Origin of the sequence: Paenibacillus sp. FJAT-27812, from assembly GCF_001273905.1 — a bacterium.
GTDB lineage: Bacteria > Bacillota > Bacilli > Paenibacillales > Paenibacillaceae > Pristimantibacillus.
The window spans coordinates 2,640,845-2,690,434 of sequence record NZ_LIGH01000001.1 but is presented as its reverse complement, the minus strand read 5'-3'; the positions used below and the strand labels follow the sequence as shown (position 1 = coordinate 2,690,434).

18 protein-coding genes (1 of these 18 running past the window's edge) are annotated in these 49,590 nt (G+C 51.4%); 1 reads left to right on the top strand and 17 read right to left on the bottom strand.

What is annotated here, in order from left to right; genetic code table 11:
* Positions 1 to 872: 872 nt before the first annotated feature.
* From ligA to ADU23_RS11370, 12 genes are all read right to left on the bottom strand, one after another.
* The gene (ligA, locus tag ADU23_RS11425; protein ID WP_053377588.1) at positions 873 to 2,873 is read right to left on the bottom strand and encodes an NAD-dependent DNA ligase LigA; all 2,001 of its coding nucleotides are present in this window, start codon (positions 2,871 to 2,873) and stop codon (positions 873 to 875) included.
* A 63-nt stretch (positions 2,874 to 2,936) separates the two neighbouring features.
* Entirely contained in the window at positions 2,937 to 5,342 is a 2,406-nt protein-coding gene (pcrA, locus tag ADU23_RS11420) for a DNA helicase PcrA (RefSeq protein ID WP_053373862.1), read from the bottom strand.
* Positions 5,343 to 5,511: 169 nt separating this feature from the next.
* The gene (locus ADU23_RS11415) at positions 5,512 to 6,654 is read right to left on the bottom strand and encodes a response regulator (RefSeq protein ID WP_053373861.1); all 1,143 of its coding nucleotides are present in this window, start codon (positions 6,652 to 6,654) and stop codon (positions 5,512 to 5,514) included.
* The gene (locus tag ADU23_RS11410) at positions 6,651 to 9,764 is read right to left on the bottom strand and encodes an ATP-binding protein (RefSeq protein WP_053373860.1); all 3,114 of its coding nucleotides are present in this window, start codon (positions 9,762 to 9,764) and stop codon (positions 6,651 to 6,653) included. Before ADU23_RS11410 ends, ADU23_RS11415 begins: the two co-directional genes overlap by 4 nt.
* A gap of 172 nt (positions 9,765 to 9,936) precedes the next feature.
* Complete coding sequence (locus ADU23_RS11405) at positions 9,937 to 10,626, bottom strand: S1 family peptidase (RefSeq protein WP_053373859.1); 690 nt, start codon at positions 10,624 to 10,626, stop codon at positions 9,937 to 9,939.
* A gap of 22 nt (positions 10,627 to 10,648) precedes the next feature.
* Positions 10,649 to 19,663 carry a chitobiase/beta-hexosaminidase C-terminal domain-containing protein gene (locus ADU23_RS11400; RefSeq protein ID WP_053373858.1) on the bottom strand — a complete coding sequence of 3,005 codons (9,015 nt, stop codon included), beginning with the start codon at positions 19,661 to 19,663 and terminating at the stop codon, positions 10,649 to 10,651.
* 121 nt (positions 19,664 to 19,784) lie between these two features.
* Positions 19,785 to 27,410 (bottom strand): S-layer homology domain-containing protein, encoded by a 7,626-nt coding sequence (locus tag ADU23_RS11395; protein ID WP_053373857.1) that lies wholly within the window; start codon positions 27,408 to 27,410, stop codon positions 19,785 to 19,787.
* A 123-nt stretch (positions 27,411 to 27,533) separates the two neighbouring features.
* Positions 27,534 to 32,756, bottom strand: coding sequence for a hypothetical protein (locus tag ADU23_RS11390; RefSeq protein ID WP_157265733.1), 5,223 nt, complete (start codon positions 32,754 to 32,756; stop codon positions 27,534 to 27,536).
* A gap of 318 nt (positions 32,757 to 33,074) precedes the next feature.
* A complete protein-coding gene (locus ADU23_RS11385; protein ID WP_053373855.1) occupies positions 33,075 to 33,770 on the bottom strand; it encodes a heptaprenylglyceryl phosphate synthase in 696 nt (231 codons plus the stop codon).
* A 523-nt stretch (positions 33,771 to 34,293) separates the two neighbouring features.
* Complete coding sequence (locus ADU23_RS11380; protein WP_157265730.1) at positions 34,294 to 36,828, bottom strand: U32 family peptidase; 2,535 nt, start codon at positions 36,826 to 36,828, stop codon at positions 34,294 to 34,296.
* A gap of 142 nt (positions 36,829 to 36,970) precedes the next feature.
* Entirely contained in the window at positions 36,971 to 38,170 is a 1,200-nt protein-coding gene (locus ADU23_RS11375) for an efflux RND transporter periplasmic adaptor subunit (protein ID WP_053373853.1), read from the bottom strand.
* A 16-nt stretch (positions 38,171 to 38,186) separates the two neighbouring features.
* The gene (locus tag ADU23_RS11370; RefSeq protein WP_053373852.1) at positions 38,187 to 41,303 is read right to left on the bottom strand and encodes an efflux RND transporter permease subunit; all 3,117 of its coding nucleotides are present in this window, start codon (positions 41,301 to 41,303) and stop codon (positions 38,187 to 38,189) included.
* Positions 41,304 to 41,626: 323 nt separating this feature from the next.
* On the opposite strand from ADU23_RS11370, the gene ADU23_RS11365 reads away from it, so the two are divergent.
* On the top strand, positions 41,627 to 42,595 hold the full coding sequence (locus ADU23_RS11365) for a sugar phosphate isomerase/epimerase family protein (RefSeq protein ID WP_053373851.1): 969 nt from the start codon (positions 41,627 to 41,629) through the stop codon (positions 42,593 to 42,595).
* A gap of 60 nt (positions 42,596 to 42,655) precedes the next feature.
* On the opposite strand, the gene ADU23_RS11360 is transcribed toward ADU23_RS11365, so the two are convergent.
* The 5 genes from ADU23_RS11360 to ADU23_RS11340 form a co-directional block, all read right to left on the bottom strand.
* Positions 42,656 to 42,871, bottom strand: coding sequence for a hypothetical protein (locus ADU23_RS11360; RefSeq protein WP_053373850.1), 216 nt, complete (start codon positions 42,869 to 42,871; stop codon positions 42,656 to 42,658).
* A 234-nt stretch (positions 42,872 to 43,105) separates the two neighbouring features.
* A complete protein-coding gene (locus ADU23_RS11355; RefSeq protein WP_053373849.1) occupies positions 43,106 to 46,894 on the bottom strand; it encodes an S-layer homology domain-containing protein in 3,789 nt (1,262 codons plus the stop codon).
* A gap of 30 nt (positions 46,895 to 46,924) precedes the next feature.
* Positions 46,925 to 47,968, bottom strand: a complete 1,044-nt coding sequence (locus ADU23_RS11350; protein ID WP_053373848.1) for a peptidylprolyl isomerase — start codon at positions 47,966 to 47,968, stop codon at positions 46,925 to 46,927.
* Positions 47,969 to 48,220: 252 nt separating this feature from the next.
* Positions 48,221 to 49,336, bottom strand: a complete 1,116-nt coding sequence (locus ADU23_RS11345) for a glycoside hydrolase family 88 protein (RefSeq protein ID WP_053373847.1) — start codon at positions 49,334 to 49,336, stop codon at positions 48,221 to 48,223.
* A 15-nt stretch (positions 49,337 to 49,351) separates the two neighbouring features.
* A protein-coding gene (locus ADU23_RS11340; RefSeq protein WP_082311067.1) for a DUF2264 domain-containing protein crosses the window boundary here: on the bottom strand, positions 49,352 to 49,590 show its final stretch. The gene runs 1,606 nt beyond the window's last position; 239 of the gene's 1,845 nt are visible here — the last part of the coding sequence; its start codon lies beyond the right edge, outside the window; its stop codon occupies positions 49,352 to 49,354.

Below are 49,590 nucleotides of genomic sequence, written 5' to 3'. Positions count from 1 at the left end.
TGTCTCAGTCCCAGTGTGGCCGATCACCCTCTCAGGTCGGCTACGCATCGTCGCCTTGGTGAGCCGTTACCTCACCAACTAGCTAATGCGCCGCGKGTCCATCTGTAAGTGATAGATTGCTCCATCTTTCCCGATTCGGTCATGCGACCGTATCGCGTATCCGGTATTAGCATTCGTTTCCGAATGTTATCCCAGTCTTACAGGCAGGTTACCCACGTGTTACTCACCCGTCCGCCGCTAACTAGGCGTTTCCGAAGAAACGCTTAATCCGCTCGACTTGCATGTATTAGGCACGCCGCCAGCGTTCGTCCTGAGCCAGGATCAAACTCTCCAAATTGGTGTTTGACTTGCTCAATACTTAACTAGCTATTTTAAAACATTATCGGATCGACGTGATCCATTTGTTCAGTTTTCAAAGAACTTGTTTGTCACATTTTGTCGTGACAAGAAATCATATTATCATCTTCATTCGACGCTGTCAACAGTTTGTTTCACATTTGTTTGTGTGTCATTCCATTGTTTATCGTGTGTCTCAGAAGCGACAAGAAATAATATATCACTTAAGCAAACGGATTACAAGTTGAAAAATTTTACAAATAGCGACTTTATTTTAGGTTATATTTCTTGCTTTACTGCACATCCGCCTACAGGGTTCGAAATACGAATAATAGATGCCTTTTTATCAATTTAGAGCTACCGCTATCCTCATAACAAAACGAACTGGAGAATGTCCCGCAAACTTGCCGTTGTTTACGCGAGCGCATGAATAGAAAAAGAAAACGAGCCTTTAGAATCGCTTCTAAGGCTCGTTTAAATTTCGGGGATCAATAAGACTCCCCTAATATCTTACTTATTCCAAGAGCTTGCTTACGCTAAGCAGTTGTTTCGCCTAACAGGCGCAGCAGCTCAGCTTCTTCTTCAATAACGGTAATGCCCAGATCCCGCGCCTTCGTCAGCTTGCTTCCCGCGCTTTCGCCTGCGATGACGAAGTCGGTTTTTTTGGAGACGCTGCCTGAAATCTTGGCGCCGCACGCCTCGAGCAGCTTGGCTGCTTCGTCTCGGGACATCGTTGGCAGCGTACCGGTTAGAACGACGGTCTTCCCGCTGAATACACTGTCATTTCTCGCAACCAGCTGCTGCTCGGCTTCCGCTTTTACGCCCAGCTCGCGCATTCTGGCAATGCTCGCGATAATAATCGGATCATTAAAAAATCCAACGATGCTCTCGGCGACAATGCCACCGATATCAGGAAGGGCAACAAGCTCCTCGGCCTCCGCCTGCATAATGGCATCCAAATTCCCGTAGTGGTCAGCAAGCATTTTCGTAGTCGATTTGCCTGTATTCGGAATGCCAAGCGCGAACAAGAACGACGAAAGCTCCCGGTCCTTGGATTTCTCGAAAGCCGCGATCAGCTTAAGCGCCTTTTTCTCGCCGAACCGTTCAAGCTTAATAAGGTCATCATACGTTAAGGCATACAAATCCGCAGGATCGCGCACTTCACAGTCCTTGTACAGCTGATCAGCCGTCATCACGCTGAACGTATCGATATCCATCGCATCCCGCGATGCAAAATGCGTAATGCGCCCAATAATTTGCGGCTGGCAGCCCAGCTTATTATTGCAGAACAGATGCGCGCCGCGTTGTTCAAGCTCCGTGCCGCATGACGGACAAACCGTCGGGAACACGATTTCCACGCCCGGCTCCTCATCTGCCTTGCCCAATATTTCTGGAATAACATCATTCGAGCGGCGGATCGTAACGAGCGTGCCCAAAGCATGCTTTAGGTTTTTGCGCTCGATGTCGCCGATATTGTTGAGCGTGCAGTTTTGAACGGTAACGCCTGCAAGCTCTACAGCCTCGACGCGGGCGACCGGCGTTATTTTCCCCGTGCGGCCAACCTCCCACGATACCGATTCAAGCACCGTCGTCGTTTCTTCCGCTTCGAACTTAAAGGCCACCGCCCAGCGGGGAAACTTATCCGTGTAGCCCAGCGCTTCACGCGTGCGCATATCGACAACTTTAATTACCGCGCCATCTATCAGGAAATCAAGGTGCTCGCGCTGCTCCGTGACGCGAACCAGCTCTTCTTGCACCTCTTCGATCGTGTTCTGATAGGTCACGTAAGGGTTCACCTTAAACCGGTTATCCTTCAGAAACTGCTGCATCTCGCGATGATCCGCGAAGGCTACCCCGTCGGCGTAACCTATATTGTAGAAGAATGCATTCAGCTTCCGCTCGGCCGTAACCCGCGGATTTAGATTGCGAAGTGCTCCCGCTGCTGCATTTCGCGCATTTTTAAGAGGCTCCGCCGCAGTTTCGTTGTATTTGGCAAGCACCGACAATTGCATAATGCCTTCGCCCTGCACCTCGATAATGCCATCGTTAAAAGGAATCGTGAGCGGCACCGAACGAATCGTGCGCACCTGCTGCAAAATGCCCTCCCCAACCGTGCCGTTTCCGCGAGTCGCCGCTTGCACAAGCTGACCGTCCTCATAGGTTAGATTCAGCGTCAGGCCGTCAAACTTCAACTCAACCACATAGGTTGGCTGAGGCAGCGGCTCTTCATCCGGATTTTTCGCATTGTAATCCGCAACCGCTTTGAGCAGCCTCGTATTCCATGCGATCAGATCTTCGACATTTTGCGCTTTGTCCAGACTCCACAGCCGGGCGCGATGCTTATAAGGCTCAAAGCCTTTGAGCAGGTCTCCGCCTACGCGCTGAGTCGGCGATTCAGGTAAAATGGTGCCGGACTCGGCTTCGAGTGCTACGAGCTCGTCGTATAGCTTGTCGTAATCAGCGTCATCAATGGTAGGCTGATCAAGCGTGTAGTAGCGATAATTATGCTCGGTAATGATCGCAACAAGCTGTTGCATCCTCTCTAATTGAGCGTTCACGGGAGGCTCCTCCTTCTAATCGTCCAAAATAGCTGATCTTGTTTACACCTTCGTTATTGGCGCAAAGCCGGCAAGCAATCGCTTGATCCCGACAGGCGCCGGGAACGCGATATTAAGCTCCATGTCCTTGCCCGTCCCTTTGACGGAGACAATGACACCAATGCCCCACTTGCCATGCGATACTCTCTCGCCAGTGGCAAAGGTTCCAGGCGCGGCATCGCCTGCCGCGCCGCTGCTCTGTGCCGCCCGAGCGGCTTCCTGCAGCGGCGTGCTCACCCGCACGCCGCCTCTGCCGCCCATAGCGGCTGGGCCCGTTCCCCCCATGCCTGGGGAACGGCCGCCTGCGCCAGGCGCGCCGCCACCCGGCCCGCGCCCTGCAATGCTGCGGCTTCCGCCGCCCTGCGCCGCTGCGCCGGTACCGCCTGTGACGCTGACGCCGCCACTGCGCGCGCCGCCGGAGCCTGCACGCGAGTAGCCGCCGCTGCCGCTAGAAGCGCCTTCTCTCACGCTCTCCGGTATTTCCTGCAAGAAGCGCGACGGCAAGTTGCTATTGGTGCGCCCAAACAAAGTACGCATCCGAGCGCAAGTCAGATAAAGCCGCTTCTCCGCGCGGGTTATGCCCACGTAAGCTAGGCGGCGTTCCTCTTCGAGCTCCTCATTGTCCGCAAGCGCACGGCTATGAGGGAACACGCTCTCCTCCATGCCGATGATAAAGACGACCGGGAACTCAAGCCCCTTCGCGCTGTGCATCGTCATCAACGTGATGGCATCCTTGTTCTTCTCCGCTTCTTCTTCCTCTTTGTTCAAGGAATCAATGTCGGCGATCAAAGCAAGGTCCGTCAGAAACGCGACTAGCGTCCTGTCTTCATTGCGCTTCTCAAAATCCATCGTAACCGACAAGAACTCGTCGATATTTTCAAGGCGTGCTTTCGACTCCAGCGTATTCTCCTGGTGCAGCTCCATCCGGTACTGCGACAGTTCAAGCACCTTCTCGGTAAGCTCGGTCACCGATAAATATTCAACCATTCGCGTAAGGTTGTCGATCATGTCATAAAACTCGCGCAGCAGCGTGCGCGTTCTTCCGTTTACTTCAACCTCGCCGAGATTGTTCAAGACGCGGAAAATCGATGTGCCCCGTCTTGCCGCTTCATCCGCAAGCTTCCCAACGGTCGTATCCCCGATGCCCCGCTTCGGCACGTTGATGATGCGCACCAAGCTGATGTCGTCATCCGGATTGGAAACGAGCTTCAAATAGCCGAGCAAATCCTTAATCTCTTTGCGATCGTAGAACTTTATGCCGCCCACGATTTGATAAGGGATATCGGATTTGATCAAAATTTCCTCGATTACCCGCGACTGCGCATTCGTACGATACAATATCGCATGATCGGCAAATTTATAGCTTTTATTCACGTTTTTACGAATTTCCCCGGTTACGAAATAACCTTCGTCATGCTCCGTATCCGCCTGATAGAGAGAAATGAGATCGCCGGCGCCTTGATCCGTCCACAGCTTCTTCGGTTTTCTGCCCGTATTGAGCTTAATAACCGCATTCGCCGCATTCAGAATGTTGGCTGTTGAACGATAGTTCTGCTCCAGCATGATCGTCCGCGCTTCGGGATAATCGCCTTCAAAATTCAAAATGTTCGTAATATCGGCACCGCGCCACCGGTAGATCGACTGATCGCTGTCGCCCACTACGCATATATTATGATGCTTATCAGCGAGCATGCGCGTCAGCATATACTGCGCCCTGTTCGTATCCTGATACTCATCGACGTGAATGTAGCGGAACTTGTTCTGATAGAACTCAAGCACCTCAGGTACATCCTTAAACAATTGAATCGTCATCATAATGAGATCATCGAAGTCCAGCGAATTGTTGCTTCTTAGCTTCTTCTGGTATTTCGTAAACACCTGGGCAACGATGCCCTCAAAATAATCGCCGACCTTCTGCTCATATTGCTCAGGCGAGATCAGCTCGTTTTTTGCTCCGCTGATGGCGGCTTGAACGGCTTTTGGCTCAAACTTCTTCGTATCGATGTTCATGTCCTTCATGCAGCCGCGAATGACCGACAGCTGGTCCGAGGAATCCAATATGGAGAAGCTTGATGTAAAACCGATCCGGTCAATATCTCTGCGGAGAACCCTTACGCACATCGAGTGGAAGGTGGATACCCAAATATCCCGTCCAGAGGGTCCCACGAGCGCACTCACCCGGTCCTGCATTTCCCGTGACGCTTTATTCGTAAAGGTGATGGCCAAAATGCTCCATGGCGCCACACGCTTCTTCTCTATTAAGTAAGCAATACGATGTGTCAGCACGCGCGTCTTGCCGCTTCCCGCTCCAGCCATAATAAGCAGCGGTCCGTCAGTCGTCTGAACGGCTTCCCGCTGCGGCGGATTCAGCTTCTGCACCGCTTGCTCGATACTAATATAATTCAACATGCTCCGACTCCTTTGTTCGCATATGTTCGCCTCTTCCCAGTGTAGACAACGGCCACTCCTGTGTCAATTTGAGATATTAGGAATGCAAGCTTCCTTTTGCCAGAACAAAATGTCAAACAAGCAAGCCATGCGAGCAGCAAATCATCTTAATTAAAGTGCGCCGTCACGCTTAACCATGTTTCAGCTGCGCGTAAAGCTGCTCGTACAGCTCTTTCGTTCGGATTTCCGGCTCGATTCTCAGATCCTTGCGGACCAGCTCCTCAAAAGATTCATAATAGCGCTGAAGCGCCGTTCTGTCTCTAAGCTTCTCGTAAGCCAGCAGCATATGGCGGCAAATCTCATCGGAGTAGGGCTCTCTCTCCTGCAGCTCGCTCAGCCGTAGCACCGCCTGAAACCCTCTTCCGCTTGCCAGCTCATAGGACGCTACCCCGATAACCACCTGCATATGTAACCGCCGCAGCTGCTCGCGCCTTGCAACGGCCCATACGCAATCAAGCTCCTCCAGGTAATCCCCTCGATAAAGGGAGAGCAAGCCTTCGTAATATTTCATGTTTTGCTCGGTGATAACCGGCTGATCGGTCACCTTCTCGAACAGCTCCGTATCCATAATAAGATTCTCAATCGTTAGCCGGTAGCTGTTGCGCTCAAACTCCACTTTAATATTGGGCTTCCAATCCTTAAGCAGCTTGCGGACTTGATATATGGAAGTATGTAAATGATTAATTGCTTTATCCAGCGTATAGTCCGACCACAACGTTTCGATAATTTGATTTTTGTCCAGCCATTTCCCTTTGTGGTGGAGCAAGTAGGCAAACAGCTCATGCGACTTTAAGGTTCTCCATTTAAAAGGCTCCATCCGATCAGGCGAGCTGCGCAGCACAAGCTTGCCAAGGCTAAGGATTTGAGCCTCGCCATCCTGAGCTGCAAGGTGAACCGCCTTCGATTCATGGCGATCCATATCGGCGGCAATTCGATCAACCGTCTTCGCTAACCGAGCCGGATATACCGGCTTTAGCAAATAATCGAAGGCATGGACTTCAAAGGCTTCGACCGCATATTCAGAGAAAGCTGTCACGAACACAATCGTGATGGAGCTATCCAGCTGCTGAATATACTCCGCGGCCTCCAAGCCGTTTATATCAGGCATTTCAATATCCAGAAATACGATATCCGCTCTCTCTTGCGCGAGATGCAGCATGCCATCCGCAAGCGACGTGAATTTGCCTCTGACATCGAGGCGGCCATCCGCCAGCAGCAGACGCTCAAGCTGAAGCAGCGCTGGATTTTCATCATCGATAAGAACCACTTTCACATTAAGTCACTCCTTACGCCTACCGTCGAACGCCCGGCGATTTTAGCTCTAGAAATCGTAAAGCTCACTGTTGTTCCTTCGCCTTCACGGCTTAGCACATGCAGCCCCTTGCCATAGAAAGTGAGCAGCCGCTGATGAATATTGCGAAGCCCTACCCCTCTCCGGCCTTCTGCCGTACCTGCCAGCACCGCAGCTGCCTTCTCACGCGACATGCCGACTCCGTCATCCGATACGGAGATCACAAGCTCGCTCTCGCTCTCCTGAACCGCAATCGTAACCGTTCCGCCGTATGATTTTCTCATAATGCCGTGCCTTATCGCATTTTCAACAAGCGGCTGGATGCTAAGCGGCGGAATAAACGTATACATTTCCTTGCCCAGCTCGTAACGGATCACGAGCCGATCCTCGAATCTGGCATGCTCAAGCGTTAAATAGGATTTGACCAGCTCCAGCTCCTGATGCAAGGGAACAAGCCGGTCCCGGTTATGGAAGTCAAAGCTCCCGCGCAAAAATTGGCTCAGCTCCATCAGCAGCAGCGACGCCTTCTCTGGGTTGTCCGGGCAGATGGCAATTACGGTATTAAGTGCATTATACAAAAAATGCGGCTTGATTTGCGCTTGCAAAAACGCCATTTCCGACTGGATAGCCTGCTGTACAGACTGCTTCAGCTGAATCAGCGTCCGCACGCGCGCGCGCAATTCCTTCGCCTCCATCGGCTTGCCCAAAAAATCGTTGATGCCTGCGCGAAAAGCCTTCTCCATATCATCCGGATAGCTTCTTGCCGTAAGCAGCAAAACGGGCAGCTCTGACAGGAGATATCTCTCCCTGATCAAACGTGTCAGCTCGATACCGGACATGCCCGGCATCATCCAATCGGCAATGACGAGATCGATATTCGAGTTGTTTCTGATCTCCGACAAAGCCTCTTCACCGCTGCTCAGCGCAATGACTTGATAGCGCTCGACAGACAGCAGGTTGTGCAGCACCTGCAAATTAACGGGGTCATCGTCAACGATCATAATGATGCCGCCGCTCGCCTGTTCCTCATCGCGGGACATTCCTTCGGCAGCCGCTGCCGCGCTCTCCATCATGCCAGAATCAGCTATCGGCTTAACGGATAGATAAGGAGCTGGGCCAGCAGCCTTCTCGTTAACAGCTATAGGCGATGTGAAATGGATTGCCGTTCCGATTTCCCGTTTCGGCTCCAGCCAAATACGCCCGCCGCCCAGCTCAACGAGCTTTTTGGCAATGCCAAGCCCAAAGCCTGAGCCTTTATTAGAAGAAACCTCGTAATCCGCATTCCGATTATCGCTGTGAAACACATCCTCGAGCCGCTCTACATGCATGCCAATGCCCGTATCGGCTACCGTAATCACTGCTTTCTCTTCCATAATGGCAGCAGAGATTCGAATTTCACCTTCTTGCGTAAACTTCACCGCATTGCCAATCAAGTTGTACAGCACCTGCACGAGCCGGTCCTCATCCGCATAGAGCAGTGGCAAATCAGCCGGCCATTCCTGGATGAAACGAATATTTTTGCTGCCAGCCGTATGTTTGACTACCTCAATTACCGACTCGGCAGCCGTAGGAAGATGAACAGGCCGGAATTTAAGTTTGATGTTGCCGTTCTTGAGACTGGAAAAGTCGAGAATATCGTGAATAAGGGAAGAGAGCCTTTTGCCTGTGGACGCGATCATCGCGATATGGCGCGACTGCTCCTCCGTAACGCTGCCTGCCGCTCCTTCGATGAGAGAGTCAGCCATATTAATGATCCCATGCAGCGGCGTTCGCAGCTCATGCGAGGTGTTCGCCAAAAATTCATCCTTCAGCCCATCGAGAGTAAGCAGCCTGCGTGAGAGCTCCTCGACCTCTTTATACGAATCAGCAAAACGGCTGGCCATCATCATCGCCTGCATAATGACAAAAAAGAGCATTTCATATGAAATGATTGACGAGGTATCCAAAATACCAAAATACATAAGCGCTTGAAGCACGATGACAAGGAGAAGGCTCAGAATGCTAAGCGATTCGAAAATGATATTGGTAGAGGTGCGAATCAGGCTTCTCAGCATGTTGAACAATACGAACAGCACTGTGCAAAAAAGAGGTACCACGCTAACTTGATCCATGGAGGATAGCAGATTAGTCGGCAAAACAATCGAGCATACGAGCAGCACGATCAATACGACTTTCAGCATGCGCAGCATTTTTGTGCGAGTAACCGGCGTGAACGATACTACAGAAGTATATAAGAGCAAAAAATAATAGATAAAGAGCGATGAGATTGCCTGTATTTTCAAGATAACGCCGTAAGTCAGCCAAGGCACAGCCTCGGCGAGCAGCTTCTCTCCATGCGTCAATACAAACAAACAGCAAGCTAAGCACATCAAGCCCAGATGCAGAAGCGAATGCTCTTTCCGCAGCTTGCGGTAGAACAGCAGCAGGTATACGGCAGGTATGATAAAGCCTATCGCCGATATCAGATCTTGAAGCACGCGCCACTCCCGATTTTGCAGGACGGCTTGCTGCTTGCCGAAGGAGATCGGAATAATGATCCCTCCTGATGCGTAATCGTAATTGGCAACCTGCACAATAATTTCTACCCATTCGCCAGTCACTGGTGCAAATCCTACATAGGGCACATTATTTTGCACGAACGTATCCTTCGATTCGGAGGGGACGCCGCTCGCGCCCGCCTCACGGCCGTTTATGTAAATCCGATTCGCCATCCGAACGTTCCCTGTATGTATTCCGTACAACACATCTGCTTCCTCTTTGATGCGAATAACCATCCGATATGTGCCATACCCATGGGAGCCTGAAAACTCCTCGCTCTTCATCATGTCATTCCAAGCATTTGGCACCACAGCAAGGACAGCCGTATCCGGCAGCGGAGATGCCGGCACCAACAGCTGATTGCGGTAAAACTCCCATTCGCCTTTTAACGGCACGACGCCATCCTCGGCAAAATTCCATTCTCTCAAATCCATTTGTCCGTTCTTGGCCTCAGGCATATGTAAGCCGGCTGCTATCATTTGAACGATAAAGCAAACTGGAAGCACCAATCCAAGCAATACACTGGCTGCAAGTGACAGCTTTCGCCCATCCATATCCCTTCCTCCATTCTTCATTTCATCATAACTGCAACTGCATAATTCTAGCAATAAACGAAAAAAAAGAAGATGAATGCTGCTTTCGCACACTCATCTTCTTATCAGCTCGCTGACATTCCGATATGAGAACTGAGCCTTCTTTATCGAAGCAGCCTCTTTCGGCCATTTTCTAAGTTTTCATTAATTGCCGCAGGTCGCTGGCAGCAATGACGAGATGGATGTTGTTCATCGTCCGCAGCGAGCCCGAAATGATGCCCGCCAGCCGCCCTTGCTCATCAATGGCCGGTCCGCCGGACATTCCGCTTGCTACCTGCGCGGATACGAGAACGCGGTCTCTGCCGTTAATTTCCGCTTTAGGGTTATTGACGATTCCCTCTGTAATAATAGGCGTGTTTTTGAGCGGGTAGCCAATTGCAAATATACGCTCGCCATGCTTTAACGCTGTTTCTTTAATGAGCAGCATGCTGTAGAGCTTTATTTTCCCCTTGCTATCCACTCGCGCAGGCAGCTTCAGCAGCGCTGCATCGGTAAGCTCGTCGTAACGAAGCAGCTTGACCCCTTTCAAAGCGCTGCCGTCGGCTAGAATAGCTTCTAGCCGCGCAGCATCCTTTACAACATGATAGGCGGTTGCCGCCTCTCCGTCCGCCGAAATGACAACCCCGCTGCCAACTGCCAGCACGGTGCCGTCGCTTCGCAGCGCCCGCAGATAAAATACGGCATCGCCCGCATTTTCATAAATGCCTTCGGCATTCTGGATGGCTGGCGTCTGCGCACCCGCTCCCGTAAACAAAACGATGCAAGACAATAGCGATACCACGATGCATGCCAGTAAGAGTTTGGATTGGATCGTCCGTTTCATGTTAAGTATCACTCCTCTTAGCCTACTTCAATGCAGCCGACATGATATCGCCATAAGCCCAGTGGGAAGGCGACAAATCGTTATAATGCATGTCTGACTCGCTTTGCTTGCGAGCGCCAATGACACGGTTGATTAGGACAACCGCCTGCGCTCTCGAAATTTCATCGTTCGGCTTGAACGTCCCATTCGGGAAGCCTTGAACGTAACCTGCTGCCGCAAAGGCATTAATGTATTTTTCTGACCAGTGGCCTTTCACATCAGAGAGCGACGCCGCCCCTTGCTTCGTGACCGAAAGCTTCAGCACTCTGGACATGATGACAACAAATTCAGCTCTCGTAAGTCCGCGCTCGCCTTGGAAGGTGCCGTTCGGATATCCTTCTACGATGCCAGCCGAGTTGAAGAAGGATACCAGTGCCTCTTCGCTGGCACGCACGTCGCTGAACAGACTGCCCACGCTAACGTCCTCTTTATCAAGCAGCAATGAAAGTGACTTCATAAGCTCATATCTAGTAAGTGCCGCATTAGGCTTGAACGCTCCACTCTCATAACCCGCCATATATGGGGTGCTTGCGGCATCGCGCTTCAAATCGTACTTGGCATTCTCTACCTCGTAATGAATCGTCACGACCTGATCGTTCTTATCGGTAATCGCTTTGATCGTCATCTTGCCGGTAACCAGAATCGGCCCCTTGTATCGCAGGCTCTTCGTTGTTGGCAAACTGCCGTCAGTCGTGTAGTAAATGATTTGATCCGCTGGCGCTGACAATACAAGCTTGCTGTTGCGCGCTACGATGATTGGCGCATCCGACTCCGGGTCTGCTGCTTTCTGTCCAACAACAGCCGAAATCTCAGGCGCTGTTACGACCGGCGGAACAAATCCGCCGCCGCCGAAGCCGCCGCCCGCATTCGGTTTCTTCGTCCACAAGCCGGAAAAGATCATACTATTCTCCTTCTCGCTAAATACCGTCATTGCTTTTATCGTCGTCGTTTCCGTCAAAACAATCGGTTCGATATAGAGCAGGGAATACTCATCCGGCTCGCTGCCGTCCACTGTGTAGTAGATGCGTCCGTCAAGCTCCTCCGTTGCCAGCTTAACCGTCACCTTATCGGTAAAGTTCGTTTCGCCAGAAACAACCGTAGGTGCAAGCGCCGTTTCCGCATAAGGAATCGCTGCCGCATTTACAACGATCGTGCGCGCTTTGCCATTAATGGATGCGGTTATCGCCGCGCTGCCCGTTGTGCTTAAGGAGCCCTTGACCTTGCCGGAAGCCGTTGTGATTAGCGCCTCCCCCGCCTTAGCGGTCCATTTCACCGAGCTATCCGCAGTCAAATCAAAGCTTGTCTTGATTTTGTTCACGGAATCACGCTCGTTCAAAAGGATTGCCGCCGTGCTGAGCGCAGTAGCATCATGGCCGTTAAAGGCTGACAGGCGCGGATAGAAGCCGGCTGCCGCCTTCCATTTCGCAGCTCCAAGCTGTGCTGGAAGCTTCGTTGAAACAAGCTCCGCCGCCAGCAAGCCTGATGCTTCGGAAGCTTGTCCCGCTGCGCTTTTGCCTGACGCATCATGGTAAGCGAAATTTGCCTTCAGCATTTGTTTATTGAATAGGTTCTGAATAAGCGCTGCCGCATTGTTCTTCTGGCCGGCTATGCCGCCGAAGAAGGTTTTGCCCTTCACCAGCTTGCCGCCAACGGAGGCAACGATTTCGCCTGTATTTAATGAATGGCTGATCGTTCCTGACGAAGCTAGCCCAGCAATGCCGCCTGCCCGCGCTTCTTCCGTGCCCTGTGCCGCTACACGGCCTGCATTATAGGTATTGTCGATCTCCCCTTGCTGAAGACCGGCTATTCCGCCTGCTGCCGCCTGTTTGGAAGCAGAACGAATGTCCGCGTAAGAGAACGATTCGGTTATCGAAGCGCCTGCTTTGTTATGGCCGGCTATTCCGCCTGCTGCGGTCACTTTCTCAGCGCCTACGCTGCTGATCGTTCCGCTTGCATACGTGGTTGCGATTCGTCCCTCGTTCACGCCGACTACGCCGCCGACATTGCCTTGTCCGCTGACCGTTCCGCTGACCGAAACATCTTCAATCGTTCCGCCAGCTCTATTGATGCCGGCTGCGATCCCTGTGCTCTCGCCGCCCTCTACGCTTGCTTCAGCAAACGTGAGATGATGAATTTTTCCTTCATTTTCGCTAATGAAGCCTGCTGCCCCGGCATCGCCTGCCGTTAGCTTCAAGCCCGATATCGAATGGCCCTGTCCATCCAGCTCGCCTGCGAACCGATTAATAGGCACCCACTTCCGGTTGTTCAGCGCAATATCGGACGCCAGCGTGATTTTCGCCAAATTCAGCTTGGCCGTTGCCGCTCTGTTGTACAAACGGTAATAATCGAGTCCCGTATCGTTATACAGAAGCACGACTCCTGCAAGCTGCTTGGCATTCGTTACGACAGCCTCCGTCGTTCCCTGATTCGAGAGGAATGTCGTATCCACATCAAAGCTCCAGTCGCTAAGTCCAAGCCCTGCTGTCAAATCCTTCGGAGTTAGTCCCTCCGCAGCTCCAATATTGCGGCCGATTGGTGCGAGAGCACCCTTGTACGAGGATTGCTCGGCCTTACCGTCTCTGAAGTTGTAGCCGATAAACGACCCTTTATACACGTTCGCGCCGCTAGCTTTAACAGCGATATCGGATACATCGGCGTATACGCTCTTTAATGTTCCGTCGTTATAGCCTGCGAAGCCGCCGGTATAAGAGATAGTTGCTGCGTTGATACCCGATGTCTGAATGCTGCCCAGCACCGCGTATGCCTTGCTAATAACCGCTTGTCTCTCAACAGCGCCTGCGAAGCCGCCGCTTCGCGTATCGAAGCCGGCATTTTGCACATTGCCGGACGCGTACGCATCGCTAATGGAGTAATGGTCCACTGATCCCGCGAAGCCGCCGACATAGGCGCCCGTTAGACCATTTACATTCAAGCTTCCCGTAGCGTACGCCCACTGAATGAGTCCCGTGCGGTTGTCGGAATCGCCAAGCAATCCGGCGAAGCCGCCCGCGTAAATCGTGTTATCCGGGTTGATGCAATTAATTTCGATTGGAACATTGGAGGTCGAATTCGTTATGCGGGTATAATCACCCGATCCCACGAAGCCGCCTACCTGCGCTGCCGGAACAACGCCTGGCTGCGTAACGGCGCTGCCGACTGCTATTTTCTCGCCATTTGGCGAAACTGCTTTTGTATAATGGATTTCGCCGCCGGCAGATAATCCGGCGATTCCTCCAATATGATAAACGCTGCCTTTATCCGCTAGGATGCCATTCTGAGCCTCCGAGCTGACAATGATGCCATCATTAAAGCCGGTCAAGCCGCCAATCGCGACGGTTTTCCCGCCGCTCACCGCAATGGTCGAGGCCGCCTTCGATTGGTAGATAGAAGCCGTGCTGTTTTTACCGGCAATTCCTCCTACGAATAGATCAGCGCCTTGAGCCGATTCGGTCGATTGGATCGAACCGCCCTGAACCATCGCATCATAAACGCCATGATAAAGCGGAATCAGTCTTCCGAAGTCGAACGCTTTATCCCGATCAGAGGAGTTGCTGATGCCAACGATACCGCCAATGGCGCTTTCTCCCGACTTTGCGGCAAAAACGATATTCGGAACAACGTCTGCCTTTAAAATAATCGTGTTTTGCGATAAGCCGGCAATACCGCCAGCCGTTACGTTTTCTCCCGCAGCCGTTATGTTCGCTTGGGAGGACAGATTAGTGATTGCCGTATCTGCGAGCTTCCCAGCAATGCCGCCTATAATGGCAGAGCTGCTGTCAGCCGGCGTAACAAGCACTGCTTGCTTGATAGAGAGGTCCTCCATATCGAAGCTGCTGCTTGCGCTGCCGAGCTTCGAACCGACAATGCCGCCTAGCGTGCTTTTGCCAACTAAATGCGGACCTTCACCGGCACCCGTCACCCTTAAATGACGGAGTGTGCTTCCCGCATCGGAGCGTCCGATGATTCCGCCAAGGATAGAGGCGTTGCCCGCCGCTTCCAGCTTGCCGTGCTCGAAGGCTGCTGTCATATTTTCCGCAGCACCCGTTACGTGGTTGCCGATGACGCCGCCTACTATGCTGTTATCACCCGTAGCATATATGCTTGCTGCTGCTTGTAGGTTCATGCTCAGCTTGCCTGCATCGCCGGTTTGCCTGCCGACCATGCCGCCGACAATGGCGTCAGCTGCCGCGCTTCCTATAGAGCCGCCTTGGATACGAATCGTATGCTCTGCAAAAACAGAAGCATTGTCGCCCACGATACCGCCAACTACAGGCTGGGCTCCTTTTCCTTCTATCCCGCTTCCGTCTGCAATCGACAGGGACAATGCAGCGATATTTCCCGTATTTTTGCCAATGATGCCGCCTACTGTACCGCCGCTTACGCCCGCGCCGTTAAGCAGCTTGACGCTAACTTGAGAGACAGCCCCTTTGTTAAGTCCGGCAAGCACGCCTGTGTATCTGCCTCCATCAATCGATCCTGGCTCAATGACCACATGGCCGAGAACTCCGTTTGTACCGATGACCCCGAACAAGCCGGAATAATCTTGGCTAGGCAAAATAGTCAGTCCGTCAATCAGATGCTCGCCGCCATCAAAGGTACCTTCAAAAGCAAGCGCCTCGCTGCTGCCGATCGGCATCCACTGCGTGGACTGAATATGAATCGGATTGACGATCCGAATCGTTCTGTCTTGGAAATCGAACCGTTCAAGACCCGGAATGGTACCGTTGACGATAGCCGCAAGTCCAGCCAGCTCCGCTTCCGTTCCGATGTCGAAGGCAACGGCATCCTTATCCAGCATGTACCATCTAATATTCGCATTGACGTCGCTGCCGCCACCGCCGCCGTTATTCGCGCTGCGATTCAGCTCCGGATATTTGTAGCTGGCATTTGGCGAGCCGTATTTCCACGCTTCGACAAAGTCCCAGCCCGACAGCGCCGGGAAAACGTTCCGGTCGCGAAGCGTCGCCTCAAGTATCGTGCTCAGCCTAGCATGCACATTAAGAAAGCGATGATTGCCGTCTGCAAAATCCGGCAAATCCTTATTAATTTGACGGTCCTCGTCCTTCACATAATAGGACTTGTACAGCAATTCCTTGCTCGCATTGTCATACCGTCCGGCAAAACCGCCTGCAAAAGCGCCATTAGTGCCCGATACCGGTACGGAGGAGTAGCTCGTAAATATTTTGCCGCCCGTAATGCGTCCAATGAAGCCTCCGGCGAAGGAGTTTGCGTTAGTCGCTTTTACTTCTTTGCCCGTGTAGGAATCCGTAATCGTTCCTGCCGTCTGCTCGCCTACCAAACCGCCTACATTGGTGTAGACGCCTGTGCCCGTTACATTCGCAACGCTGTAGGACTTCGTAATGTCACCGCTGTTCCGTCCTGCCAGTCCGCCCAAAGCGACTGATTTCGACGAAGTTCCCTCCGATTGGCCCGTAACATCGATGTCAACGTAAGAAGCCGTGATGCGGCCCGCATTGTCGCCGACCAATCCGCCAGCCAACGCATTTTTACCTTTAATGGTGAGGTTCGCATTGGAATAGGTATAGTATAAAGTTCCTTTTGATTGATTCAGGCCTACAAATCCGCCAACCGTTGCATTCATCCCCGTAGATAGCACCGGTGTTTTATCGGAGATGTTGTTATTGGCAATCAAGCTGCGATTCTCGCCAACCCAGCCGCCGGTAACAGCGGAAGGAGCCGCAACGCTAACCTTGCCGACAAATCGGCTTTTTTGAATCGTGCTAGGTGCCGCTGCCGGATCAGAGCCTGCATCCATCGCACGGGTGTCATTAAGCCCAACCAAGCCGCCCGCCGTTGAAAATGCTGCTTTATCGTTTACGGTCACGTTCAAGGTTTCTGCAAACACGTTCGTAATAATTGCGGTATCGGTGCTTCGGTTGTATCCCGCCGCTCCGCCCACAACGGTATGCTCGCCGTTAATGATCAAATTGATCTTGCTTGCCACTAAACGATCAAGCAGCGTATCCTCGCTATAGCCGGCAATACCGCCGATATGGCCGTTTGCTGCCGCCGCCGTTGTGGAGACAACCACATTTTCCGTATTCGTCCGGACGGAATCGCCAATAATGGCTCCTTGTCCGATTCGTCCCACTATGCCGCCAGCTGCAACCTTGCTTCCTTTAACCGACAGCATCGCGTAATCGGGCACGACGGAATCGACTACCGGGTTATGAATTTTCGTCCGGCTGGCAAAACCCGCGATACCGCCAATATTGCTGTCCGCTGCCGCAGCCGTTATCATTGGCTCCGCAGCCGCTCGAACGGACGCATTGGCAATAATCGCCTTTGGCGCGTTGTTCTCCGAGTTAGAGCGTCCCACAATACCGCCTGCGGCCGCCTTCGTCCCGTTCGCAGCAATTGCGATATTAACCGCTTTATTATCGGTAAGCGCGCCGGTATTGCGGCCTGCAATACCGCCAAGCTCATTATCCGATCCTGCCGCCGTTATCGTAACGTCCTCTGCCAAGCTTGCCGGAACCGCCCCGTGGTTCTCGCCGAAGAGGCCGCCGATATGCGCAGCGTCACCTTGCGCGTCCACCTTAATGGCGCGTGCGCTCAAGCTGCTTGCCGCACCTTCAAAGGCTGCATGATTGACGCCCGCAATGGCTCCTGCATGAACAGAAGCGGCTGGAACTTTAAATTCAGCGTTCTCGATTGTCACATTCACCTTCGGCGAGTAATTGACGCCGATCGCTCCGCCGACATTGCTCTCTGCCGCTTGAACGTTAAAGAGCATTTGCTCCACAACGATAGGCGTTCCAGCATCGCCGACAACGGCTTCAGCCGTTAATACGCCTGCTACCGCGCCCAAGCTGTGGTTTTTCCTGCCTGCCTCGCTGATGAAGCCCGTCTGCGTCACCTTGCTTGCCGCAATGGATAGAGCACCATCATTCGCACCTACGATGCCGCCTGCTGTAAACCGGTCCGCCCCGTCTGCCGGGTTGCTTGCAGCGACCTCGATTTGAACCGTATCCGCATGCTCCTCGTTTGCAGAACCAACGATCGCGCTGTTGATTTCTCCCTGTGCTCTGCCTGCGACACCGCCTGCCGTGCCGCCCGCTGTTTTCACTTTAAGGGAGAGCTGCGTGACCTCGGCCCCTTGCACCGTTCCTTTCAACCTGCCTGCAATACCGCCTGCATAACCATCGGTAACGATTTGCGCAGGGCTGCTAACTGCATTGCCGGCATACAGACCGGATAGGCTGCCGCCACTTACGACGCCCGCAATACCGCCCGTATACACCTCATCTCCGCCAGTCACGTCAAGCTTCCCTTGAAATGCGCTGTCGGTTATTACCCCGTTAACCAAGTAACCCACAATTCCGCCCGTGCGCACATTGTTGTCTACAGTCGGCGATGCCGCCGTGACCTTCAATTCCTTGGCGAATGCTGCGCCGGAAATCGTTCTATCGCTGCCTTCCGACAAAGTGCCGATAAAGCCTCCAGTATAGAGCTTAGCCGTCCCGTTAACTTCGATATTGGCTGTGCTTTCAACATTAAGGCTTGGCTCGCCGGATAATTTCGCATACGCCCGGTTGGAGATGATTCCGCCGGTATAAACGCCTGTTCCGCCGTTTACCGTTATTTTGCCGCTGTTCGCATACTCGCCTGCCGCCGCGCCGTCAAATAACACGCGGCTGCCGCCATAGCCGATTAGTCCGCCGGTATACGCTTCATCCGGTTGGCCGTTGACTGTTATTTCGGCTGTATTTTGCGCGGCTCCGTCAAATCGCACATCGCCTGATACGCTGCCGATTAAACCGCCCGTGTACACATTAGCCGAACCGCTTGCCGTTACGCTTACTTGGCCAACATAGCTCTCAGCCCAATTAAAATCGCTTTGAATATAACCCGCGATGCCGCCGGTATATACATTCGAGCCTCCGTTATTTTCGATCGGCCCGCTGTTTGAGAAATTCACATGATAAAGGTAGCTGCCTTGCTGCGCCGCGATCGCACCTATAAGCCCGCCAGCATAGGTGCCGTTCGCCGATTGGGCGTCTACTCTTACCGCTCCGCTGCTCGACGTGGATGCCGAGAACGTAATTTTGGAAGCCGCCTTGCCTGCAATGCCGCCCGCATAGCTGGCTGTTCCGCCCGTTGCCGTAACGTTTGCCGTATTGCTAATTGGCGTATCCTGCTCCTGCATCAGCAATTCGCCCGATGCATAACCGACGATACCGCCTGCATAAACTTCGGCGGCACTCGCATTGCCTGCTGCAATCGCACCCGCATTAGCCGTTTTCTTGATCAACAGGCCGCCATCGCTCGCACGTCCGGCGATGCCTCCTGTATAAACATACGAGCCTGCAGCGTCTACCGTAGAGAGATTGCTCGAATTCGAAATAGATCCCTCGCCCGAGCCAACAATTCCTCCCGCGTAAACGTAGGTTCCCGCTCCGCTTACTTTAATAGGTATATGGTTAGTGATGTTAAACACCATGCTGTTATTAGCCATAGCGCCAACTGCCGCTCCCGCATACGTAGACTGCGTGACCGATACAAGCTCGATTGTTCCGCTTGCGAAGTCGAAGCCGCCAACCGTTCCGCCGTCCATCAAGCCGACGAGACCCGCATAGGTATTGTCCGCAGCTACGTTCATGCCCGTCAGCGTAAAGCTTTGCCCGCCCTCGGTCACGAGAGTGCCTCTAAACGGATTTAACGCCGTTCCGATCGGCTCCCATGTGTAAGCAGAAAGATCAAAATGGTTGTTGATTTCAAGAATTTTGCCGCTAAAGCCGTTGATCGCCTTGCCGTCTGGCGAAACGCCGTCATTGACCAGCTTGGCAATGCCCGCAAGCTTTTCGGGCGTATCAATTTTATAAGTGTTGTAATCCTCGTTATACCAACTCACGTCCGCGTGCTCCGTCCAACGGTCCGAGCTTGCAGTCAGAATCGATACGCCGGCAAATACCGCAATTGCGATACTCAATACAGCAAAGACAATCCGGTAGATTGATTTTTGCTTCACTGCCATTTCCACACCGCCTCAAATTAATGTTTGCAAAAAAATCTATTGTTCCAGTCCGTTACGAACGAGATGACAGAGCAAATGTACCCACATAGGTCATTTCGACTTATGCGGGTACGATCTGTTATTAATGATTCGTAATAAATGGATCCAGCCTTGCCGCGATTGCAGCGGCCTGCGCCCTTGTCAGCGCATCGCCCGGATTGACCTTGCCTTTGTCTCCGAGAATAATGCCGTGCTTAATCGTCAGCGCGACCGGAATGACAGCCCACTCTGGAATGCTGTCCTTATCCTCGAACGAAGAGAGAATTTGCGCAGCTTCAGCCGCATCCAAATCTCCGCCTAGCTCAAGCGACTTCAGCAGCCTGCCTACCATCGCCATCGCTTCCATTCGGTTCAAGGTTGCCGCAGGCGCAAAGCTGCCGTCAGCCAAACCGTTTACGATGCCGAGCTTTGCGGCAATGGATACGCTTTGCTTGTACCACGCGTTTGCTTTCACATCCGTAAAGCCCTCGTCCGCCGTCTTATTCATTAATCCTGCAACCCGCAGCAGAATCGTAGGGTATTCGGCCCTTGTAATAGGGCTATCCGGTTCAAAGCGGCCCTTTCCTTTGCCTAGAAGGAACAGCTTCGATGCTGCTTCGCCGATGCTTTTCTCTCCCCAATAACCGACCCTCACATCGCCAAAGGCTTGTGAAGTAGTCAGGAAGATCAGCTTGCCTTCCCCGGTAAGCTTCACATCGACATATGGCTTCTCTGCCGTACCGCCAAGCTTCCATGGCAATGTGGTCCAAGTGCCGTCCGCGCTTTGCAGAATAACTGCCTTGATCTCCCTTGCTTGAACCGTTTTCGGAACGGCTGCATGCAGCGACACATAGCCGTTCCAGCTCGCTTCCGGAAGATTGCTCGTAATTGTCACGCCTTGCCCGTCGCCAAGCAAGGAGGAGCTCAAGCTCTTCGCCAAGTTCTTCGAAGCGTTAATGCCCGCTTCATCGTTGACGCCTACCTTAAAGGACAAGCCGCCTGCTGCGCCTTCCAGCATTTTTGGAGTGAGCGTGATTTGTGCCATAGGGAGGCTAATGCTAATGCTCTTGCCGCTGTCCACCGCTTGCTTCACAGCGGATGCATCCATGCGGAAGCTATATCCCGCAACCGCCTCGTCTGCACCTGCAATGACCACGTCGTCAGAGCCTGCCGCTTGGAGCATCTCCGTTGTAATCTGAATGGAGACGCCGCCCTGCTCTCGCTCCGCTTGGACAGGCTTGTTATTGATCACGACCTCAACCGGACCCTCCGGCATAACAGGAGGCAGGATTATTCCGCCGCCACCTCCGCCGCCTGCCGTCCATAGGCTGGCAGCCAGCTTCGCCGATGTAGCGGTAGCTTTTTTCGTTAATGATGCTCTAGCTGCAATAATGATCGTATCTCCGGCCGCAGCGTCCATTTGCCCATTCCTTGGGAAGTTAGCCCATTCGCTAAGATCCTGCCCGAAGGTTGGAAGCTGCGCATCTGCGCCATTTTGCGGATACACCTTGTACGCCAGCTGTTGGCCGGTCATATCGCCCGCCTCGCCAATCGTCGCCATCGTTTTGTTCGTAACGCCGCTGATTGGCGACAGGAATGCCGTAATTCTTCTTAGCGTGGTTTGCTCCGGCCAATCGACCGTTACCGCTGCCATCGCCTTGAGCGAGACATCATCCGTCAGTTTGTATTCCGCTTCAATTAAGCTAGCGCCAACATCAAGTCCGATGATCTCGCCAGCATCCGTCAGATGAACGGCATCTCCCATTCCGATTGAGAAATGCAGCCGCTTCAAGTCAGCCGCAGCTATTTCTTTTTCCTTAAACTTAGGTTTGCCGTCAGCGCTCTTACCGTCTGCAAACTTCAGCACTGCTTTGACCTTTACGCTGTCGCCGGGCTTGATCTTCTCAAGCGGCTTCAGCACCAGTGCTGCCGGAGCCTCGAATGAAGAATCGCTGACGATAACGGTCGCTGTATTCTCGTTGCCAGCCAAATCCTCGGAAACAAAGTGGAGCGGCGCCGTAGCTTCTTTCCCTTCGATTGACACTAAGCTTTTGAATTTTCCATCGTCCGCTACCGGAACCTCATGCCCGTTTACCCATAGGCGGGCATCGTTGCTTGTCATTCCGGCAACCTGTATCGTGCCCGTTGTTGTTCTAGCTCCCGTTACCGGCTCGTCGATGTAGAGCACAGGCGCTAGCGTATCTACGGTTATATACAGCATCGTAACGGATACATCATGGGTCGCTTTATTGGTAGACACCAATTCAATGGCATAAGGACCGTCGGTCTTAAACCGATCGAATGTCAATTCGCCGCGGCTATTCGGCCCCTCATTTTTGAGGCTTGTCTTGCCAATCGATTGATCCGCGTAGAACGCTTCCACCTCGACATCTTTATGGCTGGCAATAAGGCCGATGGTTTGCTCGGTTTTATTCGTAAGAAGCTTAATGAATTTTTTCGATGAGTCCAGTTCCAATCGCCCATCGGTCGAGCTCGCATTCAGCACAGGCTTATTCGGATAAGGCAGATGCTTCATTGCGCTTTTTACACTGCCTGCAAAATGATAGTTTTCATTTTTATCCGCAGCCTTGGTCGGTTTCGTAACGGCAGAAACGCCAATGATATAATCCTTGTCGATCTCAAGCCCCGTATATTTCACGTCAATGTTGGCATTCTTAAGCGGCACTAGACCTTTCTGGTCAATCGCGTTCGAAGTGGATGTCGCTGCCCAGCCTCCGATAAGGATGCCTTCATAGATGCCTTTTGCTGCATTCCAATAAGGAGCTAGCTCCGTCTCCGTAAACAATAATTGACCGAACGGCTCGTACGTCTCCAAAACGCCGCCGCGTTCCTTGAACGCATCAAGAGCGTAGCTGTGCTCAAAGCCGGCATGGCCTGCCTTCTTCGCCGAAGGCTTGAAGGAAAGAGCGAACAGCCCGTTGCCCGCAGGCTGAATCAAAACGTCGCTAACCTCGCTTGGCGCCAGCGGATCGATGATTTCGAACCGTTCTTTTGATGTTTTGGTGCCAAAAGCACCCTCCGACTTCAGCTCAGCGCGCAGATAATAATGGCCCTGCTGCAATAATCCGCGGATGTCCTCGGTATCTCCAAGCAAGGAAACATTCGATGCATCGATCGTTTTGCTTCCGCTAGTGATGCGGCCTGACTTGCTGCCATTGCTGTCAACAGGCAAGTCTTTGGCAATCAACAGCCCAGGCTCTCCCGGCTCCAGCACTTCCTGTCCGCCTGCCTTTGCCGTGCTTGCGTCTGCCAGCGCATCCTCTGTCAGATACAGGTTGATCGTATCTCCAGCCTGCGCGTTGTTAACCTTCCACTCAGCCGTAAACGCGTTTGCATCCGTTCCGCTTTGGTTCAGCTTAACGTCTGTCAGCTCCGGCGCAGTCGGGATATTAAGCAATCTGCTCTCGACCTTCTTCACGGAGGTAAGCGTCCAAGTGCCGCCTGCAGCTGCGCGATCCTGCGGAATAATAATGTAAGCCTTTCTCGAATCGACGCCGTCTGCCGACTGATCCGCAGAAATATGCTGCGTAAAGGCGTTCGCCTGCGGGTTCGTATTCGTATTGTCAAAGATAACCGGGTACAGCTTGCCCGACGAATCCTTCAGCGTAAAGCTCGGAAGCTCCGTCGCATCGTAATCCATCTCGATCATCGCATTGCCGGATACGCCGTTCAGCGGAATCTCGTGCACTCTTCCGCTATTTTTCACAACGATGCCGCCCATGCCAAGACCCATTGATCCGGTATCCAGCACGCTTACGCCTTCCGAAACTTTACGGTACGTAATTTCCTGCGATTCCTTCTCTGTATCAAGCCATGATGTGGCTAATGTCTCGACGCCTTGTCCAATGACCATCAGACGCGGACCCTTCTCCGGATCTTCAATCACCATATGAATGAAGCCTTCCGGCAGCTGTTCGCCTGAGGTTCCGAACTCAACGCCTCCGCCCCAATAATAGGTAATGCCGAGGGAAATAAATAAAATGCCTACGCTGCCCCACAGCTTATCATTATTAATGCCTAGGAATACGCTTGAGAGCGGCATGCCGCCTACGACGGGAACGCTTGACGGTATTTGCACTCTCGCGCCGATGTAACCTTCAAAGTCGATCCGGTTTTTCTCTAGGTTTTGCCCGACGAAAATGCCTGCTTTGCCGATAATGACATCCCAGCCGCCAACATCAACCTCCGCTTCAAGCCGCACAAACCATGGCGTTACCCACTGCGCCTCGATCATTGCTTTCGTCAGCATGGGTACAAGATCATCGTCCTCGGGCTCTGGATTTGAAGAGTAATCCATTTTCCCTTCAACCTTAAGCCCCGTACGTTTCACCGTAAGATCAATGTCCCCGAAGAAATATGCCGGAGCAACACCAAACTTTAAGCTAACGCCCGCTTCAACGATGAGCGGGAACGGGTCTTTCTTGGTGCCGCCCGCAATCGTATCCGCAAGCTCGCGCACCGCTCCTCTTATATCCGTCAAATACGTCGCGCCCGTGATGAGCACGCCAGGATCAGGCAAGCTTGTGCCAAAAGCGATCACATCCGGCAATATCCGGCCGTCATCGACCTGCTTGAGCGAAAGCTCAATCTGAACCTTGACCATATCCTTCAAATCCGCTTTGAACTGGAGTCCGTATTGATTGTTAACGCCCTCCACCTTTTGGGCAAAATGAACGATATTGATTTTGCCGCTGGCCGTTCCTCCAGACCCCTCTTCGTCCCCGCCATCCTTCGACTTCTCAGCACCGAATAAGCCGAGGTCTTGGCCCAAATCGAATTTAAGTCCGGCATCAATGCCTACAAAACCTTTGTCGTTAAAAATGACATTGCGCATTTCCGCTTCCAGTATCTTCAATGAAATCGAGCCGCCAAACGAGACGCCTCCCTCGCGGAGAATAAAGTCGTTGAAGGTGAGGCCGAAGCCGTCAATCGAGAAGCTCGGTGCCGCAAACAAGCTATGTTTGTTGAAATAAATCGTCTCAATCATCAGCTTGCGGAGCGGGTGAAGCGCATCTCCAAGACCGCCTGCAGCCCAGTCGAGCGAGCCGTTCAGACTATCGTCTTCCTCATTGCCTTCGCTGTCTGGCAGCTCCTCGTCGTTAACGATATAACCTTCGCCCAGCGATTTATTAAAGCCGTTATAAAAATCCAGCGTCCATTCCCCTTGATGGAAAACAAAACCGCTGCTTGACACGCTAAGAATGCCGTCGCCCTTCACGATAAGCGTGTCGAAAAAAGGAATGTCATTCAGAGCGCCCTTATTCGGCTGCTTGGTGAACAAGCCTAGATCCAGCTTGCCTGGCACAAGCACGATGTCTTTCCCGCTATACGCCACCGACTCATTAATAATGGCCGGCTCCGTCTTCGTGTCCACGACCAACTGCTGCTCATCGCCAGTGCCGACCTGCTTGATCATGCCGCGAATGACGACAAGCTGCTCCGGGCCATCCTCTTCTTCAAAAAACTCCTCCAGCTCCTCCTCGGATTCAAACAGCTGGTATTGGTAGGCAGCCACTTCTTTCAGCGACTCCGCATCCAAATATTCCGCCAAATCAAATTCGGGATCGGTCGCCTTGCTTGCCATGCCCACAATTGTTTTGGCTTCCTTATATCTCGTAACGGCGCTATAAAGATCGGTACCGTTCTTAAACGGCGTTCCCGGAAAAGCATCATTAATCTCTTCCAGCAGCTTGCCGCTCACATTAGGCGTTACGAAGCTTAAATCAACCGTTTGCTTATAAATAGCCAAAATGTTAGCTTCCCTGATACGGGATTCCTCATTGTCGGTTACAAAGAAGCTTTGGCTTGTCGTAATGTCATACATCGCCTCAATTTCCTTGTCGCCGCCTGCGGTTCCTTTATAATCGATCTCGACTACATATTCACCCAGCGGAAGCTCCGGTCCCAGATTCGGCGTCACGACAGTGCCCGCCGCGTCTACAAGATCGCCGCCCCGGTACGTAATCCGCATGTCGCCCGCGAAGCCGTCGGCACCAGGCTGCAAAATAACGGCATTTTTAACGTCTGCCTTATATCGTTTGCCGGTTACCTTCTCTTGCAAATAAAGATCGAAGTTAGGCGCCGTGGTATCATTGCCCGTGTTGTATGCTTCGATATTAGAGAGATTAAGCGAGATATATTTCACATCGGAGCTATACAGCTCTGGCGGCGACATGCCATACACATAAGTTGGCACCGCTTCTCCGACTGCCGGCAGAAGAATAAAATTGGTTTTGCTGGATTCGAATTGCGCTTTAATGCCCTCGTCCTTCATGCCTTCCATTTTTTTCTGGGTTTCCGGGCTTTTCGCCGTAACCATGTACTGCCGCGTTACGGGCCAAGGCCTGCCCGTTGCCTGTACCTTAAAGGTTGCCGTTACCGTTTCGCCCGGCTTGTACATCGGCTCGATGTTATTGGCCGTCTCCTCCGGCGTAGCGGTTTTCTTCCGTTCCAGCGATTGGGTGCGGAATGTCTCGAGCACAGGCTTGTTGTCCTTATCTCGGACAATATGACCGGCATTGTCTACCCTGACAAAGCTAAGCCCGTTCTGAAGCGCCATATCCACAGTAATCTTGGAATGCTCCATATCGAACATGGCAAGATTCTCAATCTCAACGTTGATATCAAAAATACCCTCGTTCACATAAGCGCTGTTATCCTCTAAGGTAGCCAGCTGCTGTACGGGATCGATATAACGAATCGAGAAAACTTTGTCCGGCGCAATGATTTCCCCTAGTCCATATACCGTCTCAAACGTTTTTGTCGCCTGCTTCGCCAGCTTCTTGGGATTCCAATAAAAGGCGACTGCCGAATCTGCCGTGCCGTAATCATTCGTATCGCGCGTAAAATCAAGGTTCGGATTCGGCGTATAATCCCACTTCGTATTCGCGAGGCTGTTCCAATGGCCAACCGTCATCTCGTCGACTATGTTGATGTTACCTTCGGCGAAATTGTTGAAGCCATACGCGATAACATTCGTTGCCTGCGGATTGTCGAGATCAAGCTTGTCACGCATCACCCAGTAGGCAGGCAGCTTGTAGACCGGCTGATCTACTGCTGGAATGCCCAGACGCTCCGGGTCATGCACCAGCTTTCTCTCTACCGTCAGCGGCGACTTATAGGTCGTTCCGATTTGGAATTCCGGACCGTCATTGCCCGCAACCATCGTATCGAGCAAAATTCGGCTGCCTACCTCAACCTGGGCGCCGCTTTTGTTGACGACCTCGTAGCGGATATTGACGTTACCGGCATTCAGCTTGTCGGCGCTGTCCGTATAAAGCATCAAAATTTGCTTAATTTCTACCCCTTTGATTTTCCAGATCGTTTCGATCTGCTTCGTTCCGTTCGTGTTTTGAATGATTCTCGGCTTCGACGTCTCCGAGAAAAACTGTGTGGAAAATTTATATGGATTGCCAAATATATAGTCGGTGCCGTCGATTTTGAACGTTGTAAACGAGGTTTCCGGATCGTCGCCGCGAAACAGCATATCGACATTCTGATCCTTTTTCCGAATCGGTTGGCCTTCTACCGTCCGGATACCGAAGCGGCCTGTGCTGTTATCAACCGTAATTTTAATAAATTCATTTTGCAGCACCGTCGTGCTGGAACTGTTCACCGCAGCTGCGACGGCTTCGACACCCGCGTAGTTTGAAGCTATAAACAATAACAACGCGAGTATGAATATACCGCTTCTCTTCCCTTTTCCCACCTGACTGCCCCCTATCTTCTGACTAACACTAGCAATCGCAATATGACTATCCGACCGCAAAAGAGACGCATGAACCATCAGCCGCGCATGACGCGCAGCCGATGATTTTTCGTTAGTGATCGACTATTGTGCTTTCGTTATGAAGAAGGTCGCGTATTCCCGCTCCCGCTCCTGATTTCTTACGATGATGGTGTACCAGCCAGCTTTAGGGAAGGCCACCGTGAACTTGCCGTTCACGAGCTCATCATAGGTTAGCTTGCTAGCAATATATTTCATTTGCCCTTCGCGATAGAGCCCCGGCTGATAGAGCAAATCATAGGTTCCCCATTCGTTGACATTCGTGCTGCCGCCTACGTTCATAAGGTTATAGCCGGTTATCGTGAACGTCAGCGTGCTGCGATCAAACAATGCCGTTTCCTGCGAGGCTGCCGAGATAAGCATGTCGTTAGCAAAGAGGAGCATGCCTCCCTCTTTCACTACATAAACATCCTGCACCGCTACCGCCGTATTGCCAACCTGGTCGGTAACCGTATACGTAACCTGCTGCCGTCCGCCTGCTTTGCTCAAATCAAGCTTGCTGATCGCAACCTTGATATCCGCTGCTTTCGACAAATTATCAGATACGGTAAAGCCTCCAAGATCGGTGCGGAAATCAAAGCCTTTCTTATTTTGAACGACAGCTGTCGAAGCCCGGTTTAATTTAATCTCAGGCGCTTTATTGTCCAGCCCGTCCACATTTATAGCGACCTTGTTCACATTGCCAAGCAAATCCGACAAGGCGAGGGTCGTCGACCCATTAGCCGAATAAATACGGGAATAGGTGAAGCTGCCGTTCGCATCGCTGATTTGATTCGTGTAGCCGCCGCTTTGCAGGTTCGGAACTACTCCGGCAAACACATGATTTGGCGCTGACGTCTTGCCGCTCAGCGTAACCTGCATGCTGCCTCTCGCGTACTTCTTGCCGTCGATCGTCACGATTTTGTTTGGCGGGAGAACGATTCCGTCCTCGTCTACAAACGTGTAGCTGATTTGGTCTGGCTGCGGCGGTGCCGCAATAATGTTGTCGACCTTCTCCGTCAAAACCGTCGTATTGCCGTAAGCATCGGATACGACGAACGATTGAACGCCATTGCTCTGGGTCGTAACGACACGGCCGCCCTTAACGAGATCAAAATCTTTGCCGTTCTCGTCTACCTTCTGCACCTCCAGCGTTACGCCGGAGGAGAACAATACGTTGCCGCCGGCGTCACGAATGGTGCCAAACGTTTTTGAGGCATTTTCCCCGTAGCTGTAGGAGCGCACGATATGAACCTTCGGCGCCTCTTTATCGATATTTTCAACCGTAGCCGTTGCCGTGCCGGTATTGCCTGCTTCGTCTATGAATTCAAAGGTAAAGCTGCCGTTTTGCGTAAAGGTGTAGACGCCCTTGCCTCCGTTATTCGTCACTTGGACGGGCTTGGAGGTATCCAGCTTTACCGTCACATCGCTGTTCGTAGCATGAGTCACCATATATTCAATGCTGCCCTCCGGCGGCGTTCCGTCAATATTGGCGACTACAACATACAAGGTGTCCTTGCGATCTGCGTCATTAATGTCAGTCAGATCAAAAGTATAAAAACCATTTTCCTTCACGTTGAACGTATTGCCGCTGCGATCCGGAACTGATGGATTCACTAAAGATGGCATAACCTTAATGCCAAGCGGCACCGTAACGTCGATGTTCACGCCAGTCGCAGGACCGATCGGCCGGGTTGTGCTCAGCTCAGCCAAAGCATATACAGGCTCGGTTCCCGACAGCGTCTCGATATTTATGAGCTGAGGTTCGCTAATTGCGCCCCCCGGCGTCCTGTATTTCACTTGAATGGTCAGCTTGTCCGCATCTCCTGAAGCGGTCGGCACCGCTGCAAAGCTGGTGTATGGGCGCCACTTTTTCCAGCTCGCGCCGTTATCCGGCGAGATGGAATATTCATAGCCGCTCTTATCCTCCGTATCGAGGGTGAGCTTCAAAATCGCGGCATAGCCATCCGCTTCATCGCCGTACAGATATATGAGATCGGAATGGGATGGAGCAGGCGGAACTTCAGAGCCTCCGCTCTTCGATACTTTAAATGTTCCGGAAGTGCTTTTAATGATGCTGTTGCCTGCTCCGTCGGTCGCCCAAACGTATAAGCGGAAATCGGCGATTTCACCATCCGCCAGACCCTTGCTGTCGATTGCTGTTGCGCCATCCTCAGGAAGCGTCTTCCAATCCGGAGAATCCGCATCGGGCGCAGCCTTTCCAGCCTTCACCCATTGATAGCTTTTCGTTAAGCCGTTAACGCTGTATGGCTCCTTAACGGTTACCGTCACCTTTTGCGTTTCGAGCGGGTATGCCACTCCATTTTTGCTAAACGTTACCGTCGGCGCTTGATTGTCAAAATAATAGGTTTTGGAGAAGTAGTAGTAACGGTCACCCGCCTTCGCCATCATATGGATATACCGAAGCCCGTTCTTGTCCGCATCAATCGGAATTAAATAATCAAACCCTTTAGCCATGCTGCCGCCAATCGAAGCTTGAAGCGGCGTGTAACCAGACGCATCGGCCGGACGAGTTGCAGTCGTGCTGAGGCTGTAGCCAACTACATCGGGCGTGAGCCCGCTGATGCTGAACACCACGTCATGGCTTTTTACATAATTCGGGTCAGCCGGAGGCGAGAATGCCGAGCGGACATTGATTTCTGAATTAACCGTTACGACCTTATCCGTCGAGGTTATGATTTCATTGCCCGCTTGATCGACTGCCTTAACATAAAGACGGTATTTGCCATCCTCGTCTACCTCGTTAAGCGTCGATGCCGTCAGCTTGTCGCCACTCAGCGCTGCATTTTTCCAATTGACTTCCTTCGGCTGCTTGCCTTCAAGCACCCATTGGTAGGAACTTTTCTTCACTCCGCTATGCTCATCGGTAATCATAGCGTTAATCTGGACATCGATCGTGCCGTCTCCATTAATTTCGTTAAAGGTGACGGCCGGCTTGCGATTGTCCAGCTTCATTGGAGTCGAACGGTACGTCCAGTTCGAATCATCCCATTTGAAATCATCCAGTTTCCACAGCGAGGCGTCTCCATAATTGCCTACTGCCGCAAGTGCTTTATTGTCGGCATAAAACGTTTTATCGGCCTCAGAGCCTGGATGCTCTTGCTTCCATGCTTCATATTGCGAAAGATTGTCTTCTACGTATTTTTTCTTTTTGTCGTACTGCATCAGCTCTCTTGCCGAGTCCCATGTCATATCGGCCGTCCAAGTATGCAAATACCATTCGCCGCTGTTGTCAGCAGTGAGCGCTTCCGCCGGCGGCGCTATCATATTCGTCTTGTTATTGACCACCTGCAGCATCGTGCCTGCGTATTCGCCCGGATAAAGCTCTTCTCCTGGCTGCTTAGCCGAAAGGGAATAACGCTTAATTGCCGCAAAATGATCATCAGCCTTGGCTGCAAAAGGATCGGACTGCGACTGGCTCCATACGTAATAAACGAGCCCTACCGCCGGCGAGCCTGCCCCTGTAGTGTTGGATGGACGGTAAATGCCGCGGCTTGGCTTCTGCGCTCCCGCTTCCACCGGATCAAGCGGGGGGATAATGACCGCGGGGTCGTTGGCATCAATCGTTACTTTCCCGTTTCTCTGATAGACCTGATCGTTCGCGCCGCCGCTCTCAAAGCGGTAATCGATGATCGGTGGCTGATTATCAATCGCAAGCCTGGCCCAATCGGTCTTCGAATTGACGAGAGACTCGTCTCCGTCTATATGTATGCCGTCATAGTTTGCCGGCTGTATTAGCAAATTGCCCGCATAATCCTGAATAACCGATGTATCGGATGCATCACCCTTGCTGTCATGCGATACGGCAATTGCTTTCAAAAGCGGCGTTTCCATCGAGAGCTCTTTTGTAATATTTGCTCTGAACGTCCAATTTTTCGTGTTGGAGCCCGACTCATAGTAGGCTCTCATCCCGTTATTGAACAAAATGAATGTGCCTGCCGCTTCCCAGCCATTTTTTACAATGGCCTCCTCGGTCATCTGCAGCGTAAAGTAGATGCTGTCATTTTTGTTCAGCGTGACGCCCGTTACGATTTCCGGCTGAATCCCGTTGCCGGTTTTCGTATATTTTGGCGCTACGGCATCAACGATGACCCGGTAGCCTCCATTTTCATAGTCAAACGGATTAAGCGTCTTGCCTTGCATATGCAAATTGCTGGCGCTGCTTGCTACATTCGGAAAATCCGTAATCGCGACATTTCCTGCCGCATCCGCCAGTACGGCTCCCCGCAGCTTTTCTTCCAGCGTCTGATTCATCGGCAATGCGCCTGATGATGTGCCGGTGATCAGAGGCTCCAGTGGCAGGTTGCCGCTGTTATGATATTTTGAGCCTGTATATTCGTAGGTAATGCTGCTCTTCAAAGACTTTAGACTGTCAGCATCATAGGAAGTATTTTGTAGATATTGCTGTTGTCCAGCGGCGGGCAGACCGGTCCCGTCTGGATTGACGAACAGCGGATGACGCAAGAAATGCTCAAAATACGCCGTATTTAGCGCAGTTGGCTTCACTGGCTCCGTGAAATTATAGCTAAGCTTAAGGTGCTCATCCTGTTTGACAAAAAGCTCCTGCTGGCCGGTTATCGGATTTTCCCGCTCCGCGCCGTCGCCTGTGAAAGTGTAGCTTGACATGACCGGACGGGTTTTGTCCTGAAACTTAATATACAAGCCTCTGGCTCCCGTAAGATCACCATCGTCGTCACCCTCGCCATATACTTCTATCGATATCTTTTTTGTTTTCGAGGTAATGACGGTGGATGCGCTTCTCGCGCCAACATCTCCGCCGCCCGTACGCCCGTGGAGCAGCTCCTCTCCATCCACTTCGAAGGTTGCCGTTGAAATACGCGTCCAGGTAGGTATGCCTAGAAACGAACCTTCATAATAAACAAGCCTTTTCCATCCGACCACAACCTCGGCATGCCCGCTTTTCGCAAGCTCGCTTAGGGTAGGGTTGTTTTGGATATCGATTTCAAATTTAACTGTCGTTGCATTGTCTCCCTTGCCTGTAAAAATATCGCCGCTGCCCCAATCGATTTGCGAATCCGAATCCGTTTTGGTCTGCTTAAACCCAGGCGTATTGGCGTAGATATTTATGAATGCATTATCCGCATCGTAGGTTAAATTACCTATGTGCGTACCTGCGCCGAACATAACCTCCAAATCTCCGCCAGCCGCTTCGACTTTGACTGCGGTAAAACCCTGCAGCAGCGTCGCCAGCATAAATAGGACCATTGCTGCCGCAATCCTTTTGTGCGCCTTGTTATGATTGTGCATGAACATCTGACTCCCCTCTGAACTCGTGCTATATTGCCAAAACAAATGACTTCTCTTTCGACTTCAAATGAATCCGATTTCACTATCGATCGTCATAATTCGGTAAACATTATCCTTTTCCGCCAGCAATCGACATCATCAGAAAGTGTATCAAACCACTCTGTGCAAATTCTGTGCAGAATCGGGTCTTTAGTCCCTAACCTATAAAATTCGGAGTAATGCAAACAAAAAAAAGCATTCGCCCTACCTATCCTGTTGTCATCATTTCTCATGATCAACAGAAGGTATGAACAAATGCTTTTTTTACTAAGCAGGAAATCAGATATTTTTAACCGCAGCCACTGTAGACAAAGCCGCCTCTAAATCGCTGTATATAATGTTGCCGACGACTACCGTATGGGCGGACTCCGCCGCTAGGCGAGCTTTGTCCGCATTATCGATTCCGCCGCCATAAAACAACTGGGCATGGGCAATGGATGCTCTAGCCCGCTTCACAAGCTGCATATCTCCGAACCTTCCGCTATATTCCAAGTAGATAACCGGAAGCCGCATCAGCCTGTCCGCCATCCGCACATGCGCGATGAGCTCCGATTCCGTCAGCTCGGTTTTTGCTTCGGTTACTTTAGCCGCCGTCGCATCCGCATTCAAAATAATATAGCCCTGCGCCGCCGTTTCCTCCCAAGGCACAAAGGAGCCATACTCCATCAGCCCTTCGGTTTGCCGTCCCGTGATCCATTCAGCCCGGCTCGTATTCAGCACAAGCGGCACAAAATATCCGTCGAAGCCGGGAACGGCTCCCTCTAGGCTGGACACCTCAAGCGCACAATCCACGGCATATCTGCGAACCCGCGCCATGAGATCAACCGTATTTTCAAAAGTAACGCCGCTGGAGCCTCCGACGATAATCGCATCCGTACCTGAGGTGCATATTTGATCCAGCACCTCATCGGATATTTTTCGATCGGGATCAAGCTTAAACACATGCCTCCAGCCAGAAAACCAAACCTCATTCATGAATAACCAAACCTCGCTTTTTCACAAAAATCGAATGTGAATCATTGCCCTTCCTTCTATGCTATGTCAGCGCGAATAGCGTGTCAAATGATCCGCTGAATGAAAACAGCGCCCCCATTGGCAGGAGGCGCCGAAATGCGGTTAATTGTGAACAAGCAAGCGATAGGGGGCTTTAATTGGACTCGTAAGCACGCAATCGAGCATTAAATGCATTGTATAAGGCGAATTATCAGGAAACTATCCCGTTAATTCACCGCATTTTAGACGAAAAAGGGAATTAGATGGATTTTCTCCTGTTAAAATTTTATTTCTCGCCCATAAGTGCTGAAAATGTTGATATTATCGGGAGATTTTCCTGTTAATTGATCTATTTACAGCCACGCGGGACAATTAAATGGACATTTTCCTGTTATTTTCCCTCAGAGGTTATTCGCCTTATAAAACTGCCTATGAGCATAAAAAAACGAGCCTTAGAAGCAAATCTAAAGGCTCGTTTTGTTTTGTCTTTTATAATAAAAAGCGTTTATTTCTTCACTAGCTGCCCGCGCGTTACGCCGAGCTGGTTGATTGCTTTCAGACTGCGCCATACTTGCGTGCCGCTAATGCGGCCATCGAGCGCATCGCGGTAAAGCGACAGCACTTCAAGCACCTTCTCCGGCGTCTCTTCCAAAAACTCGACGCGGAAGTGGGATACGCCGTAACCGACAAAGTTGCGGATATACTCTGCGCCTGATTGCTCAATCGCGTTGTATACCGTGTTGCGGCAGCCTTCGTCCACGCGAACGGGATGCGCCATGCCGATGCGATCCTGCAAGGAAGCACGCTTCTCCTCGCAAGGACGACCGCAGTTCGTAAAGTCTGTCCCTTCGCTCATAAACGTGCAGTACACGCAGTGCTCCGTATGGAACATCGGCAGATGCTGATGGATAACCATCTCCAGCATGCTAGTATCCGAGTTTTCAAGCAAATCGATCATTTGCTGAATGTTCAGATCGTACGATGGCGTAATGAGATCTAGGCCTACATCCGTAAACAAATTGACGGCCTTGTGGTTTGCCACGTTCAGCGAGAAATCGCCGATCAGCTTAGGGAAAGGCTTATCCGGATTCGCTGCACGGGCACGCAGGTAATAGTAAAGCGCCCCTGTGTTACGCACGAGCACCGCATCAGGCTGCAGCTTCAAAATATTCGCATGGTAGCCGTTCTCGCCCGGCATATGAATGCGCGGCGTTGCCAGCGCAATCGGCTTGCCCGCTGCACGCGCAGCGGCTACGGCAGCCGGGAATTGCTTAATAAATTCAAAATCGGCGTATACGTAAGAGATATCGGTCGTTACCGCTGCCTGTACCTGCTCAAGGCTGCGGCATAATGCAATCAGCTTCGCATCCTTGCCGCTTTGCGGCGCCAAAATATCCTTCTTCGCCGCATCAGCCTGATAAACATCCTCACGCGAGGCAACCGCATTCTTGATATAGACAGGCGGCTTCGGACGCTCGCCCGCAAGCAGCTCTACCGCCTCGCGGCGCAGCCGGTTCAGCTCGCGGATCGGTACGATTAGGTCGCCCTGCAGCTCAACTTCAAGCTTCTCCAGCTGATAAACGGTACCGCCGAGGCGGCCCAGCTGATCCTCAAGCAGCGCCGCATCCATCGGACGCTTCTGTGCTTGCTCCAGCTCTAGCTCCGTGACAACCTCTACCGTCGTTCCCTTCTGAACATCGGTCCACCAAGTGCGCATCGGCTGCCCGAGCGCTCCGGTTACTCTGACATGAAGCGGGAATACGCGGTACGGCTTCTCCGTTTCAAAGGTTGCTCTCAGTCGCTTATCCAGCGCAGGATCGCTTGTTTTCCAGACGCGGTCGCCGACATGCACCTTGCGCAAGTCAACATCATTGCGGCCCGCTACAAGCTCAATCATCGTGCCTTCCTGCGCTTCGCCTTCGATCTTCACGCCTTGTCGGCGGATATCGTAGACGCGGCCGCCCTCTTCCTTCTTCGTCGGGTCGCCTGCGTCAAACACAATGCCGTCTCCGCGCTTAAGCGGCGCGTCGATGCGCAGCGTAACCGCATCGCGCATAATGCGCTCTACACGGCCGAGGTAGACGCCCCGGCTTTTCGGGAACGTGCCCTCTACGAGCTGCTTGTTGTTCGTTCCCGACAGGAAACCATGCGTGAAGCCGCGCGAGAAGCTTTGCTGCAGCTCACGCACATCCTCCGTTGACGGCTTCGACAAATCGCCGTCAAAATATTTATCGATCGCACGCCGATACTTGCTCACGACATTCGCGACATATTCCGGGCTTTTGAGGCGCCCTTCAATTTTAAACGACGTAACGCCCGCTTGGATGAGCTCCGGCACGATATCGATCGCCGCCAAATCCTTCGGCGACAGCAAATACGCGATGTCGCCCATCGGCTGAACCTCGCCATCGACCATCAGATCATACGGCAGCCGGCATGCCTGCGCGCATTCGCCGCGATTCGCCGAGCGTCCGCCCCACATCTCGGAGGTAAGGCACTGGCCCGAATACGATACGCACAGCGCGCCATGCACGAATACTTCCATAGGCAGCTTCGCTTGCTCGCCGATCGTACGGATTTGCTTCAAGTTATTTTCACGGCCAAGCACGACCCGCTCAAGCCCAAACGGCTTCGTAAACTCCACCGCTTCAGGCGACGTAATCGTCATCTGTGTCGAGCCATGAATCGGGAAGTCCGGAGACAGCTCGCGAATCAGCTTCACAAGGCCCAAATCCTGCACGATTACCGCATCCACACCCGCATCGATACACATCTCAATAAGCTTCTGCGCGCCTCTCAGCTCCTCTTCGAATACGAGAATGTTAAACGTCAGGAAGCCCTTAACGCCGTACGTATGCAGAAAAGCCATAATTTCCGGCAGTTCCTCACTTCGGAAGTTGTTCGCGCGGGCGCGCGCATTAAACTTCTCTACACCAAAAAATATAGCGTCAGCGCCATTGGCTACTGCCGCACGCATGCATTCCCAATCACCGGCCGGAGCCAGCAGTTCTATATCCGATCTCACTATTGTGTCTGTCATAATAACGATCTATCCCTCACATTCTTAAAACCTGCTGCTACTATCTTAACAAACCATAGGCATCTATACCACTACACAATACTGGCATCGCGCAAAAAGACTGGCTTTCGCATTGCGAAAGCCAGTCTCCATAGTCTTATATTTACTCAGCGGCGCTGGATTGTATGTTTTGGCCGTCCTTCAGCGAATGCTGGCCAGACACAACAACGCTCTCGCCTTCCTTCAATCCTTCCAAAACTTCCTGGTAAATGCCGTTCACCCGGCCTAGCTTAACCGCCCTCTTCTCAGCAACGCCGGCGTTCGAGATATAAATAAAGGTATCGCTGCCTTCTCTCACTACGCTTAGCGATGGAACGGCTACAACCAGCTCTTCCTCGGTCGTCGTCAACTGGACTTGTACACGCTCGCCCGGCTTTATGGCGCCATCGGAATTATTCGCTAACAATTCCAGCGCATACATCCTGCTTGCCGCATTCGGCACATCGGAGAGATAAACAAGCGTTGCCTTCCTCTTGTCGGACGGATTATCGGCATTATAATATAGAAGCTCTTTTTTGCCGCGAGCGAGCGCCGCAGCAGGCTCGCTCAGCTCGGTCTTGATCGTCAGCTGCTTCACGTTTTGTACAACGGCTATCGTGGCGCCGACATTAATCGCCATTCCCTCCGTAATGGCAAGATCCGTTAGCGTTCCAGCTGCCGGAGCAATGACGCGATAACCCTCGAGCGCCAAATCCGCTTGCTCCAGCTGAACGGCAGAGGAATCCACCTGCCCTTCATAGACTACAAGAGAATTCGCGCTGTCATGGGATGCTAGCTGCTGCTTAGCGGATTCCAAATTTCTCCGCGCGGCGTCAATCAACTGCTGATCATCCTGCGAGCTTGCTTGAATGAACGCATCCTCTAGCGAGGCAACGGAATTTACAAGCGCAGCACGGCTTGCCGCCTGATCGTCCCTTGCCTTCTGCAGTGCTTTCTGGGCACTTGCGAGACCTGCTGCCGCTTGCTTCTTCTGCAGCTCGGCACTGCGTGATTCCAGCTGCACAATAACGTCGCCAGCTTTGACCGCGTCACCGTTCTTCTTCAGTATTTGAAAAACCTTGCCGCCTGCAAGCGCTGGAATATCCAATTTGACAGCTGCGCTGACCTCCGCTACCTGCTCTCGCGGCTCTCCCATGCTGACTTTGGCGGCGGCTTCTGTTTTTATAGGAATGACAGGCGTGCTCTCGCTCTCTTCGGTAACTGGCGCCGCTTCCGAGCAGCCGGCAAGCAGTACAATTGCTGCAATTAAAACAGCCGCCACCGATCCAGCTCTTTGCTTCCTTTTTGCAAATCGTTGAAACATATGAATCAGCTCCTCTCTATACCTCTAATCCTTTAGGCGTTTGGTTATCCGATGGACTTGCTTTAGTTTTGTTTGGCCGATTGAACATTTTATTTTTTATGACCTCGAGTATTTCATATACGACGGGTACAACAACGAGCGTAAGCAGCGTCGAAGTGATCAGCCCGCCAATAACAACAACGGCGAGCCCTTTAGAAATTAGCACGCCTTCGCCAGCGCCAAGCGCGAGCGGCACCATAGCTGCTATCGTCGCTACAGCGGTCATAATGATCGGGCGCAAACGAACTAAGCCCGCTTCGATCAACGCTTCACGGACAGGCAAGCCTTCCTCCCGCAGCTGCTGTGCGCGATCCAACAGGACGATCGCGTTGGTGACGACGATGCCGATCAGCATCATAAATCCGATCAAGGAAGTGACGTTGATCGATTCATTAGATACCAGCAAGCCGAGCAGTCCTCCGATAATAGCAAGCGGAAGCGAGAAAAGAATCGCAAACGGCGTGCTCGCATTACCAAAGCAAAGCACCAAGATGAAATAGACGATGGCAATAGCGATTGCCATCGCAAGGAACAATTGCGAGAAGCTCTCCGCAATATCCTCCGAGACGCCTTGTATCTCGGTCGAAACGCCCGTCGGAAGCTCGATATCTGCGAGCGCAGCCGTCACCTTCGCGCTGACTACCGTCTGATTCGGCGAGTTGATCAATGCGGTTATTTTCACAATTTGCGCCTGCGACTCCCTGCTAAGCGACACTGGGGCCTGTACCTCCTCAAGCTTCGCCACCTCTTGCAAATAGACGATTCCGGCCGTTTGCGATTGAATCGGCATTTTACCAAGCCGCTCCATCGAATTTTTGTCCTCGTCCGACAGCTTCACCACAGTGGTGTAAAGCTGGTTGTCGAGCCGGATATCGCCAAGCGGCTGCTCTGCGATCCACATCCTTACCGCATCCCGCACTTGAGCCGGGGACAAGCCTAGCTCCCTTGCCTTGGACTGCGAGACGGTAATGCTTACTTCGGTTTTGGCGTCGCTTAGCGTATCCTCGATATTGATCAGCTCAGGAAATTGCTTCAGCTTCTCCTTCACGACAAGTGCGCCTTGCTCCAGCAGCTGCTGGTCTTCGCCTTTTAGTACGTAAGAGAAATTAGACGTACCGACTCCGCCCGTGTCTCCACCGGTCGTTTGAGTCACCACCTCAGAGCCTTGCGGCAGCTGGGCTTCGATAATCGCTTTATATTGCTTCAAAACCCGCTCAACATCGGCATTTTCGTTCAGCTCCGCCGTTATGTTGGTGATATACGGGATCTGATCATCATCATCATTGTAGCCAACCAACGACTCAACAAAGGTGAACAGCTTGTCTCCTGCACTATCCTTTGCTTCGAGCAGCATGTTCTCGATCTGCTGCATCTGCAGGTCATTGCTGGCAAGCGAGGTTTCGTAAGGAAGCTTCACCGTAATGAATACCAGCTTCTCCGGACCGCCGGATGGCAGGAAGTTAACCGCTAAATTCGGAATCGTAATGACCATCGTCGCAATCAGCAAGACGAGGGAAAGCAATAACGTCTTGATTCTGTTGGACAAGCACCATTCAAGCACGCGCTGATAGAAGCGAGGAACCTTTCCTTCATGCGAATGATCTTTCATTTTGATTTGCTTCCGGCTGCGAAGCACGAGCAGCTTCGTCATCATCGGAATAACCGTCAAGGCGACCAGCAAGGATGCGAGCAGCGCACAGGATACGGTCAAAGCGAAAGGACGGAACATTTCACCAACGATGCCGGTAACGAATGCAAGCGGCAAAAATACGCCTGCCGTCACGAGCGTCGAGGACGTAATCGCCATCGATACCTGCTTCGCTGCCATAATGACGACCGATTGGCTGCGCTCCTGCGCTTTTTCCAAATTGCTATAAATATTCTCAATGACGACAATACTATCATCGACGATACGCCCAATCGCGATAAACATGCCGCCAAGCGTCATGATGTTAAGCGTGATGTCCAAAGTCGACATCATCACGAGCGTAATCAAAACCGACAACGGAATCGAAACAAGCACGATTAACGTCATTCTTATGTTGCGAAGGAACAACAGGATCATGAGCGAAGCGAGAATAATTCCGATAAAACCTTCTTTTAAAATGCCGCCAATCGATTTTCTTACTTCATCGGCGCTGTCATAAATTTTGTTAAACGTAATTTGGGGCTGCTTCTGCTCCCAATCGGCTATAACCCCATTTACGGCATCCGAGAATTCAACGGCATTTGACGCGCTTGTTTTGTACAAACGAATGCCCAGCGCAGGCTTGCTATTAAATCTGGCTATAAACTTCTCATCATTAACAGCCTTAATTTCCGCCAGATCCTTGAGCAATACCGTCTGCCCTTTGCCCGTTACCAGCTCTAGATTTTGCAGCCCGTAAATGCTGTTTAAATCACCCTTCACGCGGGCCATTTGCGCTTTCCCGTCCAGCTCGACGGAACCAACAGCGCCGTTAGTAAGCGCCGCTTGAATCGCGCTCGTTACCTCTACGCCCGAGAGGCCAAACACCGACAACGCATCCGCCTTTAGCAAAATGTCGAGCGTTGTCTCGCTTACGCCGATCGAGTCCGTATGGTCAATGCCGTCCACACCTTCGAGACTCGGCTTGATTTCGTCCTCGTACAGCTTGTTCAGCTCGCCCTGCGACATCCCTTTGTCCGCATAAAGCGTCAAATAATAAGCCGGACTGGAGGAAAAACCAAAGGTCATCACTTTAGGCGTTGCTGCACTGTCTGGAAGAGCCACCTCCTGCACTAAGCTCTCCAGCTCCTTCTTCTTCTTCTCCACGTCGGCGCCTTGCTTGAACTGCACGATGATGCTCGACACATTATCGCTGGACGTTGAGCTCAGCTTATCCAGATCTTGAAGATTAGCAATCTTATCCTCAATCGGCTTCGTGACCTCTTCCATCACATCCGTGGGCGGTGCCGGATAAGCCGTCGCAATCATAATGACCGGAAACGAGATGTCAGGAATATTTTCTACCTTGAGCGACGATGCCGAGTAAAGCCCTCCTCCTATAAGCATCGCGATCAAGATCATCATTGCTGCCACTTTATTCATCGAAAAGCGGATCAAACCATTCAACCAAAACCCCTCCTGCCTTATCTTTCTACAAAAAACCGATTACCTTGAGCCGGAAATCGACACTCAATTACCTTATACAAAATTTAGTAATCAGATTGTAATGTAACATATTTTGCCATATACAACAATGAAAAATAGATAGATTAATAGACCTTATGGCATAGAAAAAAAGCCGGCCCGCCCCTGCACCATGCTGGTTTTGTTTATTTATTATGCGATTTTGTCAAAAGTGGTTTCCATTATGTGTTCTTATAATAGAAGTGGTATACTATGTTGGACTACTAAATCAATCCATTTGATGGATTCGGGAGGTAAATGAACAAATGAAATTAGGAGTATTCAGCGTGCTTTTTGCACAAAAACCGTTCGAGGAAGCACTGGACTATATCGCTTCCAAAGGGCTTGATGCTATTGAAATCGGAACGGGCGGATACCCGGGAGACGCGCACTGCGACCTCGATGGATTGCTTGCGGACGAAGGTAAGCTGAAAGCGTTTAAGCATGCAGTAGAATCACGTGGATTGATGATCAGCGCACTTAGCTGCCACGGCAATCCGCTTCACCCGCAGAAAGCCATTTCGTCTGATCACGATTCGGTTATTCGCAAAACAATTGAACTGGCTAACCGCCTTGGCGTGTCGGTCGTTAATACGTTCTCCGGCTGCCCGGGTGACCACGAGGATGCCAAATATCCGAACTGGCCGGTTGCTCCATGGCCAAATGATTTCCAAGATATTTTGAAATGGCAATGGGAAGCAAAAGTTATTCCATATTGGTCTGAGATCGCTAAGCTTGCAACGGCTGGCGGCGTGAAAATCGGCCTTGAGCTTCACGGCGGCTTCTCCGTTCACAGTCCGGCTACGTTGCTTCGCCTTCGCGAAGCGGCAGGCAATGCAATCGGAGCTAACCTAGATCCAAGCCACATGTGGTGGCAAGGCATCGATCCTGTACAAGCGGTACACATTCTTGGCCGTGCAGGCGCTATCCATCACTTCCACGCGAAGGATACGACAATCGATCCAATCAACGTTAACCACCATGGCGTAACGGATATGCAATCCTACAGCCTTATGCTGGACCGCGCTTGGCAGTTCCGTACGGTTGGTTATGGCCATGATCTTAAAGTTTGGGCAGACATCCTTAGCGCGCTTCGTCTTGTCGGCTATGACTACGTTGTCAGCATCGAGCACGAGGACGGCTTAATGTCTGTAGATGAAGGCTTCACGAAGGCTGTTCAAAATCTTCAACAAATCCTGATCCGCGAGCCGCTTGGCGAGATGTGGTGGGTATAATAGATAAACAAGAAAAAGGTCTGCCGGACTTGTCCGGCAGACCTTTTTCTATGCGACATGCTACGCTAACCATACTTTAGTGATCATAATAAAGTCGATCAATACAAACAATGCGAGCGCAACTGACGTAAATCCGATCGCGAAGATGTTTTTCTTCGGACGCGTATTCAATAGCCGAACCAAACCGATTGCGATCAAAATGGTAAAAGCAAGCATAAACCAATCGAAAGTACCAATTTTACTTGCAGCTTTAGCTGCTTCTTCTGCCAAAAACATGAAGGGACCTCCTTTTTTTCGCACGTAACCTATATTACTATATGTTAGCTTTTTGTGGCTCCAGGCGCAAGTATGAATCCGGATTCGTAACAACTTTGTCACGATTTCCTAAAAATCGCTCTTTCACTATTCTACCCCTCAACTATAAATTGTCCATCTCTTCCAAGATCTATAACTGCAAAAAAAGGGATCGGGGAGCGTTAGCCCATCTAACACTCCCCCATCCCTAACCGCCTATTTGCTATTCAGCAATGCTAAAATCATCGTAACCGCTTCTGCCCGGGTTGCGTTATCCGCAGGGGCGAAGATGCCGCCTTCTCTGCCTTGAATAAGCTTCGCTTTGAATGCGGCAGCAACATAAGGTTTTGCCCATGCCGAAATTTCATTAGCATCCTTAAAGGTTAACTCCGCATCGTCTTCAAGCGGAAGCTTCAAAGCCCGGACGATCATCGCTGCAACCTCTATGCGCGTAATGGCCTGAGCCGGACGGTAAGTATTGTCTTGGAAGCCGCCGACAATGCCGGATTTCACCATGCTCGCAATATATGGTCTAGCCCAAGCCGGAATGCTGTCCAGATCTGCAAAATCAAGATCTGCTGACGCCTCCAAATGCATCGCCCTTGCCAGCATCGCAGCAAACTCCCCGCGCGTTACCTTCGCATTTGGACGGAACGTATTGTCCGTATAACCGTTAATGAATTTGAGCCGAACCGCTTCTTGGATCGCTTTGGAAGCCCAATGCCCTTCAATATCGGTTAGCACGACAGGCTCCGATGGCTTCGAAGGCTCTTCTACCTCCGGTTTCTCAGGTTCAGGATTTGTAATCACTCCTCCAGGGCTGCCGTCTCCCGGCGAGGTTGAATTCGCTAGCGTCTTCACGACAACGCTCGGACCATTCTCGCTCCATTTTCCGCCTGCGTTGGTTGCTTCTATTTTGAACGTATAAGACGTATCCGCAGTCAGACCGCCAACTTGGTAGCTATACACACTGCCTGCTACGCTGACCTGCTTCACGCCATCTTTATAAATCGCATATTCGGTAATGCTAGGCGCATCAACAGCTCCGCTCCATTCCAAGTTTGCCGTTGTTTGGGTCACATTCGAAGCGGCAACCGTACCTTTTTCCCATGTTGGCTGCTCAGGTACGGGCTGTTTGACGTGAAGGGTTAGCGACTTGGTCGGCAGTGAAACTAATTCGCCTGTCGCAGCATATTTAATGTTGTCAAAGGCAAAGGTGCGTCCATTCGCGCTATCCCATAGGTAACCGAGTACGATCCGGTCGAAGCTTGTTATCGCCGTCGTTGTTTTCACCAATTGGCCATCGATATACATCTTCAAATCGGTTCCTGATGTGTAGTCCCACTTCAGCTCATGCCAGCCTGTGCTCCGCTTGACCGGTGTTGCCTCCCAAGCGGTTGAAGAAGCGCTTGCCCTTACCGAGTAATGGGTCAATGATCCGTAAGTGCCCCCATCATAGAGCAAACCCATTCCCGCCAGCAAGCTGCTTCTTGCGTTGCCGACATGCGCGATCACGCGCGTCTTCGAGCTTTCGGAGCCGTCATCATAAAGCATCATCGATACGACGCCCTGCTGCTTGCCGCCAAACACCTTTTGAATGGCGTTGCTGCCGTTTCCAACTACATATAGAGCGCTTTGATCGCCATGATAGGCGACTTCATCCGAAATGCTGCCCGTTGTAATGCTCGTGCCCGTTTCCGGCGTGAAGTCATTCCAGCCGTTCTCGAAGCTCTCCGAATAAATCAAATCCTTGTACTCCCGTACCTTTGCGGAAACCTCGACCTCGGTTACACCGCTTAAGTCGCCAGTCACTTCAAGCTTGCCCGTCAAGGAATCTACAGCCACATTCTCATTATTCGTCGCATACTCCACCTGATGATAGTCGGCATATTGGATCTTATTTTGCTCCTCGGTCACGCCGTCAATTCTTAGCTGCAGCGTAGACTTCTCATCTGATAGCTCCGTACCGTCCGAAGCGATCTCATAGGATACGACCTTGGAAGGTGCGTGAACGATGACACGAGCCTCTCCTTTAACACCCGGATTAATGGTGCTTTCAGCTGTAATGGTCGCCTCACCCTCAAGCAGCGGCGACACAAATCCTTGCGCGTTAATCGAAGCTACGGCCGGGTTGCTGCTCGACCACTTGATTCCTTTGAACCAAGCATTCTCAGGCCCGACTATTGCGGACAGCTTCTCGCCTCTATGCTTGGCATGAAGCTCCAGCACCGGCTTGTCGATGACGATCGTTTGCGGCATAATTTCCGGTGCCTGCCCGCTCGGCGCGTCACCCGAATACTCATGCGCTCCGATATCAGTTGCTGCAGACGGCGAAATCGGATTATTAAAGAAGTCTTTTGTCGCGGGTGCCCACACGGACGGCGTCAAAGCTGTCATATCGAGCCCGGCATCGATAGCCGGCGAGCCTGGGAGCAGTTTGTAGCCGTTTAATTTGTCTGTATCAAAGGCGCTTATTCTAGCATTAACGATGTCCTTCGGCTCCTCGCCGGCTCTTGCGAATAGCGGACTCATGAACAGGTTTTGTTCCAATGACAAACCGGTAAGCTTCAGGTTTTGGTACTCGCTTCCCGGATAAAAAATATTGTTTTTCACTTCGCCGCCGGCAAAACGATCTTGACCAATCGTCGTACCCGCCTTGGAATAGAAAATGTTATTGTACAGCCTTACATATTTGCCCGGATCGCTGATCAGCCTCGTTTGCACATGCGCATCCGTAAAGAAAGTGTTGTTATGAATCAGCGGCGCATCGCCAAGCGTAGTCGGCAGGTAATGGAAAATATATCGTCCGTCTCCATCATTGACGCTGACGTTATAACGGACGAGCGAGTTTGTGGAGCCGCTCATAAACAAAATGAATCCGCCGCGGTTGCTATGGCTATAGTTGTATTGATACAGAGTGCCTTCGCAGAACATGTCCACGTCAAAGGCCTGTCCGTCGTTGTAGCCATAAATACCGCCGTAAACCTCGTTGTATTGAATCACCATATCCTTCACGCCGATAACCCACAAGCCGGCATAGTTAACGTTGCCTACATTTTTTGCGGAATGCCGAACGACCGTATTGTATTCCATTCTGCCGTTGCTGCCCACATTGCTCATGACGAAGCCGTCACCTTGCACGTCGGCAACATAATTGTTATTAAACACGACATTTTTGAGCACTCTAGGGAAGTTGGCTTTTGTATCGCCTTCCCGGTAAAGTCCCGCATTCCGAATCCCTTCGATATCGACTCGTTCAACTGTATTTCCTTCAACGAGCACGTCCTCGATATTGCCAAGGATCAAAATGCCGCCGCTGCCTACCTTCCAGCCCGAAGGATTGCCGTCTACATCATGGATGTAGTTGTTTTTGACTACGATTCCCCGGTGTGGATTAGCTTCCCATTCCGTTACGTTTGTTGATGCCGTTCTAATGTTAATACCCGCACGCTGAGAAACGACGTCAGGGTTTTTGTTCGTCAATTCGAAATTGCTAAATTGCAGATAGCTGCCATCAACAACATCGATCGTTGCGGATAACGTTTTATCTTTTACGCCTGCATAGTTTAGGATAATTGCTGATTTTTCAGTCGTCGTTGTACCATTGCCGTTAATGATCGGCCTTATAGACGGATCGTCGCTGCCGTATTTATCAAAAACGATAGGCGCTTCCTCTGTGCCCGAAATGCCTCTTAGCTTCAAGGAGCCATTCCATACGTCTCCAGCCTTGAATAAAATTCGGTCTCCAGGCTGCCAGTTTACGCTGTTGACCTTCTCTAACGATGCCCAAGCTTTATCCTCTGATTTACCATCATTCTCATCATTGCCTGCATTGCTTACATAATAGGTAGAGCTTGATACCGTCTGTTCCGCAGCAGCGGGCGGCTGCGCCCCCTCCAATGATTCACTTATAGCCTGTGCCGAAGCAGCGGGAAGCGCCATTGACGTTAAGAGTGCGACTAATAGAACCATTGAAACTAGTTTTTTCCTCATAAGATGTTTCAAAAAAATCTACCTCCACATCGTTTGTTGAAATCATGTCTTGATCGTAATTTTGTGGAACACCTCCTTATTTAATTGAACCTTCGTTTCTTTCAATCGTTTGACGACTTCCGTCTCCAGCATCTCTTTCACATAAAGCTGAATGACTGAACTCTTCACGTCCTCATATTTTTCAAGCCCTTTATCCCGCTTCGCAACAAGCCTGTACATATACGCTTCACTGTCCGATTGCTCGATTTCGCTGTATTCACCTGTCGAAAAATCGAGAAACCGGGTGTATAGATTTTGCGACAGCGTATCCTCTTTCGAGGTCTCCTCTAAGTCCAGCGTCAGCTGCTCGGTCGTTACTGCCACGCCAAGAGAAGCTGCCGCTTCGTCTACTGGAATATTTTTTTCAATAGAAGCTTGGCGGATTTTAGTCAATTGCTCCTGCTTCCCGGCTTCGGTATGGATCGAAATTTTCTCATAGTCAAACGCATAGCCTTTGTGAAAATAGCGCTGCTTCACCTTGTCATAGTAAGCTTTCAGCTCATCACCCGACATCGTGCTCTTTGCTTCCTTCGTCCATTTATCGATTAATTTCTGAACGTTCATGCTTTGATAATAGGAGTAGTACTCCGCTATTCCATATTTTTGGGGACCGTAGATAGGCTGGTTATTTGCGATCTTTTTTGCTCGATCCTTATTTTCCTGTTCATAGCTCTGCAAGAACGCCTCATACGAAATGTCGCTGACGATACCGTTCTCCATCATGATGATTTGTTCGACCTTAACTTTAGTCAGCTCATCCAACGCTTTTTGCTTCGCATACGCCAGCGGGTTTTCACCGTTAAAGGTTGAGGTCCAAAAGCTCTTGCCGTAATCGGCATTATAGGTCCGTTTGAAATAGCTGGTCGTTAAGGCCTTGTTATTTTGCAAAAATGCCTCAAATTCACGATCTGATACGTTGTACTTGTCGATAGTGAAAGCTGTTTTTGCATTGGAGCCTGTCGACGGCATGCTGCCAAGCCCAAAAGCTCCCGCAATAAATAAAATAAGGATGCTGGCTAAAGCGATTAGAAGCCTTTTCTCTTTCACAGCGTCCTTCCTCCCTCCTCAAATGTAAGCACTTACAATGAAGCTTTGTACCATTATAGACAGAAAGGAAACTTCGCTATAATGAATAAATTTGACTGATGTCGTATAAATTTTACCTTTTGCAACAAATGTGGCTGATTATCTGCAATGAAACGCCTTTATGGGTTTGAGCCGCGCCCCTCGAGCGCAAAAAACCTCCGAATTCAAATGAATTCAGAGGTTCTTGTTTGCTATATGCTGCTGCCGCAATCGTTACCAGTAACCCTTAATCCCCTTTTGCATGCGAAGCAGGGCTTCAACATAATAATAATCGCCCCAAATCATATAATCATCCGGAGCGCGATCGCCGCGCACATGATAGGACCCGTGCTTCAGCAGTCCTTCCGCATCCGGCAAATCCGTTGTTGCATAACGGCTAACTAACGACTCCATGCTGCTTTGGAGTGCTTTCTCGAATATAGCATGATCGGAATCGTCCGCAGATAGAAGCCCAAGCAATTCAAGCAGGCCGCATGCGGCGATAGCAGATGCCGAGCTGTCCCTTGGTGTATGCGGTTCAAGCGGTACGTCAAAATCCCAATACGCAACTTGATCCTCCGGCAGATGCTCAATGAAGTAATGGGCCAGTCGTTTGGACGTCTCCAAAAAAGCAGCATCCTTCGTGTAACGGTAGGCAAGCGCGAAGCCATAAATGCCCCATGACTGACCTCTTGTCCAAGTCGAGCCATCCTCATAACCTTGATGCGTTCCGCCTCGAAGGGCATGGCCGGTCTTTGGGTCAAAATAAAACGTATGGTAGGACGATCGGTCTCCGCGCACCAAAAATTTTTGGCTTGCACATGCATGCTTGTAGGCAATGTCATAATACTTTTGCTCGCCAGTTTGCTCATAAGCCCAGAACAAGAGCGGAAGATTCATTAAACAATCGATGATCATCCGTCCGCCATTTTCCGGGTCATCCTCCTTGCCCCATGCTTGAATAATGCCAAGCTGCGGCCGCCAGCGCGAATAAAGCGTTTCTGCCGCCTGCAGGGCGACCGCTCGTGCTTCTTCGCTTCCGGTCACACGCCACTGCGCCACCGCCGACAACGAATATAAAAACCCGATATCATGATGATCCAGCGCTACATGGCGATCCAGGCGGTCTTTAAAGTTCGGCAGGTATGCTTCCGCCGCTTCCTTATAAAAGGAATCTTCGCTATATTCATAGGCAAGCCACATCAAGCCGATGTAGAAGCCCTCAATCCAGTCGTCATTCTCTCCCCATTCATAACGCTGCCCTTCCGTAATATGCGGCAGCTTTCCAGGGTGTTTGCCTATATTTTGTTTCACTTTGCCAATCGCATCATCAATTGCCGTTTGCCACATCAACGATTCACCGCCTTATACGATATCCTTATGAAGGACATATTCGATTCTCATATTTCCCGAAGCATCACGCTCAATAATTGGCGGTTTTGTCCATTCCAGCCGGTTTTCTTCACTGTTCGTCGCGCCAAATACAGCAGCAATTAACACATGCTCACCCGGCTTTAACCTGGCGGTTAATGTCGGAATCATCGTACGCGGCTTCAGCACATTCGTATTGGCCTCCGGATAAACCAGCTCCGCCTGTCCATACC

Excerpts from the sequence above, each read along its gene's own strand:
- ADU23_RS11365 (WP_053373851.1), top strand. The coding sequence starts at position 41,627 with ATGAAATTAGGAGTATTCAGCGTGCTTTTTGCACAAAAACCGTTCGAG.
- ADU23_RS11390 (WP_157265733.1), bottom strand. The coding sequence starts at position 32,756 with ATGCACAATCATAACAAGGCGCACAAAAGGATTGCGGCAGCAATGGTC.
- ADU23_RS11380 (WP_157265730.1), bottom strand. The coding sequence starts at position 36,828 with ATGACAGACACAATAGTGAGATCGGATATAGAACTGCTGGCTCCGGCC.
- ADU23_RS11385 (WP_053373855.1), bottom strand. The coding sequence starts at position 33,770 with ATGAATGAGGTTTGGTTTTCTGGCTGGAGGCATGTGTTTAAGCTTGAT.
- ADU23_RS11400 (WP_053373858.1), bottom strand. The coding sequence starts at position 19,663 with ATGGCAGTGAAGCAAAAATCAATCTACCGGATTGTCTTTGCTGTATTG.
- ligA (WP_053377588.1), bottom strand. The coding sequence starts at position 2,873 with ATGCAACAGCTTGTTGCGATCATTACCGAGCATAATTATCGCTACTAC.
- ADU23_RS11345 (WP_053373847.1), bottom strand. The coding sequence starts at position 49,336 with ATGTGGCAAACGGCAATTGATGATGCGATTGGCAAAGTGAAACAAAAT.
- ADU23_RS11360 (WP_053373850.1), bottom strand. The coding sequence starts at position 42,871 with ATGTTTTTGGCAGAAGAAGCAGCTAAAGCTGCAAGTAAAATTGGTACT.
- pcrA (WP_053373862.1), bottom strand. The coding sequence starts at position 5,342 with ATGTTGAATTATATTAGTATCGAGCAAGCGGTGCAGAAGCTGAATCCG.
- ADU23_RS11375 (WP_053373853.1), bottom strand. The coding sequence starts at position 38,170 with ATGTTTCAACGATTTGCAAAAAGGAAGCAAAGAGCTGGATCGGTGGCG.
- ADU23_RS11410 (WP_053373860.1), bottom strand. The coding sequence starts at position 9,764 with ATGGATGGGCGAAAGCTGTCACTTGCAGCCAGTGTATTGCTTGGATTG.
- ADU23_RS11405 (WP_053373859.1), bottom strand. The coding sequence starts at position 10,626 with ATGAAACGGACGATCCAATCCAAACTCTTACTGGCATGCATCGTGGTA.